The sequence below is a fragment of the Orientia tsutsugamushi genome (assembly GCF_900327275.1).
Taxonomy (GTDB): domain Bacteria; phylum Pseudomonadota; class Alphaproteobacteria; order Rickettsiales; family Rickettsiaceae; genus Orientia; species Orientia tsutsugamushi.
Window position 1 is genome coordinate 1672469 of sequence record NZ_LS398548.1, and the last position, 57671, is coordinate 1730139.

Below are 57671 nucleotides of genomic sequence, written 5' to 3' on the forward strand. Positions count from 1 at the left end.
TTAATGTACTAAAAAAACATATGCATTTAGAGCATACTAGACATTGCTCCACTATTAATTTCCTTGTTCATATAATTTCTTCTTTTGCTAGTTATTCCATCTCCAAACTTAATCCCTACCTTATCTCCTCTTCTTTTTCTTCTAACTCCTTATCCTAATCTGGCGTAGAAAGAGATAATATACAAGTGTTATAATGGTCAATGTTCAGGTTATTAAGTATAGTATTATGAACTAATTCTTGTAGAAATATGATCAATAAATAAACCGTTATTAATTGAAATTATATTTAAATATATTGCGCAATTATAATTGTATATTATCTCTTGCAGCCCTTTTTCATTATGCTTTTCATACTTTCCATTATCCTAATCTGGCGTTAAAAGATTCTCTCTTAGATTTAATTTGATCTTTGGCATTTATAATTTTGAACTACCTTAACCAGTTTCGAAAGAGATCTAATATATCACTAATTATAATTGTACATTATCTCTTGTAGACCTTTTATTTACTACTTTCCATATTCCACTTATTCTATCTGGCGTTTATAATTCATTTTTTCATGTTGGGTTATTCCTTTTTTATTTAAATTTTCTTTTTGACTTAATATTCTCTCTTTGTATATCTTTTATTCACTACCTTCCATATTTCCACTTATCCTAATCTGGCGTTAAAAGTGATTTTTAATTTTTTGCTAAAGTTCTGATTTTGAACAAGTGTTCAGCTACATATTGATTGATTCAAAAAGAATGTTATGATATATTAAATGTTATGATATATTACTTGATTAATGTATATCATACTCTTCATCAAAAGATATATTTAGTGTTACAAAGTCAAACTATATAAGGAGCTTAGAACGTGCATCGTGGTAACAATAGGCAATTTAATATCCAAGCAATGGGCAGTATTCAATTATGTCAGACCCTTAGGGATAGAGATGTATTGTCAGGAACTATTATAACAGAGATTGATAATAGAGCTTTGTTTTTACTGCAAACTGAAGATACAAGATACAAGAGATTGCAGTTTGATGCCAGAGGCTTAGCAACCATTTTATATCAATTTGCAAAATTAAAGTATGTTATAAAGTATGTTATAGGTTCTGAGTTTATTGATGCTTGGACAAATAAAGCTATAAATCTAATGGATGAGTTTAACGCTCAAGATTTAGCTAATTCTATATATGCATTAGGACAGTTAAAAATTCATCCACAAGATGAATTCATTAATGCTTGGATACATTATGCTACTAAAACTATTAAGAACTTTAATCCTCAAGATTTAGCTAATTCTATATATGCATTAGGACAGTTAAAAATTCATCCACAAGATGAATTCATTAATGCTTGGATACATTATGCTACTAAAACTATTAAGAACTTTAATCCTCAAAATTTAGCTAATTCTATATATGCATTAGGACAGTTAAAAATTCATCCACAAGATGAATTCATTAATGCTTGGATACATTATGCTACTAAAACTATTAAGAACTTTAATCCTCAAAATTTAGCTAATTCTATATATGCATTAGGACGGTTAGAAATTCATCCACAAGATGAATTCATTAATGCTTGGATACATTATGCTACTAAAACTATTAAGAACTTTAATCCTCAAGATTTAGCTAATTCTATATATGCATTAGAACAGTTAGAAATTCATCCACAAGATGAATTCATTAATGCTTGGATACATCATGCTACTAAAACTATTAAGAACTTTAATCCTCAAGGGTTAGCTAATTCTATATATGCATTAGGACGGTTAGAAATTCATCCACAAGATGAATTCATTAATGCTTGAATAAATAAAGCTATAAATCTAATAGATGAGTTTAACACTCAAGATTTAGCTAATTCTATTTATGGAATATTAATATTAAATGTTTTATGTGACTCTAAAATTAAAGTGCCGCAGCTATTTATTGATGCTGTTAATAAAAATATTGAACTGCTTGATGAAAATAATGAGAATATTAGTCAAATTTTAAAAGCGCATTATTATTTTAGTAAACAAGGTGTAGGAATATTAACTTCGCAAAATCATCAACTTCTTGAAAAGAAGTTTAAAACCAAATTAATACCTTATCATACTTCAAATCTACAACTAAACGTACTGAAGGTAGTAAAAAAAGTATTAGCAGCACATACTGTAAAAAGTGAGCATTACATTAAGCAGATTACTTCCAGTGTTGATATCTTTATTAAAGACCAAAATACAGTAATTCAAGTAGATGGTCCATGCCATTTTGATAACAATAATGTTCCTAATATTTTGACTAGGCTTAATACTCAGTTATTAAAAAGTTATGGATACATAGTACATAGAATTCCATATTGGATTTGGGATAAGTTAAGAATAAATACTGACAAAGAAAAATATATATGTGAATTGATATGCGATGATCAACCTGTTTCAGAATCAGAGATGTCAGAGGAGATATTCTATGATGCACAAGAGAATATACCAGATCAATCAACAAGCGAAGTTTTACCTCATTCTGAATCACAGATACCAGATGATGTATTTTACGATGCGTACGAATATAGTCGTTTACAATGAAGTTTGCGTATAAAATATCCTGTTGGTAAATTTTTTATAGCTGTTGTAGCTTTTTTCTATGCTCAAACTTCATTGTAAATGACTATATATTCCATCAGATCCACTAACACAGGAATCTTCATCTCATGACATGCAAGCATTAGGTAACATATATTCTTCTGATTTTGAGACATGTAGTTTGTAATCCTTTTTACAAAAACTTAGCAAGCTTTTGATGTAAAGTTGCGCTAAGAGAAACATGAGTTTCATATAGCAGAAAGCATAACTTAGTTACACACAACTTTGCTAAATTTAGAATACTTATTATCATAATGATTATCAAATTCAATAAACTTCCTTCGAAACTAGACAATGATGTAGAATTGTGTTATAAGAATCTGATTTGAAGTAATAATCAAATTCAATCAGATTAAAGAGTTAAAGGATGAAAAATTTCGTCGATTAACAAGGAGTAAGGAAGGGAACATTTGCAAAGATGGTGGATATTTTCAGGAAAGCTGATGGTCTTAAGAAATCAAAATGTGTGCGTAAAAATAAGCTCAATTTGTAGGAACAGTTGCTGATGGTCTTAGAATATCTTAGAGAATACCGCACTTATTTCCATATAGGCCAGAACTATGGGATTAGTGAAAGTTCAGCATATAAAGCTGTAAAATGGGTAGAAGACATCCTAGTTAAACACCAAAACTTTGCTCTTCCAGGTCGTAAAGCTCTAATGAAGAGTGATATGAATTATGAAGTAGTCTTGATTGATGCTACTGAGAGTCCTATAGAAAGACCTAAAAAAAACAAAAATTCTATTATTCAGGAAAGAAGAAAAGGCATACACTAAAAACTCAAATAGTTGCAGACAAGAAAACGCACTAAGTAATATGTACAGATTTTTCTAACGGTAAAAAAGATGATTTTAGATTATTTAATGAATCCAAAATTCTTATCCATCCTAAGGTTAAAGCGATTACTGATACAGGATATCAAGGTATACAAAAAATTCACAATAATTCTGAATTACCAAAGAAAAAAGCAAGAAAAATCCTTTAACTAAAAATGATAAAAAGAATAATCGTATCTTAGCATGAGAAAGAGTTGTCAATGAAAACATTATTGGTATGCTAAAACGGTTCAAAATTATTGCTGATAAATATTCGAAATAGACGTAAAAGATTCGGTCTTAGATTTAATTTGATCTCTTGCATTTATAATTTTGAACTACCTTAACCAGTTTCGAAAGAGGTCTAATGCAATTACTGGAATATTAAGTTCTTTTGCAAGAGCTTTTAAGCTTTGAGTAATTTCAGAAATCTCCTGTACTCGATTACACTTACTTGCTCTGGAATCAATTTTTATTAGCTGTAAATAATCAATAAATAATATTGCTAAATTATGTGTACGTTTAAGTCTACGAACTCGAGATCTAATTGCAGATATTGAGATTGCCGGAGCATCATTTATAAAAAAATTCCACTTTTGTATTTCGTCTTGTACAGTCTTTAACTTATCAACATCTTGTTCACCTGTTTTACCGTTAAATAATGCAGAGCTATTAATTTCTGATTCTATAGAAACGCCAGTTTAGGATAAGAAAAAGCAGGGAAGGCATAATGTAAAAGGCCTACGAGAAATAATGCGCAATTAAATTATGCGATATATTTAAATATAATTTCAATTAATAACAGTTTATTTATTGCTCATATTTCTACAAGTATTAGTTCATAATACTATACTTAATAACCTGAACATTGACCATTGTAATACTTGTATATATATCTCTTTCTAACTGTTTCTTATTCTAAAATTTGCATTTGCAAACATGCGAGCAATAAATAAATGGCTATTAATTAAAACTATATTTAATATATCACATAATTAATAATTGCACATTATCTTTTGTATACCTTTTGTATTATGCCTTCCCTGCTTTCTCTTATCCTAAACTGGCGTTTTCAGGCTGTTGAGTGTATTGTTGAGAATCGTTAGTCCTAGCATGTCTCAGATACTGTTGTCTAACGTTAGACATTCCAACGATGCTTTTCAAATATTCCTTTGCCTCAAAAAAGCTGTATCCTCTTTCTCTTTGAACCAGGGAGAATAAATCACCACCTTGTCCTGCGCTGAAATCATACCATTTTCCAGCACGACTACCACCAATGTTTACTACTATTTTGCCACGATCTCCCCAACGTATTTTTCCGTATCTAGATAGGCGCTCATTTGGATCTCCAAGAACATCACGAGCTATAGTTTCAGCTCTATCAACTATTGCGTCCCTCAATTTTTGTAGTTCTTCCTTGCTATTTGAATAATAATCGTTTTTTCTATAGTTTTGAGCAGATTGATATTGCCTTACTTCATTTGCTTGAACATCATTATTCTCCTCTTTTGAATTGATAGAGTCTGTCTTAGCTGTGCTAAGCTGCTCTATTAGGTTAGCAACATTTTTTGTAGCTTGCACATTGTAGTACAGCCGTACTTGCTCTGCATTCCCTATCATGCTTATGTTAGAACTTTCTATTCCTACACCATTATTATGAAGAACATATACATCTTTTTTGACAGCTGTTTGTGGGTTACAAACTGTTGTAGCATATCCATGTTTAAAGCTTATTTTATTCAAATCAAAGCTTACCTCGTTTCCTGTATCTGTCTTAGCTACAAACTTATTTTCATCAATTGATACTAGAGTTGCAAATTCACTGTTTTGTATTTGTAAATCCTTATCGTTTGTTTGAAATACAATTCGGTCTCCAGCCATGTAGTTAGCATATTTTTTTGATTCGGCTCCTGAAATTAAAATGCTGTATTCTGGACCTTTCAGAGCACCATTTTCCTTCATGTAGTTTCTGATGTTTTGATTAATATTTTCAGCTTCTTTATGGTCAGCAATTATCAAACGATCCTGCAGCTCAAATTTACTATTCTTCCAATCATTGATTAATTGGTTTATTGATTCTTTTAGAGTATTATCAGCCCTCAAGCTATTATTATCACTAAGTAGCACTATACCATCAGCAATATCACCATTTATCAACTTTACAGCCACATTGTGGTTCCAGCTGTTAGCTTTAGAATTTTCTATATCTGTTTTTAAATTATGAATGTTATTGAAATTATTTGAATCATTGATTTTGTCAGTCATATAAAACCTCACCTTCGCATCACTAAATTGTTTTGCGGTATAAATATTTGATATTTTTACCGTTTGAATTATAATTTTATTGCTAAGTGATTATTGAGATAGTTTTCTAACAGATGCAGATCTTCAAAATTCCAGCGCTTCCAATATTCTCTTAGCAAGGCATAATGCGAATTACAAAAATCGCTTTCGGTTATCATTTTTTATCTCATTTTGTAATTCGCCCTGTGAATGAATAGCTTACATTCAATTTCAAATCTTCAGCACTACCGTCTAACTCCAATTTTTGGAGCTATGTTAGTTTTCACCACTTGTTCAGACTCTGTTTTTACGTTCTGAGTATTAATTAACTTCATGATTTCAGGTATCATAAGCTCCTTAACAGCTGTGGCTCCTTTATTTTTTAGCATTTCGTTAAAATCTTCACCTTCTGAAGGAACTACGATGCTAGTGATTGCTCCTTTGCTTGTCAGTACTTTTGCAGCCTCGTTTATAGTGCTTACATATTCTTTATTCTGTTTATAATTATTTGCAGCTATAAGAATCTTTTCTCCTTGAAATGGTTGATAGTACTTCAAATTATTTACATTTGAGCTATATACCATTCTGCTATCAATGCCAGCCTTCTGAAAACTTGATATCGCTTTTCCTTCTGCAGACAGAATGGTTACATCATAATCATATTGTCTTTGTTCTTTGATCTGCATAAACAATGGAGTAGAAATATCTTTGGTGGTGCATTGCTTTATGCTATTCTCTTGCTGGACTTTTTCTACTTTAGCTTCTTGCTCTGGTTTAGCGGTAAAATGATAATATTCTTCATTCACATGAGATCTATCATTGATATCATTGATTATAGACTTAAACCAGTTTTCAACTTTACTAAAAACTTTACTAAAAACAGTTGTCTTTGTCCGTTCTTTCTCCAAATCATGAGCAGTTTTTAGAGTTATGCTAGCTGATTTATCATTTGGTCTGCTGAGCTGATTTATTAAACTGTTAATGCTTACAGTAGCTTTCTTATTGCAATATAGCTGCAACTTCTCTATATGCCTTGTCATAGCTACGTATGAGCTGCTTATATTACTTATTCCATTATGCAAAACGTATACATCTTTTATAGAAGCTCCCTGAGCCTTATAAACAGTACTTGCATAGCCATGTTTAAATTGTATTTTACCGAATCAAAACTCACCTCTTTTCCTGCATCTGTCTTAGCTACAAATTCATTTTTATTAACAGAAGTTAAAGTTGCAAATTCACTGTTTTGTATTTGTAAATCCTTATCGCTTTTTTGAAATACGATTCTATCTCCTGCCATATAGGACTCTTTCCTTCCAGCTATTGAACGCCTATATTCTGTGCCTTGTAGCGTACCATTTGCTTTTAACAAAGATCTAATACTTGAATTAAGAATGTCGACATCTTTATTACGTACTGTAATTACCAATTTTTCATGTAGCTTAAACTTGCTTAGACTCCAATCATAAATCAACTTACTAATTGAATCCTGTAATGTATTATCAAACTTAACACATTTATTTTGTCTCAGTAAGGTTATACCGCTTAAAATATTACTCTCAGCAAACTTTGTTGCTGCTTCTCTGCTCCAGTTTTCACTTTGTCTGCGAATATCTATTAAAACATGTGAACCGAAATTATTACTCAGCATCTCAAACATTCCGCCTCTTTCTATTGAAGCTAACTGCTTTTCATCTCCAGCAAGTATCAGTTGACAATTATTGTTTCTAACTACTCTAAACAGCTCTGCATAAGCTTTAGTACCTACCATTCCAGCTTCATCTACTACTATTAAGCTGCCTTTCATAAAAATTTTTTTTCGATTATACAAAAATCCCTTTACTGTATAGACCTCAGTATAACCTTTGCTCTTCAGCTCTGATACTGCCTTATGAGTAGGAGCAAGACCAATAACTTTTTGTCCGCGATTTGTTGCGAGCTTATGCGCTTTTATTAAAACATAAGATTTTCCTGTACCAGCTCTTCCTCTTAAGACTCTAACTCCACTAGTGCTAAGCAAAATATGCCTTAGCGCTTGTTTCTGTTCCTCACTAACATTTGCTAGACCTTCGATATCACTTTTAAGATTGTAAATATCGTTGTAATAAACCTGATTATTGATTTTATTAGCTATTCTGATTATTCTCGTCTCCTCATTTCGAACCTCAATTGTCGTAAAATATTTGCTACTTTCACCATCATCATGATATAATTCTAGTATTCTATTTGAACTAAGCACTTTCTGAACTAACTGCTCTCTTGCTATTAGATCTGGTATATCTTTTACTGCTTTTTCAACATCCTGCTTAGTAAAGAAGTTATACCTTATTTTTGTCTGCTCATTTTTAACAATAGTTCTTGCATTATACGCTGCCTTACGACAACTATCACCTCCTTCACTTCTACGTAAAAATTCAATCCTTGCAAACTGTATCGCCATCTCAATACCAATTCTCACCTGAGTTTTAAGTTAGCATGGTTTTTTTGATTTTGCTAGCACAAACTTCTTTTTTTTTAACATTCAATCGGTTAATGAGTACTCATTTTTTAGCAGTAAACTTTCAAGTTTACGTATTGCGTAGTGCGACATGAGGTCGCTCAAACAGAGACTACAGATGTAGCAAGGTTGCATTTAAACCTTAGTTACCGCTATTGCAGTGCGAGATTGGCAACGGTCTTGTACTAAGCGCGATAGAAAGCCTAACTAAAGTACTAATCTGGATGGGAAATAGGGGTAAGGTAAAGTTAAAATTGGTTAAACGAAAGTGAATCTTCGTATGGAAATATCGTAAATGTGAAAGCAGATACTCAAGATAAAATCTGTTATAGGGATAAAGCTGAAAAGCTTAGCTGTAAGAAGGAATACGCAGCCTTTTTTTTTAAAAATGCCAGCTCCTCGGTATAAAGAAGATAGCCAACTTAACGTATCTCTGATGAGTGAAACATGGTAAGCCTATTATTAGGCAACTGATAGTAGGTAAGAGAGGTCTTAGAAAGCAAATGACACTAAGTCGAAAGACTACAGGAATCAATAACTGAGTGTATAGGCATTTATATGCTAATCAGAAATGATGCTAACTTAAGACTGGTGATTTACCCTAAATAGGTAAACAAGATTATGAATTAATTGGAAAAGTGAATGCAAAACGCAAATGTAACAATTGAGACTAAGGATAATTTCAAGAAAATCTATTGGCATTCAATAGATTGGAAAGAAATTATACAAAAGGTTAATAATCTTCGTAGACGTATTTATAGTGCATTCGCAAATGGTAATACGAAGTTAGTAGGTAACTTACAAAGATTGATGTTAAGATCAAGAGCAAATAGGTTACTTGCTATAAGACGTGTTACTCAAATCAACAAAGGACGAAAAAGTCCTGGAATTGATAAAATAGTTGTTAAGACAGATAAAGAAAGGAGTCTGTTGATGGAAAAGTTAGCAGATAATAATCTATCATCTGTAAAACCGATTAAGCGTGTATACATACCAAAAAGTAATGGCAAATCTAGACCTTTAGGCTTGCCAACTATTTTGGATAGGTGTAGACAGGCTGTTGTAAAATCAGCACTTGAACCATATTTGAAAGCTAAGTTTGAAGGTTGCAGCTATGGCTTTAGACCTGGACGTAGCGTTCACGATGCAATACAGAGAATATCTAGTATTGTTCGTCCTGGCACTACTAGGAATTGGATATTAGATGCTGACATCAAAGGTGCATTTGATAATATTGATCATAATTTTCTTTTGAAAATTATAGGAAATTTCCCTGCTCGTAATTGGATTCAAGCATGGCTTAAATCTGGTGTAATGCAGGATTATCAAATTATCAAAACAACAGCTGGTACTCCACAATGTGGATTAATTTCTCCATTACTTTTAAACATAACTCTTCATGGAATGAGTGATATACTTAATATCATCTATAATGAATATGATCACCTACATTCTAAATCTGAATATGCTTTAGTGAGATACGCTGATGATTTTGTAATTTGTGCTAAGTCAGAAAGCTCATGTATCAGAGCCAAAAGTATTATTAATGATTGGTTAAGTATTAGAGGCTTAGAATTGTCGAAAGAAAAAACCAGGATACTTCATATTAACGAAGGTTTTGATTTCCTTGGATTTAATATTCGACAATATAACACCAATAGTACAAGAAGAGGTGTAGCTCTACTAGTTAAACCGTCTAAAGACTCTATAAAATCGTTTAAAAAACGAATATCAATAGAATGGAAAAAAGGTTTCTCATGGAATATTGATAGAATAATTGATAATCTAAATTCTAAAATATTTGGATGGTGCAGTTATTTTAACAAAGTTGTGTCCAAGAAAATTTTTTCCAATTTAGACTGCTGAATGTGGATTTAGCAAGCAAGATTCGTATGTAGAAAACATCCTAAAAAATCTTGGAAATGGCTTAAGAAAAAGTATTGGGGCCGCATTAAAGGCAGAAATGATAATTGGGTCTTTATGAATAAAGATCTATATCTATGGAAATTACAATGGACAACGATTAAACGACATATTCTTGTTAAAGGTAAATCTTCTCCTGATAATTCAAAACTTAGAGAATATTGGCATAAACGTCAGGCTGATAGCCCTAAGTATTTGTTTAAATCTAGGCAGATTCTTTGGCGTAGACAAAAGGGTAAATGTCTTGTTTGTTTTGATTTAATAGATAATGGTGAAAGTGTTCATGTACATCATATAACACCTATAAGATGTGGTGGCACTGACCATATTAACAATTTGTGCTTATTGCATGAAAACTGCCATCGACAAGTACACAGTAATCGCGGACAACTTATTGCAGCTGTTTTTGTAAATTGCTTGAGCCGTATGCGGAGTAATTCGCTTGTACGGTTCTTTGGGAGGAAAAGCGCTTTCGCGCTTACCTACCCGCTTAAGCTTATTTTTCAATGAAGCTTCTAACCTTGAATTCACGTTTTTTTGACTATAATTATTTGATGTTGGTTTGGTAGGCGCGGTTTTTTTTCTTTACTGGGATTTTATTTTGATATATTCTTGCCTGATTTTTTTATCTTTCTGAATTACTAACATGGCAAATCTTATGCAGCAAAAAATTACTCTTCAACAAAAAAAGGCTAGGCTAATCATGGATGAGGTTAACCTTAAAATTAAAGAACGTAAAATGCCTACTCGACCTCTTATCGAAATGGGTGGATTAGTTGCTAAAGCTAAGCTTGATCACTTATCAGCAAATACGTTATTTGGTGCAATTGTTTCACTAAAAGAAACTTTAACACAACATCCAAATGTTCAGGATCATTGGACTACAATAGGTAAAGATATTTTTGATAAAGAACAGCAAAATAAAGCTGCTGTGATTTTAAAATTTGCTTCTGAACCAGACGAAAACACTAAGCGCCACATTCGCCTTCATGGCTTAAAATGGAATAGCTTTCGTCAAGAATGGCCTTCTCAATGTTCAGTATAAACTTGAGCTTGTGCTAAAATAACAGCTAAACAAATATTGCAGATTAATGCTACTAATATAAAGCTTAGTGTAATATAATTTGATTTCTTAGACTTTGTGATGTTCATCGCTAAGATATATCATATCTCCACATAAATTTGCAAATGTATCTGTTAAGTTTTGGAATTGTGGATCATCATTGTTAATATCTTCATCATCAGTAATTTCTATTCCATGAATATAACGTAACCAATCTTTTATCAATGATTGCAGTATAATAATATAAGTACGCCCTAACCATGCGTCAGGCTTAGTAGTTTCTGAACACAGGGTATATAGATGTTGATGCTTTTCTGCTATATTAACTTTATCTTTATCTTTATCTATGAATATTTCTGATATAACCTGATTCATATTTCTAGTTAAGCCAATACTTGCAGAAACTGCATTTGGTGCAGACATAGGGAAATAATCTTGAAATGTTAGCATTAGCAATTCTTGTGGTAGGCGAACTTGAGGATACCGTTCAAAAGTTCCATAGTCGTTCTCTTTTTACTTAAAAAATGGTTATATAACTCAAAACACATTGGTAATGTTAGTATGGTAGCTAAATTACGTTGTACTTCGCAGGTAAAAATAGAAAAGAATTCTGTAAATATTAATTGATTTTCAGGAGAGAGTTTAACTGTTAAATCTGATGTAGTCAGAAAAATTTTTAAGATTGATAGCGCTGGTCCATGTATTGCTGATAGCAATTTAAAATTTTCTGGATCTTTATAACTGCCAAATGATGGTAATTTGCTAACACGTGTTAGATTTTTTGATGAGAAAGTATGAACTTCTGGATTTGTATAACAACCAACAACATTTATAGATGTACTATAAGAAAAGCGTGAAACTAAAAAAACTTTTTTGGCGTCTACTTGATCTTGATTACCATTTGGCTGTAAAATTGATGATACAGCAGTACTAGAAAGGGATAGTAATTGAAGAATTTTTTGCTCTATTATTGAAAGAGTAATTGACACTCATAACATTTATAAATAAACTATAGCTTCTTGGATAGTTTACTACATAATAATCAAAAGTAATTGACCTTCCGCAGTCTACATGAATACCATTCATAGTACCATTGAAAAGGTCTGCTGGCAAATTACTACGAAACTGATCATTACTTGCAATACTTGGGAGTATATTATTTATACTATAAAGGACATAATGCCCTAAATATTGAACTATTGCTGCACAAATGGTAAGATCACGTGTATACATTATTTATAATCACATACATACACTATATGCTTTCATCAAGATATATATTTGATACTCCTAATTCTTCTATTATTTTTTCTTGAAAAGCTATTTGCATAGCGGGATGTTCTTCATTTGTTATTATGCAAATGTAATTGTAATTACTATTAACACCATTATCTTTCTTACCAAAGAAGCTTTTCAAAACGGATCGATTCTCTTCTAAAAATTCAATCATGTCATTAGTATTACTGCCATGCCCTTTTATCTTCTTTGATAATTCATATAAAAACTGGTTTTGAGGAACATATCTTTTTGCATTACAGATTGTACGCTCAATGTCATTTATATAACACTTATATATCTTAGAAAACAAGCCAGGAGGACTATTGCTCTTAAACTTGAAGTCGCTATTAGAGTTGCAACTAGAAGATTTGATTTTAAAACCACCCTTAGGTTTCATAATATTTACCTCCGCATATACTTATTAGTTAATAAATCACTTACTAACATAAGTATAAATTATACAGCTAATTATGTCTAGTAAAAATTAAAATATTTTAAGATTTTCTTAACTACTTAACTAGTATAGTCATTTACAATGAAGTTTGCGTATAAAAAAACGATAATAGCTTCATAAAATTTACCAACATGATATTTTATACGCAAACTTCATTGTAATGTTGTATATTTCTTATTATTTTACACTATTTTTTAAATTTAATACTTCTTGTATTGATAAATCCGTATATTCAGCAATTGTCTCAACTAATAATTCAGATTTCAATAATTTTATTGCAAAATCTTTTTTTGCTTCAGCTTTACCTTTTGCTTCACCGAGCTTTATGCCTTCAGCTTTACCTTCAGCTTCACCGAGCTTTATGCCTTCAGCTTTAGCGCGTTCGAGTTTATAATCTTCTACTGCTTTATTATCCCATATACGCTTTAACTCTTGTTCATAGGTTATTAGTTCGTCTTCACTCCAATTAAACTGATCTAATGCCTCATACGCTTTTTTTATTATTAAATCTTTACCTATTATTTTATTATATCCATCTAATGTTGTTTCTTTTGCATGTTTAAAAAAATAGCACCACTTCTCTGTTATATCACTTAACTCTTCCACTCTATTTTTTTTAAATTTTGGTAATTCTATAAAGGTAAATGAAAAGTCCTTTAGATCATGCTCATATGTTTTTTTATCAAGTATTACATGCCTTGATATATAGTCTTCTTTGTTTGGAAACAATTTATAATCTGCTATAGCTATAAATATAACTTCCTTTAGGTCTGAGTATTTTCCTTCCTTTCCTCTATTTGGTTGCCTGCCATATGCCTTTGCTGCATAATACTGGGCTCTTTTTTCAAATCCTTGTGTAGGATCTACTTGCATTTCTATTATATATTGCGCACCGTTTTTATCTTTACACAAAACATCTACTATTGATTCTTTTTTTGACGCTATGTCTGCATCTAATATCGTTCCTAAAAACTCTACTTCTGTTATTTCTCTATTCCCTTCAAACAACAATATATCGTTCAGAAAATGTATTAGTATGTCCTTGTTTTTTTTCTGATCCAAATATCTTTTTAAATGCTACATCATTCTTTGGATCTAGAAATCTTGATAAATGCATATGTTTTTCATATTTTCTATTCTTTTTAAATTATACAACAAAATAACTTATATGAACATTCTCTTATTGAATTTTAATTTCTGACATTCACTACATTAACCACATATTAAACTTTAGCTTATTTGGTAGTATAAAGCTCACAGTATTTATTTAGCTCTATAGCAATTTCTTGTAGTTTAAGATATTCAGCAAGAGGTATAAATTCTTGCTGCGTTTCTAGTATGATTTCTTGTCTTTTTTCATAAGGTTTTATTGATACAGTCTGAATATTATGGAATCGGTCGAAAAGCTTAATTAATAATAGTTCTGTTTTATTTTGTCTATAAAATGTTTGAATCATTTCTCTAGAACTGATTTTTTTATTATCCTTAATCCTGGTGAGATCTGAAACCTGTTCTGCAATATTATGACCAAATTCTTGACCTATTTTTTCTTTAGTTAGTGTTGTGTCTTCGATGGTATCATGTAGTATTGCTGTAATAATCGTATCTGTTTCAAAGCTGTAGTCTGATACCATATAAGCTACTTCTAATGGATGTGTGTAGTATAGTTCTCCTGTATCTCTCTTTTGCTGACCATGATATTTTTGGGCATAAAATATTGCTTTTTCAACTTTATCAAGATCAATTTCAGTATTAAATCTTACGTTGGTTTCAAACAGCTTATTTAGTAAGCTCTCGCTATAAAAGTTTATCATTTTTCATCTCTAAATAATCTTTAATAAATTATACAATAAATTAAACTTTTTATATACTTCAATCTTAGATAAAAACTGCGAAAGAAGCGAATTAATTTGATTAAAAAAGTTGTACTGGAATATTGCAAGTAATGGTTGTAAACTTGTCTTTTTCGCTTTCTATTTCCATTTCTCCATTAAGTTGATTAATAAGGTAATTTACAAACCATAATCCTGATTCAAGCATTAGTGGATAGTCTCGTACCAACTCAAAATCAGCTAATTTAGCTTTTATATTCCCTAATTTTTCTTTTGAAATACCGCTTCCTGTATCGTGTATTCTAAATTGTAGTATGTTATCGCTTTTTATATAATTTTTTACAGTAAACAAATGAACTGTAATTATAACCTGGCAGCTGTGATTAAATCTAATGACGCTTCCTATTAATTGACTTAATATAGCTTGTAAGTGATCACTATTTCCAATCACAATATCCTTCATTTTGTACTGAAAATTGTAATTGATTTTTATATCTTTCTCTTTTGCAATGTCTTCTAGTCGCCTAACGGCATTTTTTACTAGCTTTTGTATGCTAAATTTTTTTAAACATAAATTTTCATTCTCAATTTCGCTTCTAAGCGTGTAAACTACGTCGTTACAGTATTCTTGGAGATTTGCTGATCGATTTAATATTGTTTCCAGCTTATCTTTGTTTTCCGAATCATTTAACATGATCTCGCTTGCAAGCCTTACAATTTCACTCGTTGCAATATTAAATCTATATTTAATCTCCTGTATTAAATCTGTACAATATTCTTTCAATGATTCAGCTGCCTCGACCTGATACTTCGCTTTTCTTAACTTTGTTATTATTTCCATATATTCATCGATATTCTCACTCTCTCCATTCACCAACGTAATTGGTATTGGAGGAATTTGTACCATCCATTTGTTAATTGTTTTCTTCTTTTCTTTCATAGCATTCTCCTAAAGAATAATTCAAACTATTGTTGGTACATCAAATGAAAAAGTTACATAATTATTTTGCTCTTTAACTCGTAGATTTCCTTTCATCTGATGTGTAAGATGTTTTATAAATGCTAATCCTTCTCCTAGTTCTTGATACATTACCAAATTCGTATTCTCTAGTTCAGCATTTATTCTTTCTAATTTTTCTTTAGAAGTGCTTAGTCCTATGTTTTGTACTATAAATTGTAATATTTCTGAATTCTGATTGATGTTGACAATAATCTTGCTATTCTTGCTACTATTTATAACCGCACTACCAATTAACTGGCTTATTACTGCTTTTATTCTGAAACTGTCTCCAATCAGAATCGGCTTTATGTCATTTTGAACATTTAGATTTATATTCTCATTTTCAAAATGTTCCCTCATTCTGATAACGGTATTATTTATTAGCGATTCTATGTTAAATGTTTCAATTCTTACATTCGTTGATGCTATGTATTGTCTAAATAAAAAAATCATTCCATTTAGAGAAGCTATTATATTTACTTTTTTTCTGTCGTAGTTATTTACTATTAGCCTAAAATATTGTATCCACTCTATGCAATTTATGCTTACTTGCTCAGATTCCTCTAGCTGAAAGTATAGTTTTTGCAATTCAGCGTCTATCTGTTTTATTGTTGTGCTATTAATTCCCTCTGTAGATAATTTTTCGGTTAATTTATTGATTTTATTTTGACCTTCGTCTTGAATAGGCATAGAATTCCCCTACTGTTTTTGTTTAAAAAATGGTTTCTGAAGATTAATTCCAAAAGTTCAACCCTTTGTTTTATTTAATCTTCAGATCATTATCATCAAAGTTTTGAAACCTAGATAATATAAGGTATAGAGTAGCATTATAATTTTTATTAGTCTATTAAAATCTTTTAATTTTTAGGTTAAATTTTTGCATAATAATCTAATGTTGATGCGAAATTATCACATTCCTTGCTTATGGTTATAATAAATCTTATTCAAAAAGGATGCATAAAGAGCCTTGTAAGCGTTATTATTACTAGCACTACAAGCTGTTTTCTGGTATAATCTCAATAGAGATTCAACTAACATAAATTAATTAAACTTCATGTGTCAGTAGCTGTTGCTAATAAGTCTAAGCCTTTCCTTCATTGGATTGGTAGTAAACGAAGAATTGTTAATAAATTAATAGAACATCTTCCTCAAGGTCCACACTATAATTACTATGAACCATTCCTTGGTGGCGGTGCTTTATTTTTTCAAGTTAGGCATCTTTTTAAACAATGTTTTTTGTCTGACATCAATCTTGATTTAATTACTAGCTATAATGCTGTTAAAAATAATCCTAATGAGGTCAATAGATTACTGAGTTTATATCACAAACATCATTCGAAGGATTATTATTATAAAGTTAAAAACAAATATAGTAATAATCCGAATGAGATTACCGCAAAATTTATATATCTTAATAAATACTCTTTTAGGGGAATTTATAGAGTCTACAAAAACGGACAATCTGCTCAAACATTTTCTGGTGAATGCTACATTAAACTCCACATTGCATCTAGAATAAACCAATGCAGCAACCTTTTACATGGTGTATCAATTTATGCTACAGATTTTTCATTTATAGAGCCTCAACAAAATGACTTTGTTTATTTCGATCCTCCTTACCATAAATCTGGAGAACAGTTCTATAATAGTCTTCCATTTGATGAAAAAGATCAAATTAGATTACGGGATTTTGTCCAAGAATTAACAAATAAAGGTGTTAAGATTATGATCTCAAATAATAATACTGCCTTTATTAGAGACTTATACAAAGATTTTAATATCAATACCGTTACAGTCGTATACTCAATCAATGAACAACGCAATCCTGTTAATGAGCTAATCATTACTAACTATAAAACTTGCTAGTTATTAAATGTGAACCCGCAATCCAAATCGTATATGAATAGGAAGTGGTCTATAGTTAGCAATTGTGCTACATTCAATGTCTAAATATGTATCTCTTGATAAATTTATTGTTGTACCAACTCCGTCTAAATATGTATCTCTTGATAAGTTTATTGTTGTACCAACTCCTAAGTCTATACCAGTACCGCTATCACCATTGAAAACTGATACTAGGCCACCTGTAACAAAAATTGATGCTTTGTTACCTTCAATTATATTATAATAATAATTTCCTTGAACAAAGTTATCTCTACAGTTGTGATGACACATAAATCCTAATCTTACATCCATTCTGTGCCGATCTAATCTATAACCAACTCCAGCTTCTAATGTGTCGTAGTTAGTAGCAATACCAGTTGAAAATTTTATATAGAATTGTGAAGTATCAATACTATCTTTGAAAGCATTGAAGTTTACATTATTATTCGCTGTACATATCGATGGTGAAGATAATACAACGAATGCTAACATAACTGCATAACACAGTTGTAAAGGTGATTTCAAAATACTCATAGCAGTTCTATCTAATTACAATATTTTTATGAAGCTTAATATTAATTGTATTCTGCGTCAACTTTCTTTATTAGCATTAACATATTAGCTATCTGTTGAAACCTAATACCATGGGACCAATTGCTCCGTTAGAAAGTTGAATATATCTGCATTACCGCTTTTAGCAGCATAATCTATAGTAGTCATGCCATTATCATCTTTTGCATCAATATCAGCACCATAATCAATCAAAAGCTGTATAATATCTATGATTTTATTACGAACAGCAATATGTAGTAGTGTTTCTCCTTCATCATATTTTTTATTAATACCAGTAGAATTATGTTTTAGCATAATTGCTAAAGGTTCTATACATCTGCATTCAACAGCATCAGATAAAGGTGTATTACCTTGATTATTCTCGATATTTACATCAGCATTATATTTTAGCAGTAATGCTATATGATCATTGCAATAGGTAGGATATTTTTCGAAAAATTCATAATATACTTGAATTGTTTCAACAACAAGATGTAAAGCAGTGTGCCCATCATTATCTTGTGCGTTTACGTTAGCTCCATTGCTTAGTAAAATCTCGGCAATAGGTAGATTCTTATATTTCAAAGCCACAGATAAAGCTGTAGTACCATCTTTATATTTTGAATTGACAAGTGTACTATCATTATTAATAAGCTGCTGTACTTTTTTAATATCACCATCTTGAATAGCGCTACGTAAGGAATATTTAGCCTTAGATTTGAATATCATATATTTAATCGCTTCATTCTCAATTATTTGCTACATTTTAACTAGCATGAAGTTTACAATATTCGCTTAAGCGTTCTCCAATCTCTGGTAGTTTAAGGTATTCAGCAAGAGCTATAAATTCTTGCTGAGTTTCAAATATTATTTCTTGCCTTTTGTGAGGAGGTTTGATGAATATAGTTGTAATATTATGGAATCTATCAAAAAGTTTGATCAGTAATAGTTCTGTTTTATTTTGGCTGCGTAATATTTGTATCATTTCCATAGCACTGATTTTCTTATTATCCCTAACTCTGGTAAGGTCTGAAACCTGTTCTGCAATATTAGCGCCAAATTCGTACCTTATTCTTTCTTTAGTTAGTTTTGTGTCTTCAAGTGTATCATGTAGTGTTGCAGTAATAATTGTATCTGTTTCAAAGCTGTAGTCTGATACCATGTAGGCTACTTCTAATGGATGTGTGTAGTAGAGTTCTCCAGTATCTCTCTTTTGCTGGCCATGATATTTTTTAGCATATTTTATTGCTCTTTCAACTTTATCAAGATCAATGTTGGTGTTAAATCTTATGTTGGTTCTGAACAGCTTATTTATTAAGCTCTCACTATAAAAATCTATCATTTTCCACCTCTAAATAGTTATTAATAAATTATACCATAATTTAAACTTTTTGTATACTCCAATCCCAGATAAAAACTGGAAAAGAAGCAAATTAAATTATAATTTTTTTGAATTCAGTTATCACGATGCCAAAAACCAATCTTGAGTTGCATATCTCTGGTGTTAATGAGTAAAATTTTGCTGTAATTTTTTTTTGGACAAGCATTTTTTCATTCATATTACCCTTAAGTTTACTTACACTGAACTAATTCAAACGAAAACCCTTGAGCTTCAAAAGCACGCTCTAGAATGAGCTTAAAATTTGATTTGATATAGCTATTCGCAAAGCTTGTTAGAGCCTTAATAAATATCTTTTTATTAACACTATCTTCATTTACAACTTTCAATGGACTAAACCATGATTTATCGATAGCTTAACCATAACATGTAACTAAAGATTCTCGTACTTTGTACCAAGTTGAGTTAGAGCCCAGTTGTTTACTGAGATTCAAGAGATACTCTTCTTCATTGATTTGTTTCTGTGAAACAGTTGTAGGTTGCTCAAATGGTGTAACTTGCAATTCTTGAATTTCGTATCCATATACATCTTGTACAGCTTGTAATATCTTTGATTTGTCACATTCTGTTAGTGTGATATTTTTAAGCAACTTAACAAAAAACTTAGTTCGAACTGCTGGCCCAAAACTACAAGAAGTCAAAATTTGATAAGCCATAGCTGCTTCAAAAGAACCAGCAATTTTATGCTTCAACTGACTTTCTTTACTAAGATTTGTCCTTGTTTCAATATATGTCCCTGAAAAAAGTCTCAGGTGGACATGAAATTTCTTTCATGTTGGAGCGAAATTCTTTTTCTGGTAAGGCTATATTTTCTTCTTTTCATTTTTCGTTATAATGCTGAAAATTTTTTAGAAGTTTTATGCAAGGGACATTACGTAACTTAAAATTGTCTTTAACTATTGTCCTATTTTCAACTTCAATAAAACCTGCATCTCTTAATTCTACTGAGCATTGCCTAACTCTTTTTTGACCAACATTCAGCTTATCCTCATAAAGCTGATAATTCTCCTGTAATTCTTCTATATCTTTGTTGTAATAGATTTGTATCTAAATACTATGAATGATAAAAGCTGTTTAGATGTCTTGCTTAATGCTTTTCCATTATCTCCAGTTAGCTTTCTCCATTCTGGCGGAATGATATTTCCAATAAAGTTATAAAATATTGTAGCATTATTATTACTATATTTTTTTAATAATATTACAACTATTAGTTAAAAAATCGAATACTACAGGTCGCATTTTTTACCTCAAAAAATACATCTATAGTAGGTGTTTTAGAAAATAATTTTTTTACAAATTACCCTCAAATTTTTATGCAAAAGGTTGAAAGTAGGTTGAAAAAAATTTTTATGCCAAACCTATATAAATCTTCATACTGATATTATCTGCCTTAGAAGACCAATTTTGCTTATAGGTAATGTTCATATATAAGCATAAAAGCATTCAACTATAAAGATAATATTAAGAAATTATAAGTTAGAATGTTACCATAAATTAATTGATAATTATAAATTTATAACATAAAATTACTTCTATAAAATTTTAATTAATTAACGGAGTGATTGCAATGAGAGATGTTTATAGTTTTATTACAAAAGCGGTTCAACAAGTTACATCCAACACTACTAGTTGGATGAAGGATTGCGTACTTATTCCAGGTGACAGTATCCGCGAAGTATTGATTTCTGGTGCTGATGCTGCTGGTCAGATGGCTTTCAAATGTTACAGCATATGTGGACGTATATTTATTAATTATCTAAATAAATTTAATAGTAGTTATATCAATAGCGTTGATGGTCCTTATAGTCCTATGACAGTTTTACACAGCATTGCTTCTGATGAATTTGGCTTCATCACGTATAGCCCAGACTTGAATTTAATTTTTCCTGCCAATTTTACTTCAGTGATAAATGATAGCGATATAGTTGTTGCTAAAGTACAGCAATTCAATAATAATCATGATATAAATGCTACTCTAATAGAGTTGAGCAGACAAGGATGTAAATCAATATCAGAATGTAGTATAGAGTTATTAGTAGATAGTTATAATGAAATGAATGCTAATAATGATGAAAGCAATTTGTTGTCAACAACAGCATCATGGATATTAGGTGTATCATTAGCTGCTGGTTGCATTGCGACGTTAGTAGCATACAAAAAATGCAAAAAAAATGCAGATATAAATATTAATATTGATCACATTGAAGAAACGAAAAATCACGAAAACATGCAAGAGCTACTACAAATAGAACCAGTAGTGGAATCTCAATATGAACTATCCGGAGCAGCAAAAGATAGTAGCATAGAGATCGTAATATCTTAAGTTTTTTTTGTCTATTTGGTATCAAAGTAGTATCACAGGCATAAATATTAAGATAGAAACATAGAAGAAATGCAAGAAGTATAATTTCTGTGTTTCTATAATATTTTATTTAGTCAGATCAAATTTTGATTTTACAACACAACCTAATAACAAATTAATGATTATATCTTCAGTTAATAAATTAATAGCAGAAGAGTATCATAATATTGGTTTATGGTTTATTGTTAGTTTTATATTTGGTATAGCATTATATTTTGCCTTGCCTTCTGAACCACAAATTTGGCAAATTTTGCTTGTATTACCAGCCTTCATAGTTATTTTCATAATTATAAGAAATAGCTTTTTAAGCAAAACATTGCTGTTAATTCTGTTTTGTTGCTATTTAGGTGTTATAGTTGGTAAAATAAGATATTTAACAGCAAATACATACCATATTGATACGATTATAAAATCTAAAATTTATGGAACAATAAAAAAAATTCATCCTACTTCTAGAGGAGTGATACTAGTTATTGATAACTGCTATGTTGAAACACTTGATAATCACAATACACTAGCAAGTATAAAAATATCAGCTTTTAGAAAACAAGTGCATAATATTACGATTGGAGATCGAGTTGCTTTCAATGCAACATTATATCCTCTAACAAGTAATAAACTAATGATTAATGAATTGCCATTCAATATACTTGCATATTTTAACAATATCAGCGCAATAGGTTATGCAACATCATCAGTGAAATTAGTTCAAAGTAATAATCAAAACAATGGATTACTAAGCCATAAATTAATTGCTACTATTGAGCATATTAGAATTAAGATACATGATAGAGTTATAGACGCTTTAGATAGTTATTTAGGTGGTTTTATTAATGCGATTTTATTAGGAGAAAATCATGCACTTAATAAAGATATTATTATCAGTATGAGGCAAGCTGGAGTATCACACATATTGTGCATATCAGGATTACACCTTTCTATGGTTGCAATTGCATTATTTATTGGATGTAGATTTATCTTAAATTTATCAACCACTGTTGCTTTTAATTGTGATGTAAGAACTATAGCAATAATAATGTCTTTAATAGGTAGTTTTTGCTATCTAGTATTAGCTGGTGGGCATATTGCTACAATTAGAGCTTTTATAATGACTTCAACTACTATGGCAGTTGTTCTAATAAAGCGTGGAGTAGTTCCATTACGATCAGTTGGCTTAGCTGCTATTATAATTCTGTTATTCAATCCAGAATATGTCATGCATCCAAGTTTTCAGCTATCATTTATAGCTGTGATATCATTAATTAGTTGCTATGAGCTTCAGAGTATTACTCAGCAACATAAATTCAATGTAGATCAAAAAGATATATTATCTAAAATACAGCTATTTTTTGAGTCAAACATATATTCAAGTGCTATTGCTAGCATAGCAACTGCTCCAATTGTAATATATCACTTTTACAGTTTTCCTAACTACTCAGTATTAGCAAATCTATTGATAGTGCCATTAACAGCATTTTGGGTTATGCCATTAACTCTGATATCTTTATTACTAATGCCTTTTAACATAGAAAACTATTCCTTGTTATTAGCAGGGCAAGGAGTTGATGTTATAATTAAAATAGCTAAGATAATTTCAACACTTCCATATGCAGTAACTTACTTTGGACATATTGACGATGTTAGCTTATTAATTTATTTGTTTGGATTCTTATGGCTAGTTATTTGGCATAAACCCTGGAGGATGATTGGAGTAGTAATAATTATTATAGCTATTATACGAACAGCATTAGTTTCTAAACCAGATCTTGTTTTCAATGGTGAACTTACAGCTCTTGGTATTAAGAATTCTAATAGTAAATTTGAGATACATGCTTCTTCTAATATGCCAGAATTTTTTTTAAATTATTGGAGTAATTGGTATGGTCAGAACGAAATATTATTTCGTGATAGTGCAATAAAAACATTCAACCATAGAATTATTACCAACTCAGGTAAAATAGTAGCTATTAGATTTAAAAAGACTGATGAATGCGTACCAGCTGATTTGATAATTAGTGTAATACCAAATGATAAATGCAAATATACTACAGCAAAGATAATTGATGCTGCTATATTGAATAAGTCCAATATAGTAGAAGTATATTGTCATAAACAAAAATGTGAATATAAGACTAAATTGAAGAGTGATAGGTTCAAGCTAAGTTAATAAATTCAAAAGTACTTAAGGCAGCATGAGTAAATATGGTGGCTTGAGCCGGGATTGAACCGGCGACGCAAGGATTTTCAGTCCTACGCTCTACCACTGAGCTACCAAGCCAAAAATACATTAAATCTTTTTAAAGAAAATAAATAAAAGCTAATATAACAAATATATATAATCCACTCATAACTGTTTGTCTATAATAATTCAGCTTTTTGATGGTTGTTTTAATTCGAGTTCGATATAAATAATGTGGCAAAATATTGAGATGTATAGTGAAACATTATTTTGCAATTCTTTCTTTTTAAGCCATTCTATTTACTAGAAAATATCTGCTAGATAGATCATTACAGTTATGTTTGTTTATTTTTATAGTTCTAGCAGGTTTTAATATGACTTATCTTTTTTCTATTTTATAGCTTTTAAGCTGTTGTTGCAATACCTCTTTCTACTATTTAATCTATTCTTATATCAAACTCGTATTCTTTCGATACATTATTGCATAACAGAAGTTAAGTAATAAAAACAACAGTACACATTTAGCTTCAGCTATAAATAAAAAAAATTCAACATATCATTAAAAATATTGCTTAATATTAATAGTTGATAAAAATATTAATAACTTTAAATTAGTTAAAAATATGGCTACTAACAATAAAACATCAAATTCATTCAAAAAAACAGTAGTCTTATATTGCATTTATAGCCTAATTCCACTGCTTAATTCAGTATACTTCTTTATTGTTTTTTTTACTCAGGATTATATTACCTATAACTCTAGATCTATCAGTTATTCTTTATTATTAGATTTCACATCTTTATTAATTATCATAATATTACTAGCTAAAGTAGTATGGAAATACTTAAGATATAATGTTAAAACAGTGGCAGAAAGGTTACAACAAAAAGTTGCAGTGACTTTTAGTATAACTGCTGTAGTACCAATAATTGTGCTTGCAGTATTGTTTATATTCTTTTTTAACTTTACTATTCAAAATTACTTTGACAAATATATTAACAAAATTTGCTATGCATCAACAATTAGCAAGCTTTATTTACAGAGCAAAGCTAACGATCAAAGTACAATGTCAAATATAACCAATGAGCTAACTAGCAAGAAAATAGCAAAACTACACACTAACAGGCTTTTACACTTTTTAAAACATAAAGAATTTATAAATTATCTAACTAACAATTTTGATTCTAATCAAGAATATATTAAGCTAAAACATCGACTAATTTTACTACAAGTAAAATGCTTAATTGCTTTTCTCTGTATTGCTTTATTAATGCTGCTAATAGCAATTCATATGAGCTTGATCTTAGCAAATAGAATTTTTCTACCGGTTACAGAATTATTAGTTACTGCGACTAAATCTATTAAACTAGCAAAGTTAAATATTCAATTAAAGCATACAAATGTTGAGAATGAATTAGATTTTCTAACTTCTGTATTTAACCAAATGATAAAGCAATTAGAATATCAAAACAAAGATTTAACAATAACGCAGAGAACATTAGTTTGGTCTGATATAGCAAGAAAAGTAGCTCATGAAATTAATAATCCACTTACTCCTATACAGCTATCTGCTAGTATGCTAGCAGATAAATTTGGCAAAGAAGTAAGTGATCCTATTATGTTTACAAAGTATCTAAACATTATCTCAAGGCATGCTAAAGATATTGAAACAATTATTAAAGAATTTGCTGATTTTGCTAAAATACCAGTTCCTAAGTTTACTAACTGCGATCTAGTTGCAGTGATCAAAGGGTTAGTTGAATCAAGGCAAATAATCAATGAGAAAATACAGTATAAGTTTATTAGTACACTCAGCAAACTAGATTTTGTAGCAGATGTTACTCAAATTCATCAAATTATTGCGAACTTATTAAACAATGCTGAAGAATCTTTGGAATCTAAGTTTCATTCCACTAAAATAATTAAAATATTCTTACAACAACCTGTCTTTGAAATTGTAACTATTGAGGTTCAAGATACTGGCAATGGATTCTCTCTAGATTTAATTAACTATATTACTGAGCCATATGTTACAACACGCTTACGAGGTAGTGGCTTAGGACTGTCTATTGTAAAAAAAATTGCTGAGGATCACTTTGGTACATTACAAATTCGAAATCTACCAAATGGAGGAGCAGCAGTTCAAATTATATTTGACAATTTAAAATTGCAAGCCTGTCTTAATCGGGGGTATGAGTAGTATAGCGCTAATTTTTATCAATTTTATAGTTAAAATAATTATTTCTTATTGATTTATCTAGAATAGAGTACTAATTTAAGATTATAAGCAAATTTTAGTTAACCACTTAAATCATTAGTACAATTCTCAGGAGATAAATTATGGGCCATGTTTTAATAATAGATGATGAACACGATGTTAGAGCACTGCTATCAGATATTGTTAAAAGTAAAGGATTTACACCAACAACTGCTGAAAATAGCTCTGAAGCACTAAGTATTCTAGATGTAAAACTACCTAAAATAGTAATTCTGGATGTATGGTTGCGTGGCAGTGATTTAGATGGATTAGGAATATTAGAAATTATAAGAAAAAAACATCCTTTAGTTCCTGTTATAATTATCAGTGGTCATGCTACAATTGAAACAGCAGTTACTGCTATCAAAATGGGAGCATATGATTATGTAGAGAAGCCATTTACAGCTGATAAAATAGTTACAGTATTAAAGCGAGCATGTGAAACAGCAAGGTTAAAAAAAGAAAACATTGATCTTAGAACCAAAGTAATTGATAGATCAGAGATTATAGGGCAGTCACCTGCAATCAACAAACTTAAAGCAGAAATAGAGAAAATTTCGCCAACTTCTGGCAGAGTAATGATTACTGGTAATATTGGGTGTGGAAAGGAGCTAGTAGCCCAACTCATTCATCGGCGTTCAAAATATGCATTAGGACCATTTGTTACTTTTTGTCCAACAGCTCTTACTGAAGAACAAGCAAAATACGAATTATTTGGTGAGAGAAATATTAATAACAACTCAGATTTTACTTATAAGGTTTGCGCGCTTGAAGCTGCCAATAATGGTACACTTTATATTGATGAAATTGCTGATTTACCTCTAAGCCTTCAATCTCGATTACTGAAATTTTTACAAGATAATAATTTCGAAAAAAATGGTTCTAGTACATCAGTTAAACTTAATATTAGATTAATTAGCGCTACTGCTAAAAATATTCAAGAAGAAGTAACACTAGGAAGATTTAGACAGGATTTATATTACAGATTAAATGTGATTCCAATTCATGTTCCATCACTTGCTAAGCGTAAGGAAGATATTCCTCTGCTTGTGCAACATTTTGTTCAGCAGCTAGCAAAGTCATCTGGATTGAAGGCCAGAAAGTTTTCAAATGAAGCAATTGCAGCTTTGCAAGCTTATGATTGGCTAGGAAATATAAGACAATTGAGGAATGCAATAGAATGGACCTTAATCATGAATCCACTAACATCAAATAGCAACCATGAAATTGAGGTAGATATGCTTCCACCTGATATTATCAATAATAAGGCAGTAAGTATTATAAAATCTAAGGCTAAGGTTAATATGATGTCTATGCCTTTAAGAAAAGCTCGAGAAGTATTTGAGCGTGAATATCTTGTTGCTCAAATGAATAGATTTAATAATAATATTTCTAAAACTTCTGCTTTTGTTGGAATGGAAAGGTCAGCATTACATCGAAAGCTTAAATTGCTGAACATTAATTGCAGTAATAAAGATGCACATAATAATGATTATTCGAGTGATGATAATTTACTTGCAACAGGACAGCAAAATAAAGAATGTCTAGCTTAACTGTCAATAATATAATTCCTTTAATTATATATTTTAATGATAGACAGACAATTGTTCTTTAGGTATTTTAAAACACTTAATAGTAAGAAACGTAAATACATACCAAGAATGATTTTAAAACTGAGTAATATAATGATGGTTCTGCTGCTACTAACAGCACACAGAGCTGGTGTTGGCATTATGCCCAAAAACAAATTACTTACTCCAAAACAAAATGAAGAAATTAGGAAGTATATTGATACTCAAAATGCTAAAAAGGCTCCAATAGAGCTAAAGAAAAAGTTTGGTACAAATTTACGTGGTTTAAGGTTGATATCATTAGACCTAAGTCATACTGATTTTTCAAACGTAGATATTAGCAATGCTCAATTCATAAGAGTAAATTTATCTTACTGCGATCTTACTAATGCAACAGCTAATGGCTCTGTAATACAGGAATGTAAACTGGAACAATCTATGATGTCTCAGTTTCAAGCTATTAATGCTGATTTTGGAGCATCTAAATTTATTAAATCAGAGATTCACAATTCTGATTTTTCCAGGTCAAACTTAGAAGACAGTCGTTTTGATGCATGTAATATACAAAATACTAAATTTATAAATGTTATAGCTAAATCCATTCATTTTTTAAACAGTACTATTGTTAATTCAAACTTTCAAAGTGCTAGTATTAGCCTTGGAAAGTTTCATCGTAGTAAACTAATAAACAATAATTTTTTAGGAGCAGATTTAACGCATTCGCATTTTTCTTTTACTAAAGTTATTGCGAACTACCTTGAATCCAGCGATTTTAATTATAGCACGATTGATAATTCTACTTTTTTTTCTTCAATTTTATCACATGCTGTTATTGATAATGCTAAAATTAACAATTCGAGGTTTAGCCAATCATCTTTAACTAATGTACCGGTATTGTTATCTGTCATAACAAATACAACTTTTGATCACTCCGATCTACAACAATCATATTTTTCAACAACTACATTAGATAAGGTGGTTTTTATTAAAAATCAATTAAATAAAGTAACATTTAGTAAGAGCAACATAAATAATACAGTAATTCATGAGTGCCAAGCTAACTCTGCTATTATTACACAAGGAGCAATTTCTAATACTACTATAAATCAATCACAGCTAAATAATATAGCTATTAAGCATAGCGAATCTAGTAAGTTAGTAATTAAAGATTCATATATGCATGATAGTGAACTTATTAATGTAACTTTTAAAGAGTCAAACTTTAATAATATTGTTTTAATTAGAACAAGATTTAGAGACAATAAATTTTATCATAGCCATTTAAATTTACTAAATTTGCAACAAGCGGCTTTTATTAATAATGTTTTTGACTCAACATCATTGAAAAGTTCAGTTATGATCGGTGGAATAATGAATAATGTTACTCATAAAAATTGCGATTTTAATAAGCTCCAATTAACAAATTGTATTATTTTAAATTCTGATAAAATTGAGAATGCAATAACTGCTAACATTGCTTATAGTTTAAACCAAGCATTTAGCTACCAAGATCTATCTTCAATGAATTTTAGCGAGTTGACGATATCAGGATATAACTTATCCAACCTAAATTTACAAAATAGTATTTTCAGAAGAACTAACATCTCTAATACAAGCATTACTGATTCAGACTTTAGCAACTGTAATTTTCATGAAGCAAAAATTAATCAATCAGATTTTAAAAACTCTAATTTTACCAATACTAAATTTACATTAGCTAAGATATCAAATTCTAATTTTGATAATGCCAACTTAAATAATACTGACCTACATTTAAGTAATATAAAAGATAGCACATTTAATAATACTAATTCAGCGTATAGTACAAATTCTATAGCTAAAGCACTATAAAACAGTTATGTTATATACTTTTCGAATCGAAAATGGTGTCTACGTCATAGTAATATTTGATTCTTCTTAATTTAGTTTAAAATTATTTTTTCAATAGGTTTAAATCTGGAGAATAAGGTAGCAAAAAAATAACTTTATAACCAATACTATTAATTTTTATCTCTTCTTTTTATGCTCAAACCTCACTACAGAATTATGAGGTGATTTCTCAATTAAATCCTGTTCTATCAAACAGTTAAAAATAGCAGTATTAACATTGCAATCAAAAATTGATACCGTTAGAATAGACATTAGACCTCTTTCGAAACTGGTTAACGTAGTTCAAAATTATTGCTGATAAATATCGCAATAGACCTAAAAGATTCGGTCTTAGATTTAATTTGATCTCTGGTATTTATAATTTTGAACTACGTTAACCAGTTTTGAAAGAGGTCTATTATAATAATTCTTCTTGTTTTTTTTATGGCTATAGCAGTTTTTAATATTACTGCTTTGTTCTCATCTTTTTTATATTTTTTAGCATTCAACTATTGTTGAAATATTCACTTATTTGGAGATAAGATTGGAATTAAGTTTTGAGATAGAATAACTAGCAAGAGAAGCAATTATATGAACAAAGAAATTAATAGGAGAGCGATGTCTAGTATGCTCTAAATGCATATGTTTTTTCAGTATATTAAAGACAGATTCAATTAAGAAGGAACGTTTTTTAATAACTGCTTATCTTCTATGGTCCAATAAATATGTTTTCATATCTTTACGAAGATTAGTAAATAAATGCAAACTATTGGTTAACAGTTGATGAAATAATGCTTTTGATATATAAGCTTCATCTCCAAAGAATTTACCTGATAAAGATTTTGCAATAACTGAAGCTATATATACAGCTAAACTACTATAAAACAGTTAATAATAAGACGTAATGAAAAAATAATTAGTATAACATATTCTATAAATTTTGGAAAAAAAGTGCTATTGATAAACTAAAAGAAGATGTGAGTCAATATAGTGACGCATATCAATATGAAAGAGCTAAACAAACTATGAGTAAGTAAGTTTGCGATACAAAAAGTGCATTAAAGAGATTAAATATTACATATAAAAAAAGCTATAAAACATCCTAATGCAAAATAAGAAGAGAGATTAAAATTTCAGAATAAGATAAAAAGGTATAAATACAAAGGAAAAGTTATTGTCTTTACGGATGAGGGTAGTTTTGTTCATAGTAGCATTAGAACTCATAAATATACAGCAAAAGGCATGAGATGTTACTGCGTTTATGATCAGTCAGAGAACTAATATTATAGGAGATTAGTAGATAAATCTCTGCTAACAGTATCAATTATTTTTAACAGTTGTATAGAACAGAATTTAATTCCCAAATTACCTAATAATTCTGTAGTTGTAATGGACAATCAAAGTTTTCATAAAAGTTCGCATTTAAACACTATGATAGAAAAAGATGGACATATTAGAGTATTTACCTTCTTATTTTTCTGATTTAAATATATTGAGAAAAAATGTCTTCAAGCTCAATTAAGCAGAATAAAATATCACTGTGACTTAGATACACTTTTCAAAAAGTATATAACATAGCTGTTTTATACTAGTTTAGCTATAGTAATAGCAAAACATAGCAGCTGTTTATTACACTTCATAAAGTGAACAAACATTAACAATGATATAGGCAAAAAAGATGTAATGCAATAAAACTATTAAAATTGATACCCATTTGATTGTATCATAATGACTATCAGTTTGATCATTGTTTATTTTTTGCATTAAAAGTAATTTTTTGATGTTCTGCTGAAGTTCTGCCTGTAATAATTATTCTTCCTACTTTTCAATTGTTTTTCCTTATATCTAACTCTAGTCACATATAGCATATTCTCCTGTAATTTCAGCTTCTGCTTCATCAACAGGTTGAAATTTTCTCAACTCATTATTACTTAAGTGTCCTAATATCATGTGTTGTACTTCATAAGGCAAGTTATTCCAAGATGGTGTACTTGCTACATGATCATCTGGAAATAAAGTAACTGTTTCAGCTAACGATTCAATTGCATGTTGTAATAGATTAGCTCTATCACTTGCATTTTTAATACACTGCTCAATAAAAGATGCATACATATCAAATTTTTCCATGATTTTTGCTGTAAAATCAGAATTGCTAACACATCTTGCTAGGGTATTTAGATTTTTTTCCAGAAACAATATTTCAAATAAAGTTGTACCACTGTTACTAACATTGATGTCCTTCATTTCCTGTAGTTCTTTCTTACATTTATATCTTAGGTTAGTCAAATGTTGTGATCTATGTATCATGCTTTGATTTTCTATGAAACCTCTTGCATTAATATCTAGGTTACAATATTCTATCCTAATAATATCAGCAACTAATAACTTTATTATCTCGTCATTATAATCAAATATAGTACAACATTGACTAAAAGGAGTATCACCAAAATCATTTACTGCATTAACATCAGCTCCAGCACTTAACAGTATCTTTATAAAATATACATTGTGGTGGATAACAGCACAATGTAAAGGAGTATGATTATAAACATCTGATAAATTAACATCAGCTCCAGCATTTAACAGAAGCTTTATAGCCTGTATGCAGCTTGAACTGCCTCGTCCGTAGGCCATAACATCATGTAAAGGAGTATGGCCATTACTATTTTGTAAATCAACTATAGCTCCATGATTTAACAAAAGTTTTACAATATTTGGCAAACCAAATCGAGCAGCATAATGTAAAGGAGTACTATACCAAATATTTGGCGCATTAACATTAACTTCATAATCTAACAATAGCTTTACAATCTCTGTGTTATTACGCATACAAGCTTTATGCAAAGGACTGAAGTTAAGATCATCACATAAATTAGGATCAGCTCCAGAATTTAATAGAAGCCTTACAATATCTAGGTTTCCTGTTTCAATTGCGCAATGTAAAGCTGTTTGATTCTCTTCATTTAGTGCATTAATATTTATATTTCTATCTGCAATTATAGATCTTAGTTTATCTAAGTTACACTGTTTTACAGTCTCGTGTAAATTAGATTCTTGCTGTGTTACTCTATGCCTAAAAAAATTTTGTATACTAGAAAGCAGCCTAGTAAAACGTCCCATATACTTTCACATTAAAATTAATTGTATCTTAACCCAAGTTCGATATAAGAAATATAGCAAAATTTAGGAAGGATAGATGCTATAGCTCCTTCAATACTTATGTTTTTTAGAGTTTAAAAATAAGTATTTTACACTTCCTTTGTTCAAAATACTTATTAAAGTCCTCTATTAGCTAAAAAATCTTTACTATAAAAATTGTAGCAGTTATCATTATTTTTGAGAGCATTATATCTTTCTTTATGTGTCTGCTTTATTCTTCTTTGTTGTTATTTTTGAAAGAGGCCTAATATCAATCTATCCATGTAACTCTTATTCTACTTCTATCGAATTCAGAATATATTTTACAAAGTTATTATATACTAAATAAGCAAATATTCAATCTAAAATTGATTCATATTTTAACTATTTTTATATGTTTCTTATTTTGTAAAAGAAAAGAGAAAATAGTTATAAGTATACAAGTTAGCATATAAAAAATATGCTAAAACACAGAGAAATAAGTGTTACAGATCTTTTTATGCTTATATATTAAGCTATTTGTTGATATTTGCACTTCAGATTATCTCATCACCACATCTAATTCAACATAATTTACTATAGAGCAAACTCTGGTTACTATAATATTAATTAGACAATTTTACTTTGACAAACTCAACTCTATTTAAATTAGAGCATAAAGTTAAGTGAATATCTCCATTATTTATAGCAGTTACTTTAGCTACTGCTATCCCATATGGATAATATTGCCCATCACCTGATGTAACAAATATTTCTCCAAGTTGAACCTTAGTATTTTCATCGAGATATAAAGGCTTTACAGCATAGTTATCACTTCCTCCGCCAACAAGGATAGCTCTTTCTTGAGAAATTGAAGATATCACTGGTATTTTTGAATTTGAATCAGCCAAAAGGAGAATTTTAGAGTAATTATTACTTACCTCAATTACTCTGCCAATTAATCCATGATTATCATATACAACATTATTTTTCTCAATACCTTGATTAAATCCTGCTGATATAATTCCTAATTTATTATAAGGTGTAAAGCTAATTGATAATAGCCTTGTAGTAATTGAGTTATTAAGCGTTTCACCACTAAAGCTGATAAAATTTTTTAATCTTTGATTTTCAGCATTTAATATAACTAGTTTTTGCTCAACATCTTGTAAATAAGATATTCTTGAGTTTAATTCAGCATTATCTCGTTTTAATTGATCCAATGATTTAAAATATTGCAATAAATTAGCATAGGCATTACTAATATAATTTAGAACTGATAAAGAAGTCTCAAGTATTTGACCAGTATTTTCAAGTACAATAGCCTTGACATGTGTAGTATTAGAAAGATGCATTGTGCATATAGACACGATAATTATAAAAATAGCTGTAACTAGGCGAAATTTTGTTAATACAGTTACTAAATGTTTAAGTATATTTTTGCTCTGGTACTTATAACGATTTTCTAAAAGTGCCATAGAAAATTAGTGCTGTTTAAACAGTACATGCTTTAATCTGTCAAAGTCTTCTAAGATTTCACCGCTCCCTAAAGCTACGCAAAATAAAGGATTTTCAGCAATGAATACTGGCAATTGAGTTGTTTCTTTTATTAATAAGTCTAAATTTTTAATTAAAGAGCCTCCACCGCTTAACACTATACCTTTATCTGCAATATCTGCAGAAAGCTCTGGAGGTGTACACTCAAGTGTAGCTTTGATTGTTTCTATTATCTGATTTACTGGCTCAACTAAACTCTCAGCAATTTGTTGTTCAGAAATTGTAATTCCTTTTGGTACACCATTAATTAAATCTCGACCTCTAATCTGAATAGTTTTAGCTTCTGTATTAGAAACATAAGCTGTTGCAATTTCCTTTTTTATTCTTTCTGCTGTAGGATCTCCTATTAACAAGTTATGATAGCGCCTGATATATGAAGATATTGCTTCATCCATTTTATCACCACCTACTCGTACTGATTTTGAATATACAACTCCACCAAGTGATAATACAGCTACTTGCGTAGTCCCACCTCCAATTTCTACTATCATTGACCCAGTTGGAGATGTAACCGGCAATCCAGCTCCAATTGCTGCTGCCATTGGCTCTTCTATTAAAAATACTTCACGCCCTCCAGCGCTTTCTGCTGCCTCTTGTATGGCACGCCGCTCAACTGGCGTTGAACCTGAAGGTACACATATAATTATTACTGGCCCAGCAAAGCTTCTACGATTATGTACTGAATGAATAAAGTGCTTAATCATTTCTTCAGCACTTTTAAAATCAGCAATAACACCATCTTTCAGTGGTCTTTTAGCTTCAATATCTGATGGAGTTTTACCTAACATCATTTTAGCTTCATGCCCAAATGCATAAGGCTTATAAGATCCTCCTTCTCTAATCAATGCAACAACCGATGGTTCATTTAATACTATTCCTTTGCCTTGTACATAGACAAGTGTATTAGCTGTACCTAGATCAATAGCCATATTAGAAGAATAAAAACTTAGTATTTTTTCTTTTGCTTGTTTAATATATTTCTTTAAAACCATAATCTATATAGAATAAAAATATAAGTTAACAAATATAATATAACTGCACTTGTTTTTAAGTAAACGTAAAATATTCATTACGTAATAAATTAATTAACAATTATACTAACATTATCATTGGATTTTCTATGATTTCTCTAAAAATATTTAAGAACTTTGCTCCAACTATACCATCAACTACTCTGTGATCACATGAAAGTGATATATCCATTACTCTAGCAACAGTAATTTGATTATTAACAACGACTGGCATCTTAATAGCAGCTCCAATACTAAGTATACAACTCTGAGGAGGATTAATTATTGCATTAAATTGCTTAATACCATACATACCAAGATTAGAAATAGTAAAACTACCACCTTGAAACTTTAAGTTCATTAGCTCGAGCATGCATAATCAAACTTTTTGCCTCATTAGAAATTACAAATAAAGATTTTTTATCAGGATTTATAATAATAGGAGTTAGTAGACCATCTTTAACAGCAATATCAATATCAATTAAATCATATTTTCTAGTACCATACTCTTCCAAGCTAGAGTTAATTATAGGTACTCTAACTAAAGATATAGCAGCAATCTTGATCAGCAAATCGTTAACTGATATTTTTATTTCTTCATTAAACCTCGTTCGAAACTGGTTAAGGTAGTTCAAAATTATTGCTGACAAATATCGAAATAGACGTAAAAGATTCGGTCTTAGATTTAATTTGATCTCTGATACTTATAATTTTGAACTACCTTAACCAGTTTTAAACGAGGTCTATTCAACGGTAATAAATCTAAAAGTTACATGAGTATACCCTTTTGATTATTGCTATCATTTTTAGATTTGGATATTGAGTATGTGCTGTGAGTATTTGACTTGTAATTTGGGCTAGATTTTAACAAAACTTTTTTAAATCCTGAGCTATTTGAAATGTCTTTTTTTAGCTGTTGTATTATATTTAAACTTTCAGGAGTGATTCTATCCATAAAATATTTTGCTTTACTAGGCAAAGATAGTATATTGCAAAATGTTGCTAGTTTATAACGCATTTTATCAACCATTGATATAGATTCTATATTTAATTTTATAAATGCAGTAGTATTCTCGATGTGTTTTTTATAGTCTAAACATTCTTGTATATCCTTAACTTCTTGTTGAGTTAAATATTGTTTTTGTTCAAAGCTAGTTAACACTGAGTCATAAAACTGCTTTACCTTTTTTAAGGTCAATTTTTTCATTGGGGTATCTTGCAATCTTTGGACTAAAGGAAATAACTCATCTTCAATACCTTTTAGAACTTTTTCTGCTTTAATAACATTTTCTACAGCATGATACTTATTTGAAATAGCCCATTCTAAAGCACTTTTCCCTTCGATTTCGATATTATGAAAGGATGCATATATAACTGGCTCTTTAATATCAGAAATAGCAAAATCCTTTAACCATCTACCATTTTTAAATTCAGGTGATACATTACTAAATTTACTTATTATGTCAGTTGTTTGTGCTATTCTTCTCATATTCTGAAGATTTTCTTTTACATTATCTTTGTAAAATGCTTTAAAATCTTGATAATTACTAATGGTAGTATGCATAAACGTTTCATCATCAAACCTAACCCTAGCCATTAATCCTTTTGGATTAAATCCAGCTTTTTGTAGCTCAGACGCTTTTTTTTCTACTACAGTATCTATTTGGTATTCATCAAGTTGGGTAAGCATTTGGTTTAATGCAGCGTTATATTTTTCAATACTAAACGATAGGTTGCCCGCTTGAATAGCTGAATTGTAACCTATTTGATTGTGGTTAAAAATGTTATACGTTGACTTAACCATACTTTCAAAATCTTTATGAAACTGCGTCATAGATCTACCGTGATCTATTTTAACAACAGTTTTACCATCTTGTACCATTAAATTTCCTGGATGATAATCAGCTTCACCTAAAATATGACAAGAGGCAATTATTTTCTCAAATCCTTCTAATCCTTGTAGGTTTTTTGCATCTGCTTTAATATGAATAGAATTTTTTGATCCAGAAAATTCTGAAAGTGGTACTGCATTCTCAAAAAATTTAGATCTTATATACAGCACATCTGAATTAACTTCATCTGGTGTTACTAATTCTTCTTTTGGAGCACGTCCATATAATAATAACTTGTACATAGAAGAAGTTAGCAATTCTTGTACAGCATCTCTTACATCATTCTGAGCTTTTTGCCTCTCTGCTGGATCCATTATAGCTAAAACACTATCATTGTTTTTATAAAATTTTTTAAGAAGAAAAGTATTATTACTTAACTTTTCATTAGCAACATATCCTGCAGAGACACCAACTTGCTTATCTCCTGTTTGAAAAAATTCACTCTGTTTAGAAACATTTTTATCACGCAGCAGTTCATCAATACTACTATTGTTAAAATTTGTGGCTTGTTGAATGCTTAATTCTTTTTTACGTTCTATTTTAAATTTTGTAGTTAGTCTATCTAAAAGTGGTAACTCAATAATATTTCTTAACTCTTTATACTTATCTTCTGCAAACGTATCTTTTAGTACTTTCAATACTTTGTGTAAATCATGATCATTTAAATTAGAAAAACATTTTTGGTATTCTTCTAGACTAGATGCAGAAAAACTTTTAGAAATACTATTTAATGTTTTAGCAAGACTTTGACTTAAAGATAAAATAGTTTCATCTGTAGTTTTTGATAGCCCTATCAGAGCTAAAGATTCAAATAGTTGCTTAGCTAATATACTTTCTGTAATTTCTCTCTTGTACATCAGAACCTTCATGAATAGAATAACCTTAATTATTAATAATACATGTGTATAAAAAAGTTACAAGCTTAAGTTGAATATAGAGCAGCCATTAGTATTTTTTCTAAACTGATTTTAGAAGCTCAAAGTTTTATAACACCAGATTAGGATAAGTTGAGTGAAGAAAAAAAAGATGGAATAAGATAGGGTTAAGTTTGGAGATAGAATAACTAGCAAGAGAAGAAATTATATGAACAAAGAACTTAAGATGAAAGCGACGTCTAGTATGATCTAAATGCATATGTTTTTTTAGTACTTAGACCTCTTTTGAAACTGGTTAAGGTAGTTCAAAATTATAAATGCCAGAGATCAAATTAAATCTAAGACCGAATCTTTTACGTCTATTTTGATGTTTATCAGCAATAATTTTGAACTACCTTAACCAGTTTCGAAAGAGGTCTATTAATAAAATTTGTCAACTACAACCAGTAAAGCTAACTTCATCATCACCATCATCTGAATTCTCTAGAGAACTCTCACAGGGTGTATCATCTATATATTTCATAGCACTGAGTTCTCTTTCAGATATCATGCCTGATGTATGTGGGTATAAATATATATCATCTCTTGATTCTGTATTGCATTTATTGCTTTCAGATGGAGTATTATCATATAATGCTTGCTTTATTATATATGTAGCCAAATTTCTTGCAGCAGCAAACTGATCATCAAACTTAATCTCAGTGTTATCATCAACATTGCCTATATCTAATAATAACATGTCATACACCTTCTTATCACCACATGAAAGCCATCGTATATAATCGCCTAGCTTTTGAGTTCCAAAAATATTCACAAATGTTTTCTGATCATCCATATTCCTATTCTTTAGTATACCTACGATTTCACTATTATCTGTTCTCGTCAATATGAATGGTTTATTACTCTCATCTTTAAAGCACAGCAACTTACTAAATGTTTCTTCACTTATATTTTTACAGTTAATTAACACATCAATCATTTTTTTTCTTAGGTTCTCAGCTAATTCTGTAGTTTTTTCAACTTTAATAGCTCCAGCCACTTTAAAAGTATTGGTTAGGCGTAATATATTTTCAAATAATTCTACATTTTTTCCAATTTTACGATGTACTATCTCATCAAAATCATTGCTCATTAATGCATGAAATATTAATTTAGCCAATACTTCACTTTTTGTAAAAAATACTTTACAGGCTGTACTACACAATGATATTAGCTGAGTTAAATCATCTGCATTTGATTCATGTATTATGTATTTCTTATCTTTTTCACAATCTTCTATTTTTTCTTGAATTTTTCTTAAATACGAATCAATTATACTTGAACTTTCCTTAAGTGCTTGAGATGTTTCAGAAAAAATAGTTCTATCATTTAGCATTTTCTGATTTATTAGCTTATTATATACTTCATCTGCAATATCGTGCCTTTTAATTTCACGTAATATATCAAACATCAGCTCAATCAAATCATATCTTTGTGCCAATGGAATCATTTTTTGTGAGTTATGTTTTAATGCTTCCCATATAATATCAACAGGCTGGTAATTTTTCTGCTCTTTTATATATTTCAACACAATTGAAAAAACCGTGTTTTCATGATCAAGTTTTTCGTTTATTAACTTATCAATCAAGTCAATTACATGTGATTTAGCAACAGAAATCATTGCAAGAATACATTCCATCATTTCAGAACTATCTTTTCCATCTTTAACACTATCTGTTATGCATTTCAATGTTACAGAAAGAAAAGTGTCAGGATATTCAGTTGTATAAGTTATAATCCTATAACATAACTCATGTTTACCAGCATTTTCTAATTGCTTGCAGATAAAAGTTACAGGCCAGAGGTTTTTTTCAATTTTTACATATTCTAGTATTACAGTCCTTATTGTACAATTATTATTATTATTAGCATTAAATTCCTGATTCATAGCTTGAACAAACGAGTTATATGATCCTTTAATAGCGTATGTGCATAATAGCTGAGTAGCTAATCCAGCTGTATACTTAGGATTCCTTACTATAATGGTTAGTGCCATATCATTAATTGAAATCTTACCATCCAGTTTATCTGTCAAAAACTTTTCAAACAACTCATTTGATGCTTTTAGAGTGTATGCATACAATAAGTATGCAGTAAATGTAACAATATTAATATTATCAGTATCATATCTTCTATGCATATTTTGGTTTATGAATTGAAATGCAATTGAATGAATTGTATTCCCATTTGTAGTTTGATATGTTGTAAACTTTTCGAAAAAATTGCGATCTACAGCATTACATGCAAGCATCTGCACCATCAGGTGAATGTGTTTTTGCTTTATTGCTTCTTCGCAAAATATTGAAAAAACATCTTCGTTAGTAGGTGAAGGAATGGAGCTAATCCATTCTTTAGCAACCCCTTCTTCAAACTTATCAACTATCCCTTCAAATACATTTTCTATAATCAGTCCTTTACTCAATACCGCAAACAATTTTTTACACATATTTCTATACTTTAACCTTTCAGTTTCTACACTAATGGTTAAAACATGTTTTGGATGTTGAGCTGCTAAAGCATTATTGCTTGCACTTTCACTTAGTCTAATTTGTTCCATTGTACTTGTTATAAAGTCGAACTCAGAGAGGAATTTATCATGCTCAATTTTTTCAGGATTTTCTAGTGATTCATCATCTTCATAATTCTCATAATCCTCATCCTCCTCATCCTCCTCATCCTCCTCATCCTCCTCATCTTCATAATCTTCATAATCCTCATCCTCTTCATCATCTTCATCTTTAAAATCATCAACAATTAACCCTCTATATAGTCCATCATCATCATCTTCGCTAGCATACTTCCTAGGCATCTCAGTATCTAACAGCTCAGCAGCAGGACTAACTGTTTCTATCTTATGCAATTCATCTTCATCTATAGTTTCTAACAATACTGCTGTAGTAACACTTGTTATAAAAGTAGTACATTGCATTGCGATCGTCTGAACTTTGACAACTTGATATATAGAGTTTAACAACACCTCCTTGTTGCTTTGATTAACTGTATTACTAACTTTATTCATTCTAGCTAATGGAATATGTGATAGCGTTATTGGCTGAGCTCTAGACTGATCTATAATTCTTAATAACACCATCTCATTTTCATTTCTTATGGTTGCTACATTAATACCATGCTTTATAGTATTTGGTCTAAAAGTAGTACTCTGCTTATTAGCTAATATTCCATTTTCAATACCGGTATAATTTTGTTGTTTGGGCTGTCTTACTATTTTCAAATTGTAATCATTATTCATGCTTACTAAGACCATATTGGCAAAAGAATAAATAGTATTGTTAATATGCACTTCAAAAGTTTCCATGTTAACTCTTGCTACACTACAATCAGCAATAACATTATTGCTAGGCTTGCTGGTTTCTCTAAAATAAATATCTTGATTCCTAAATATAACAAACTGCTGATTTTCTGCATTACATTGTACAAATTGCATTAACAAATCAAAACGTATATTAACACCATTATAATTAGCACTACGAACATCTAAATGTAATTCTTTAGCAAAAAATACACCTATTGAATCAATAGAATAAAGCAATGTCATACTTATAAATTTATCAGTAGATAATATTCTTACTGTCAGAGTAAGATTATGTGATCCATTACTAAATTCATATAGCTTCTGCATTACCTTGCGTATTCTCCTTTCCTTGATAAAATTACTTTTATACCTCCAGTGAGCAGCAGTGCCAGATTGAGCAATTCTATGCATTTCACTAGTACGTATCTGCACTTCTATCTTCTGATTTGCTGGTCCAAGAATTATCGTATGTAAAGACTGATAGCCATTTTCTTTTGGAGTTTTGATAAAATCTTGAACCTTATTAGGTAAAAACATATAGCTGTTATGTATAAGACTTAACGCTTTATAACAGAGTGCTAATGCTCCATTAGTAGAATCTACAATAATTCTAAGAGCGATAATATCATCTAATTGATTGAATTTAATATTCTTATTTTCCATTTTTTGCTGAATAGAATAAAAAGATTTAACTCTCGCTGATACTTCTGCTCTAATTCCAGCATGCTGTAAATTATCGTTAATCTTATTAACTACGTTGTAAATTAAAGGCGTTACATTTTTTATAATATTTAGGTAGTCTGTAACAGTTTGTTCTGTAGCATTGAGTGGTAAATTGCTCAAGAGAAATTGATGCACTGTTGCCTGTATATCATCTATTTCAAGTTCTGCTATCAGTGGCAAATAAGATTCTACTATCTCTAGCACAATAAATTGAATTTGCTCTTCAGTTAATGGAACACGATTAAATATGCTTATATAGTGTAATAAATAGGCTAATCGAACAAGTACTACTTCTGTTTTCTCCTCTTTACCTATTTCTAATAATATAATTTTTATTTTATTTAGATCATATTGATTTAGTTTATCATCTACACAGTTATTAAACGGCAATTTAAGAACATTGCTAACTCGCTTAACTACTTCTGCACCAAAACCATCTTCAATATTTTTTAAACTAAACTGAACAGTTTCTATGTTAGATGTATTCACTGTAGTGTAAAGCATAGATGTAATTAATGCATTGTAGTTTGGATATATAGCTACAATCATTTGCCCTATCTCTAATGGATAAAGCTCATAATACATACAATGTTTAACAGCAAAATCTATAGTTTTTTGCATAACGATATATACATCTAAGCTATAATTGCATTAGGTTTGCAATAATAACCTTGTATATATTTTATCATACATAGCATATAAAACCCTCCACCTCTAATATAAAACCATCGTAAATAAACTATATAAAATTATAGTACAATACTTTTTTATGAAAAGCACTGAGATTTAGTATCATTGTCAAATTATCATTATATTAAAACAATTAAATTGCTAAATTCAGTAGTTTGATGTATAAGTTACACTAATAAAATTATCTATAACTATGTCATGTTATTTCAGGATAGAAGTTATAGAACTAAAATAATTGATTATAAAGCACTAACAAGTTTAAGTATATCCATCACTATTATCTAAATTGTATTAGCAAAGTACTGTTTTATATATGGTGATTGTTATGATTTATAATAAAAGTATTTAATTAATTTTCTCATGTTCAATAAAACGATTTTAGAATTTTTTATGAGGCAATATTTAAAGATATCTGAATAACTTTATTTAGATAATATTCTGCAGATATAAATAAAATTAAAATTATGTTTATAAGGTTTATTCTATATTTAATTTATTATAGTTTAACTAGTAAAGATTAAGATTTTATACCGAACCTTAAATTTGAATATTTGCATAAAAATGCTAAATCTAAAAATCAAAGTAATGAGGTTATATTATGCATACTTACAACAAGTATACAATAATAACCTGCATGACTTCAAATTGTTAAATTTGTAAATTATAGAACAGTCAGTAGAGTTTATGGAGAATTTATAAAGATGACTAAACGAATTCTAGTAGATGCAAGTTACCCTAATGAAACTAGAGTAGCTTTAATAGATAATAATTGCCGTATAGCAGAAATTGAATATGAAACAGCAAACAAACATTTAATCAAGGGGAATATATATCTTGCAACAATTACTAAGATCGAACCTTCTTTGCAAGCTGCATTTATTGATTACAGTAACGGAAAAAGCGGCTTTTTGCCATTTAGCGAAATACACCCAGATTATTATAATAATGTTACTAACAGCTTGCCATTTGATACTATGCCTTTAGTAGAAATAACTTCAGAAGAGATTAAGGAGCAAGAATCATGCAAGAATATTCAAAATGAAGAAAACATCGATACCGAAGAATCTGATGCTGATGACAGTAAAATAATTACAGCATTTAAAAATACTACAAATGTCCAAAACGATGAAATTGAACCAGTAAGCAAACAAAACAGCCAAGAAATTGCAGAATCTTTGCTACCCCATAAGCAACAAGAAATTCAAGATGTAATTAGCAGCGGGCAGATTGTTCTAGTTCAAGCAACTAAGGAATCTAGAGGTAATAAAAATGCATCCTTTACCACTTATATTTCTTTATCAGGTAAATATTGTATACTAACCCCTAACTTATCAAACCATAGTGGCATTTCAAGAAGAATTACAAATTCAGAAGATAGAAAACAATTAAAAACAATAGTAGGCAATCTAATATCAAAAATAACAAAGACATCAAGCGTTATTATTAGAACTGCTGGCTCTCGTAGAACTGCATATGAAATTAAAAAAGATTTTAATTATTTATTAAAGCTCTGGAATGAAATTATCAATACAGCTAAGCAAGCTAAGCCACCTGCATTCATTTACGTTGAAAATGATATTATCAGAAAAACTATTCTTGATATTTATAATATTTCTGTGCAAGAAATGATTATACAAGGTAAAGCAGCTTATGATTATGCTGTTAAGTTTATGAATGCTATTTTGCCATCAGAAGTACATAAAATTAAAGAACATAAATCTACAATTCCAATCTTTGCTCAATATAATTTAGAAGAGCAGCTTGCCACATTATATAAACCAATAGTTACTCTTCCGTCTGGAGGATATATTGTTATTAATCCAACAGAAGCTTTAATCGCAATTGATGTAAACTCTGGCAAAGATACTTCTGAACAAAATATCGAAGAAACAGCTGTCAAAACTAATTTAGAAGCAGCAAAAGAAATTAGTCACCAAATTAAGTTAAGAAACTTATCAGGACTAATTACTATAGACTTTATTTGCATGACAGATTCTAAGAATCATAAATTAATTGAAAAAAGCTTCAAAAAATATCTTGCTAAAGATAAAGCAAAAATACAAGTTGATTCTATTAACTCTTTTGGAGTATTACAACTGTCTAGGCAAAGATTAAGACCATCTTTCTTAGAATCTAACTCAGTTATATGCTCACATTGCAGTGGTAAAGGAATAGTTAGAGCTGAAGAATCTAATGCTATGATTATATTACGCACTATCGAAAATGAAATACATACATCTAAATCAAATATTATAAATGTTTATGCTCACTTACATTCAGTTACATATATTCTAAATAATAAGCGAACCGAAATAGCTGATATAGAAAAAAAATATAATGTACAGTTGAAATTTTATAATGATTTCCAATCTACTTCAGATAGTTTTTCCATAGAAAAAGTTACATTATCTGCAAGTACTACTAAAAGTGCTCTTATAGAACAGCCAGTAGTAACTAGCGCTAAATTATTGGAGAATATAGAAAATCCTGCTTCACAAGCAATATCTAACACTAATATTTCAGGCTCTAAAATATTATCAATAAAATCAAATAAACGAAGAGCAAGGAAACAAACTCATAACCTAGATTTATCAGCAGAACAATCAGTTCAACAAATATCTAAACCAGTAAATGATAAAAAAGATAATCCTCCAAATAATAAAAACCAACCTACTAGGCCAATAAAAAGAAGAACAAAACCAAGTATACTAGAGACTACAAAATCATAATTGTGATGTCCTACTATAGCAAATAACAGTAGCCAGCTATATATGATAGGTGAGTCAAGATAAGGAGCATTATAATCTTACTGGTGAAAGTCCAGTTATGGAAGGAAAAGCTGGCACACCATATAGCGAGTCTTATGCTGCTAAAGGCAACGACAGTAGTAAAGCGTAGACAGTGAAACATTCTAGCCGAAACCAAATGGTGAACATAATAGCCACAAAGGTGTAATCTCTAGTGGAGGCAGATATGCTCTAGCCGATATGCTCTAATAGTAGACAAAAGAAGATTGAAGGTCAAGCTAGTGAAAGTCCAAAAGTTTTCAACTACCTGAGACACATACATCAGCGAGTTTGTAAAGATTAATGACACAACTTGAGAAGTCCTTATAACTCTCAGTTAATTAAGTAAGTATTCAAAAAGTACAAGTGGTGAAACATAAGGCTTTGGAGATAGTACAAGGATGGCTAAGTTAGCCATAGTAGTGATGAAACTCAATAATGTTGGTGAGAAGCGAAGGGTTAGCAGAAAAGTAAGAATGCAAGATGGAAACAACGACCGTGCACAGCATGAAAATACATAGTTAACGAAACTTGAGCGTATAAAGTTGCAATCATCGAAAAATCAAGACATAAAGTTTAATAATCTTGGGCATATTATTGATTAAAAGATGTGCTATAGGTAAAATTGGTCTTCTAAGGCAGATAGTATAAGTATGAAGATTTATATAGGTTTGGCATAATGATTTTTGTCAACCTTTTGTCAACCTTTTGCATAAAAATTTGATGGTAATTTGTAAAAAAATTATTTTCTAAAACACCTACTATAGCTGTATTTTTGGAGATGAAAAATGCGACCTGTAGTATTCGATTTTTTAACTAATAGTTGTAATATTATTAAAAAAAATAGTAACAATAATGACACAATATTTTATAACTTTATTGGAAATATCATTCCACCAGAATGGAGAAAGCTAAGCGGAGATAATGGAAAAGCATTAAGTAAAACATCTAAACAGCTTTTATCATTTATAGTATTTAGACTACATATCTATTACAACAAAGATATAGATGAATTACAGGAAAGTTATCAGCTTTATGAGGATAAGCTGAATGTTGGTCAAAGAAGAGTTAGGCAATGCTTAGTAGAATTAAGAGATGCAGGTTTTATTGAAGTTGAAAATAGGACAATCATTAAAGACAATGTTAAGTTACGTAATGTACCTTGCATAAAAATTCTGAAAAATTTTCAGCACTATAGTGAAAAAGGAAAAGAAGAAAATATAGCCTTACCAGAAAAAAAATTTCGTCCCAACATGAAAGAAATTTCAGGTCAACCTGAAACTTTTTTCAGGGACATATATAGATATATAAAAAAATCTAAAATATCTAGATCTACTGAAGGTGAGTTAGTAGAGAATAAAAAAAATGAAAATGAAGAACAAAATTTTCAAAATGTTGATGATTTTGAAAATGATATACAGACTTCAACTAAAAATTGCAATCAAGACATTGAATCACTAATAACAAAGATTCTCAAGTCTTCGAATGGTAAAAAAGAATGGTTCAAAAGGTACAGGCTAGAAGACTTTTACCCACTAACACCAGAAGATGTAGTTACACTGCAACATAAGTCTGATAGAGGTTTTAACATTAACACTGCCTATAAGCAAAATTGGTCTTCTAAGGCAGATAATATCAGTATGAAGATTTATATATGTTTGGCATAATAATTTTTTTCTACCTATTTTCTACCTTTTGCATAAAAATTTGACTGTAATTTTGTAAAAAAATTATTTTCTAAAACACCTACTATAGCTGTATTTTTGGAGATGAAAAATGCGACCTGTAGTATTCGATATTTTAACCAATGGTTGTAATTTTGTTAAAAATAATAGTAACAATAATGACACAATATTTTATAACTTTATTGGAAGTATCATTCCACCAGAATGGAGAAAGCTAACTGGAGATAATGGAAAAGCATTAAGTAAAACATCTAAACAGCTTTTATCCTTTATAGTATATAGACTACATATCTATTACAACAAAGATATAGATGAATTACAGGAAAGTTATCAGCTTTATGAAGATAAGCTGAATGTTGGTCAAAGAAGAGTTAGGCAATGCTTAGTAGAATTAAGAGATGCAGGTTTTATTGAAGTCGAAAATAGGACAATAATCAAAAACAACTTTAAGTTGCGTAATGTTCCATGTATAAAACTTCTAAAAAATTTTCAGCGTTTCACTGAAAAAGAAACAAAAGGAGAAAAAATTATTGATCTAACCCAAAAAATTTTTCGCTCCAACCTGAAAGAAATTTCAGGTGAACCTGAAAAAAGTTTCAGGTACATATATAGATATAATAATAATAATAATAAAAATAATAATAGATCTAGATCTACTGAAGATAAGTTAATAGAGAATGATCAAAATAAAAATGAAGATCAACAGCAAAATTTAAAGTTTAAATATACGGAATCTGATGATTTTATAGAAATTGAGTTAGTAGGAAATGAAAAAGAAGATCAACAGCAACAACAGAATTTGAATTTCCATGAGCTTAGTGATGTTAGTAATAAAAAGCCATCAAACAAGGATTATGAGCAAAATAGTGAGTTAGCAACTCCAGCTATTACTAAAGATTCAGAGGTTGAAAAGAATGAATGCTATCCCAAAAGAAAAAGACTAGCAGATTATTATCCACTAACACCAGAAGATGCAGTTATACTACAACGTATGTCTAGTAGAAGCTTCAACATATACTTCATAAATCAATTACTGTTGAAGTTATCAAATAAATATCCAAACCGTCATTTTGCAAATAAGACAGCAGTGCTAAACTATATGGCAAAAGCGTTAGCAAATGAATTACTAACTACTGAGCAGGCTAATAGCGGAAATTTTGGATTTAATGATGTAGGAAGATTTAAAGAACAGTATCTAGCAAACATTGAATCTAGTACAGATCGTAGTATGAAGGCTCAGTTGAAGCGTAAAATAGCTGGAGTCTTTGAAGCAGATATGGCTTATCAAATTTTGACATCTTGTGATTTTGGAGCAGCGGTTAAAAACAAATATTACATCAAGTTGATTAAGAATATTACACTGTCAGATCATATTAAATTCAAGATACTACAGGAGGTACAAGCTGTGTATGGCAACGATATTGAGCAGTTACAAGTTATACCATTTGACGAATCAAAACAAGTTACCAATAGCATAACTGAGTATCAAAAAACAACAGTTTTACAGCAACAAATAAGTGATGAAGATCACCTTTCAGAACTTAGTAAAGAGCTAGGCTCCAACTCAGTTTGGTACAAAGTACGAGAATCTTTAGTTACATGTTATGGTCAAGCTATCGATAAATCATGGTTTAGCAAATTAGAAGTTATAAATGAAGATAGTGTTAACAAAAAAATATTCATCAAAGCAAAAACAGAATTTGAAGATAGTTACATCAGAGAGAACTATCTGAAAGATCTTGAGTCCTCTTTTAAAGCTCAGGGATTTTCTTTCGAGTTAGTTAAGTTTAGTAATTTTAATAAAATTTAAAGAGTGATATGGAAAAAGATCTTGCAAAGATTGCTCCAAATAATATTCAAGCAGAGCAAATGATACTTGGAGCAATTCTGATTAACAATCGTGCGCTATATAACATTAACGAATTTTTACTGCCAGAACATTTTTATGAACCATTACATGGCAAAATATACAAGTCAATTAATCTCATTATTAGTAAAGGAATTAGCGCTACTGTAATTTCGCTCAAAAATATGCTAGGCAATGAACTCACATTTGATGAAATAGGTGGAGTGGATTATCTAGCTAAACTTACAACTTTAGCATTAAGTATAGTTAATGTTAATGAGTACGGCAAAATAGTATATGACCTTGCGCTGCGGCGTTATTTAATTGAAATTGGAGAAAAAATAGTAACAAATGCATATTCTTCTACTTTAGCAGATTTAGCTATAACTCAGATCGAAACTGCTGAATCTCAATTATATGATCTAGGTGCAAGAGGAACTTTAAGTAAAGGATTTACAAAATTACAAACTTCAATTGAAGAATCATGGACATCAATTTCATCTGCTATTAAAAATAAAAACTCTATTAACGGTATTAGTAGTGGACTACTTGACCTTGATTCAAAGCTTGGAGGATTTAAAAATTCTGACCTAATAATATTAGCTGGCAGACCATCAATGGGTAAAACTGCTTTAGGAGTTAACTTAGCAATAAATGCTTGTAAATATTTTCTTACTAAAAAAAATACTAAAGATAATGTAGTGCCATCAGTTGGATTCTTTTCTTTAGAAATGTCATCTCAGCAAATCTCTACTCGAATTCTTTCTATAGAATCAGAAATTAATAGCTCTGCATTATTTAACGGTAAAATAGATGAACAAGATGTTGATAAGTTGAAGACTGTACAAAATGAAATACAAAAGTGGAATTTTTTTATAGATGATGCTCCAGCAATCTCGATATCTGCAATTAGATCTCGAGCTCGTAGACTTAAACGTACTCATAATTTAGCAATATTATTTATTGATTATTTACAGCTAATAAAAATTGATAACAGAGGAAGTCAGTATAATCGAGTACAGGAGATTTCTGAAATTACTCAGAGCTTAAAAGCTCTTGCTAAAGAGCTCAATATTCCAGTCATTGCATTATCTCAATTATCTAGAGCTGTAGAACAAAGGTCAGATAAAAAGCCTCTACTATCAGATCTACGAGAATCAGGCTCCATTGAACAAGATGCTGATATTGTAATGCTTATATATCGGGACGAATATTACTTGTCTAGATCAGAACCAGATCCAGGTACTCCAGAATACACAGAATGGGTTACAAAACAAAATAAATGTTATAACACTGCTGAAATAATTGTTGCTAAACACCGTAATGGTCCAGTTGGTACAGTGAAGTTGTACTATAATAGTAGGTATTCTAAATTTGGCAATATTGTTAAAAACTCTCAGCAATGTTAATAAACGCTAGATTATGCATAAGATGAAAAAATGCTTATTCAAAAAAAATTACAGCAAAATTTTACTCATTAACACCAGAGATATGTAACTCAAGATTGGTTTTTGGCATCGTGATAACTGAATTCAAAAAATTTATAATTTAATTTGCCTCTTTTCCAGTTTTTATCTGGGATTGGAGTATACAAAAAGTTTAAATTATGGTATAATTTATTAATAACCATTTGGAGGTGGCCAATGATAGATTTTTATAGTGAGAGCTTAATAAATAAGCTGTTCAGAACCAACATAAGATTTAACACCAAAATTGATCTTGATAAAGTTGAAAGAGCAATAAAATATGCTAAAAAATATCATGGTCAGCAAAAGAGAGATACTGGAGAACTCTACTACACACATCCATTGAAAGTAGCGTACATGGTATCAGACTACAGCTCTGAAACAGATACAATTATTACTGCAATACTACATGATACACTTGAAGACACAAAACTAACTAAAGAAAGAATAAGGTACGAATTTGGCGCTAATATTGCAGAACAGGTTTCAGACCTTACCAGAGTTAGGGATAATAAGAAAATCAGTGCTATGGAAATGATACAAATATTACGCAGCCAAAATAAAACAGAACTATTACTGATCAAGCTTTTTGATAGATTCCATAATATTACAACTATATTCATCAAACCTCCTCACAAAAGGCAAGAAATAATATTTGAAACTCAGCAAGAATTTATAGCTCTTGCTGAATACCTTAAACTACCAGAGATCGGAGAACGCTTAAGCGAATATTGTAAACTTCATGCTAGCTAATGAGTAAATAATTGAGAATGAAAGGATTAAATATATGATATTAAAATCTAAGACTAAGTATACCTTACATAGCGCTATTCAAGATGGTGATATTAAAAAAGTGAAGCAGCTTATTAATAAGGATATTACACTTGTCAATTCAAAATATAAAGATGGCACTACTGCTTTATCTGTTGCTTTGAAATATAAGAATCTACCTATTGCTAAGATTTTGTTGAACAATGAAGCTAACGTAAACGCACAAGATAATGATGGGCACACTGCTTTACATCTTGTTGTTGAAACAATTCAAGTATATTATGAATTTTTCGAAAAATATCCTACCTATTGCAATGATCATATAGCATTACTGCTAAAATATAATGCTGATGTAAATATCGAGAATAATCAAGGTAATACACCTTTATCCGATGCTGCTAAATGCAAATGTGTAGAACCTTTAGCAATTATGCTAAAACATAATTCTACTGGTATTAATAAAAAATATGATGAAGGAGAAACGCTACTACATATTGCTGTTCGTAATAAAATCATAGATATTATACAGCTTTTGATTGATTATGGAGCAGATATTGATGCAAAAGATGATAACGGCATGACTACTATAGATTATGCTGCTAAAAGCGGTAATGCAGATATATTCAACTTTCTAACGGAACAATGGGTCCCATGGTATTAGGTTTCAACAGATAGCTAATATGTTAATATTAAAAAGAGAAGTTAATATGAATGTTTTGAAATTACTTTTACAACCGGGTTATGCTGTTATATTAGCATTCGTTGTATTATCTTCACCATCGATATGTACAGCGAATAATAATGTAAACTTCAATGCCTCTAAAGGTGGTATTGATACTTCACAACAATTCTATATAAAATTTTCAACTGGTATTGCTACTAGCTACGATACATTAGAAGCTGGAATTGGTTATAGATTAGATCGGCACAGAATGGATGTAAGATTAGGATTTATGTGTCATCACAACTGTAGAGATAACTTTATTCAAGGAAATTATTATTACAATATAATTGAAGGTAACAAAGCATCAATTTTTGTTACAGGTGGCCTAGTATCAGCTTTCAATAGTGATAGCGGTACTGGTATAGACTTGGGAGTTGGTACAACAATAAACTTATTAAGAGATATATATTTAGACATTGAATGTAGCACAATTGCTAACTATAGACCACTTCCTATTCATATACGATTTGGATTGCGGGTTCACATTTAATAACTAGCAAGTTTTATAGTTAGTAATGATTAGCTCATTAACAGGATTGCGTTGTTCATTGATTGAGTATACAACTGTAACGGTATTGATATTAAAATCTTTGTATAAGTCTCTAATAAAGGCAGTATTATTATTTGAGATCATAATCTTAACACCTTTATTTGTTAATTCTTTGACAAAATCCCGTAATCTAATTTGATCTTTTTCATCAAATGGAAGTCTAGTATAGAACCGTTCTCCAGATTTATGATAAGGAGGATCAAAATAAACAAAGTCATTTTGTTGAGGCTCTATAAATGAAAAATCTGTAGCATAAATTGATACACCATGTAGAAGGCTGCTGCATTGGTTTATTCTAGATGCAATATGGAGTTTAATGTAGCATTCACCAGAAAATGTTTGAGCAGATTGTCCATTTTTGTAGACTCTATAAATTCCTCTAAAAGAATATTTATTAAGATATATAAATTTTGCGGTAATTTCATTCGGATTATTACTATATTTGTTTTTAACTTTATAATAATAATCCTTCGAATGATGTTTGTGATATAAACTCAGTAATCTATTGACCTCATTAGGATTATTTTTAACAGCATTATAGCTAGTAATTAAATCAAGATTGATGTCAGACAAAAAACATTGTTTAAAAAGATGCCTAACTTGAAAAAATAAAGCACCTCCACCAAGAAATGGTTCATAGTAATTATAGTGTGGACCTTGAGGAAGATGTTCTATTAATTTATTAACAATTCTTCGTTTACTACCAATCCAATGAAGAAAAGGCTTAGACTTATTAGCAACAGCTACTGACACATGAAGTTTAATTAATTTCTGTTAGTTGAATCTCTATTGAGATTATACCAGAAAACAGCTCGTAGTGCTAGTAATAATAACGCTTACAAGGCTTTTTATGCATCCTTTTTGAATAAGATTTATTATAACCATAAGCAAGGAATGTGATAATTTCGCATCAACATTGGATTATTATGCAAAAATTTAGCCTGTAAATTAAAAGATTTTAATAGACTGGTAAAAAATATAATGCTACTCTATACCTTATATTATCTAGGTTTTAGAACTTTGATGATACTAAGCTGAAGATTAAATACAATAAAGGGTTTAACTTTTAACTTTAATCTTCAGCGACCATTTTTTATATAAAAACAGTAGGGGAATTTTATGTCTATTGGAAACGAAGGTCAACAGAAAAATAAAAGTATATTTAATAAAAATATACAGTCAAAACTGTTACTAAGACATCTAGCAGCTGGTGATAAAGAGCTTTTAAAACTTACACATCAAATTAAAACACTAAACTTAAATATAATAGATGTATTCAAACAGCTCAAAAGTGAGTCAGAAGATGTTAGAACACTTCAGTCCGAAATAATAGAAAATAAAAAATCAACATTAAGGGAAGCCATATGTCATATACCAATCAGCTTAGCTAACAGTTAGCTAAGCTTGCTATTTTAAATTTCTAAAAAAACAAAGTTAATAAACTTAACCATAGGAGAATAATATGGAAAATAACAATATATATTTGATTCAATATATTAGGCATATAGTAAATAACTGCAATAAAACAAAGCGGAATATAGTAGAACTAGTAGGATATAAGCAAGATGCAATAGCAAAAATAACAGATACGTTAGGCTCACTTGATGAACTAATAAATCATCTAAATGATAAAATTTGTGTATTTAGAAAAAACATAGAATCAAAGAATGTAGAACTAGAAAATTTTAGCCTACAAACGTTTGTAAAGGATACTGTCGCTAGACTAAAAGCAATTGTTGAAGATGATAGAATAGATCTAAAAAGCAATTTTCAGGCTAATATAAAAGACAGTATTATTGGAGATAGTTTACGAATAAGAGCTGTACTAAGCCAGTTAGTTGGAAGTGCCATTATATATGGTACTAAAGGTACAACGATTAATATTTGTGTTCATTTGTTACCTTCTAAAGATGGAAAAACAGATTCAAAAGATAAAATATTACAATTTGTAGTACACAGCATAGGCCCTAGCATTCAGAAAGAAAAATTGCAAAAGATGAATTCTGAACTAAGCAATTCGAATTTAACAAAACATCAAGAGCTAGGACAAGGGTTGGTGTTTATAAAACAGCTTACACATCAAATGAAAGGAAATCTCAAAATAGATCAAGGAAGTAACTACATATCTTCTTCGTTTGAAGTGCCAATTCAATTATATACCTAAATTAGGATGCAACTATGCAAACGGAAGCCATATGTGATATACCAGTCAGCTTAGCTAATTGTTAGCTAAGCTTGCTATTTTAAATTTCTAAAAAAACAAAGTTAATAAACTTCACCATAGGAGAATAATGTGGAAAATAACAATAATGATCTAAATGATAAAATTTGTGTATTTAGAAAAACCATAAAATCAACGAATGTAGAACTAGCAAAATTTAGCCTACGAAAAATGCTAAATGGTACTATTGCAGCAATCAGATTAATTGCTGAAGATGAAAATATAGAGCTAAGGGAAAAAATAGGAAATGACATATACGATATTATTACTGGAGATAGGTTTCGAATAAGAGCTGTACTCACTCAGTTAGTTGGTAGTGCTATTATGCATAGTACAAATAGCAAAGTTAGAGTTAGCATTGATTTTTTGCCTCCTAAAAATGAACAATCGAATTCAAAAGATAGAATATTGCAATTTGTAGTGCATAGCATAGGAGCTGGCATTTCAAAAAACAAATTACAAGAGATGAACTCTGAATTAAAAAAACCACACTTAATTAAGCATCAAGCATTAGATTCAGGGTTAGAACTTATCAAACATCTTACATATGAAATGAAAGGAAGCATTAAGATAGACAGTAAAGAAGGGCATTATACAAAGTTTTTAGTTAGCATTCCAATACAAATTAGTAATTTAAATTCACAACATTAGTCAAATGGAGAATATTATGAAAAATAAAAAAAAGAATATCAATAAAACAAAAGACATTTCTCAAGATGTCTGGACAATTCATCTACCACCTATTTCAGCCAAATTAGTATCTACAGCTAAGGAAAGAAATATTTATCTTCGTACCGAAAATATGAATGCAGATAAATATATTGGAATGAAAATAAAGCTACAACAAGCGGAAGATTATCTAGAGGAAGCTGAATCAATGAAGCAATATTGTATAGATTTGATTCAAAAAATTAAATATATGTTTGATCTTGCTACTGCTAAAATCAGACATCTAGCAGATGATCTACTATGTGGGCAAAATGATTTCAAAGAAGATGAATATAAAACTACTAGCTTAACAAGAATACTTAATTGTGTTGCTAACCTACAAGAGTGCTGTAACAGTATGGTTTACTCACTTAGAGACCAAATTGAGCTTCAAAACGTACATTTAAAAAAATTTAGCATACAAAAACTATTGAAGGATACAATTAGTTCGCTGAAAGAAATTGCTGAAGATAGAGAAATATCGCTCAGTTACAATGTTCAGGACAACATAAATGACATTGTTATTGGAGATAGTTGTCTATTGCAAACTATACTTAGTCAATTAATAAGTGGAGCTATTAGAGTTAATAAAAGCTGTCAGGTTGATGTTATAGTTAGGTTATTTACTTCGCCGTATCGAAAGGTAAATGAAAAAGACAGAATATTAAGATTCATAGTACGTGATAACGGAAAAGGTATTTCACAAGAAAAACTACAAGAAATAAATGCAAAATTTACTGATTTGCATTCAATTAGAGATCCAGAAATATTAGACTCGAGTCTAGGATTTACAAATTACATTGTTAACAAACTAAGTGGAAAATTAGAGATAAAGAGCGAGGCAAATAAGTGCACAGCTATTACTTGCGATATACCAGTACAACTTAATTAAAAGATATGGAAGCATTTTATGAGTCATACTATAAAATCTGGAGATTTTGGTATTCAAGCAAAAGTAAATAATACTATTAGAGCACTGAAGCCATTCACAGAAAATAAAGGAATAAATCTTAGCTGCAACTTCAAAAATGATATAAAAGATTTAATCATTGTAAATAGTTTTCAAATACAGGCAGTACTAATACTATTAATTGGCAATGCTACTAATAGTCAATGCAGAGAAATTAGCGTTGAAGTTGATTTGCTGCCTTCTGCAAATCAAAAGACAAATTATAGAATATTACAATTAATTGTTTTTGATAACGGAATTGGAATTTCAGCTGAAAAAGTAAAAAAGATAAATAATGAGCTCAGAAACTTACATATCAAAAGCTATGCAGTACTAGAATCTGAATTACAACTCGTTAAACGTTTTATACATGATATAACTGGAAAAATTAAACTAAAAAGTCAGCAAGACAAGTATACAGCTTTCACGTGTAGTATACCTATCGAAGTTCGCTGAGAAACTGAAAATTAGAATTATTAATGGGGATGGAGGAAATAATGTTGGCATTTTTAAATTGTGAACATATCAATAAACTACTTGATAAGCTGGACTTGATTAATCATAGTTTTAATAAACGCATTGATCTTGATAAACACATTGATCTTGATAAAGTTGAAAAAGCAATATTTTATGCCCAAAAATATCATGGTCAGCAAAAGAGAGATACAGGAGAACTATACTACACACATCCATTAGAAGTAGCTTATATGATATCAGACTACAGCTTTGAAACAGATACGATTATTACAGCAATACTACATGATACCATCGAAGACACAAAACTAACTAAAGAAAAGATAGCAATGGAATTTAATGATAACATTGCCGAGCAAGTTCTAGCTCTTACAAGAAACAGAGGTGGTAAGAAAACCAGTTCCATGAAAATGATTCAAACATTAGTGAATCAAG

44 protein-coding genes, 1 tRNA gene and 11 pseudogenes (2 of these 56 running past the window's edge) are annotated in these 57671 nt (G+C 29.9%); 29 read left to right on the forward strand and 27 right to left on the reverse strand.

The genetic code is table 11. The features are described 5' to 3' along the window. The 4 genes and pseudogenes from DK405_RS08775 to DK405_RS08785 all read left to right on the forward strand — a co-directional run. Positions 1 to 158, forward strand: a pseudogene (locus DK405_RS08775) (transposase); its annotated part reaches 265 nt to the left of the window's first position; the annotation flags it as partial. A gap of 784 nt (positions 159 to 942) precedes the next feature. Then, entirely contained in the window at positions 943 to 1806 is an 864-nt protein-coding gene (locus DK405_RS14375; protein ID WP_231967749.1) for a DUF1601 domain-containing protein, read from the forward strand. A gap of 105 nt (positions 1807 to 1911) precedes the next feature. Next, positions 1912 to 2565: an RAP domain-containing protein gene (locus tag DK405_RS14380; RefSeq protein ID WP_231967750.1), complete on the forward strand. Its 654-nt coding sequence runs from the start codon at positions 1912 to 1914 to the stop codon at positions 2563 to 2565. Positions 2566 to 2958: 393 nt separating this feature from the next. Further along, a pseudogene (locus DK405_RS08785) lies at positions 2959 to 3783 on the forward strand (IS5 family transposase). Between the two features lie 18 nt (positions 3784 to 3801). Here DK405_RS08785 and DK405_RS08790 read toward each other — a convergent pair. The 4 genes and pseudogenes from DK405_RS08790 to DK405_RS14390 all read right to left on the reverse strand — a co-directional run. Continuing rightward, positions 3802 to 4131: pseudogene (locus DK405_RS08790) on the reverse strand (DnaB-like helicase C-terminal domain-containing protein); the annotation flags it as partial. Positions 4132 to 4489: 358 nt separating this feature from the next. Then, positions 4490 to 5701: a hypothetical protein gene (locus DK405_RS08795; protein ID WP_231967751.1), complete on the reverse strand. Its 1212-nt coding sequence runs from the start codon at positions 5699 to 5701 to the stop codon at positions 4490 to 4492. A gap of 263 nt (positions 5702 to 5964) precedes the next feature. After that, complete coding sequence (locus tag DK405_RS14385; protein ID WP_162562994.1) at positions 5965 to 6801, reverse strand: conjugal transfer protein TraA; 837 nt, start codon at positions 6799 to 6801, stop codon at positions 5965 to 5967. 14 nt (positions 6802 to 6815) lie between these two features. Further along, the gene (locus tag DK405_RS14390) at positions 6816 to 8177 is read right to left on the reverse strand and encodes an ATP-dependent DNA helicase (RefSeq protein ID WP_231967735.1); all 1362 of its coding nucleotides are present in this window, start codon (positions 8175 to 8177) and stop codon (positions 6816 to 6818) included. Between the two features lie 681 nt (positions 8178 to 8858). Between DK405_RS14390 and ltrA the strand changes: the two genes are divergently transcribed. From ltrA to DK405_RS08810, 3 genes are all read left to right on the forward strand, one after another. Continuing rightward, on the forward strand, positions 8859 to 10082 hold the full coding sequence (ltrA, locus tag DK405_RS08805) for a group II intron reverse transcriptase/maturase (protein WP_197709773.1): 1224 nt from the start codon (positions 8859 to 8861) through the stop codon (positions 10080 to 10082). A gap of 114 nt (positions 10083 to 10196) precedes the next feature. Further along, positions 10197 to 10649, forward strand: coding sequence for an HNH endonuclease (locus DK405_RS13375; protein WP_197709771.1), 453 nt, complete (start codon positions 10197 to 10199; stop codon positions 10647 to 10649). 136 nt (positions 10650 to 10785) lie between these two features. Then, complete coding sequence (locus DK405_RS08810) at positions 10786 to 11184, forward strand: conjugal transfer protein TraD (protein WP_109510674.1); 399 nt, start codon at positions 10786 to 10788, stop codon at positions 11182 to 11184. A gap of 87 nt (positions 11185 to 11271) precedes the next feature. Here DK405_RS08810 and DK405_RS08815 read toward each other — a convergent pair whose 3' ends face one another. From DK405_RS08815 to DK405_RS14400, 7 genes and pseudogenes are all read right to left on the reverse strand, one after another. Further along, entirely contained in the window at positions 11272 to 11652 is a 381-nt protein-coding gene (locus tag DK405_RS08815; protein ID WP_045912909.1) for a hypothetical protein, read from the reverse strand. Then, positions 11652 to 12191, reverse strand: a complete 540-nt coding sequence (locus DK405_RS08820) for a hypothetical protein (RefSeq protein WP_045912910.1) — start codon at positions 12189 to 12191, stop codon at positions 11652 to 11654. Before DK405_RS08820 ends, DK405_RS08815 begins: the two co-directional genes overlap by 1 nt. 266 nt (positions 12192 to 12457) lie before the next feature. Next, entirely contained in the window at positions 12458 to 12877 is a 420-nt protein-coding gene (locus DK405_RS08825; RefSeq protein WP_045912911.1) for a hypothetical protein, read from the reverse strand. Between the two features lie 234 nt (positions 12878 to 13111). Next, positions 13112 to 14051, reverse strand: a pseudogene (locus DK405_RS08830) (Rpn family recombination-promoting nuclease/putative transposase). 118 nt (positions 14052 to 14169) lie between these two features. Beyond that, positions 14170 to 14748 (reverse strand): HD domain-containing protein, encoded by a 579-nt coding sequence (locus DK405_RS08835; protein WP_109510675.1) that lies wholly within the window; start codon positions 14746 to 14748, stop codon positions 14170 to 14172. A 100-nt stretch (positions 14749 to 14848) separates the two neighbouring features. Further along, entirely contained in the window at positions 14849 to 15706 is an 858-nt protein-coding gene (locus DK405_RS14395; RefSeq protein ID WP_109510676.1) for a sensor histidine kinase, read from the reverse strand. Positions 15707 to 15727: 21 nt separating this feature from the next. After that, complete coding sequence (locus DK405_RS14400) at positions 15728 to 16456, reverse strand: sensor histidine kinase (protein ID WP_109510677.1); 729 nt, start codon at positions 16454 to 16456, stop codon at positions 15728 to 15730. Positions 16457 to 16822: 366 nt separating this feature from the next. Here DK405_RS14400 and DK405_RS08850 point away from each other — a divergent pair, with 366 nt between their 5' ends. Further along, positions 16823 to 17632: a DNA adenine methylase gene (locus DK405_RS08850; RefSeq protein ID WP_109510672.1), complete on the forward strand. Its 810-nt coding sequence runs from the start codon at positions 16823 to 16825 to the stop codon at positions 17630 to 17632. A gap of 3 nt (positions 17633 to 17635) precedes the next feature. On the opposite strand, the gene DK405_RS08855 is transcribed toward DK405_RS08850, so the two are convergent. From DK405_RS08855 to DK405_RS14405, 4 genes and pseudogenes are all read right to left on the reverse strand, one after another. Further along, on the reverse strand, positions 17636 to 18184 hold the full coding sequence (locus tag DK405_RS08855; RefSeq protein ID WP_109510678.1) for a hypothetical protein: 549 nt from the start codon (positions 18182 to 18184) through the stop codon (positions 17636 to 17638). A gap of 102 nt (positions 18185 to 18286) precedes the next feature. Next, entirely contained in the window at positions 18287 to 18931 is a 645-nt protein-coding gene (locus DK405_RS08860; protein WP_109510679.1) for an ankyrin repeat domain-containing protein, read from the reverse strand. Positions 18932 to 18968: 37 nt separating this feature from the next. Continuing rightward, the gene (locus DK405_RS08865; protein ID WP_109510680.1) at positions 18969 to 19544 is read right to left on the reverse strand and encodes an HD domain-containing protein; all 576 of its coding nucleotides are present in this window, start codon (positions 19542 to 19544) and stop codon (positions 18969 to 18971) included. A gap of 230 nt (positions 19545 to 19774) precedes the next feature. Then, positions 19775 to 20840: pseudogene (locus tag DK405_RS14405) on the reverse strand (DnaA N-terminal domain-containing protein). Between the two features lie 328 nt (positions 20841 to 21168). On the opposite strand from DK405_RS14405, the gene DK405_RS08880 reads away from it, so the two are divergent. Next, positions 21169 to 21924, forward strand: a complete 756-nt coding sequence (locus tag DK405_RS08880; RefSeq protein ID WP_045912402.1) for a hypothetical protein — start codon at positions 21169 to 21171, stop codon at positions 21922 to 21924. A 157-nt stretch (positions 21925 to 22081) separates the two neighbouring features. Continuing rightward, complete coding sequence (locus DK405_RS08885) at positions 22082 to 24130, forward strand: ComEC/Rec2 family competence protein (protein WP_045912401.1); 2049 nt, start codon at positions 22082 to 22084, stop codon at positions 24128 to 24130. 36 nt (positions 24131 to 24166) lie between these two features. Here the strand turns inward: DK405_RS08885 and DK405_RS08890 are convergent. Then, positions 24167 to 24241, reverse strand: a tRNA-Phe gene (locus tag DK405_RS08890). Between the two features lie 767 nt (positions 24242 to 25008). On the opposite strand from DK405_RS08890, the gene DK405_RS08895 reads away from it, so the two are divergent. The 3 genes from DK405_RS08895 to DK405_RS08905 all read left to right on the forward strand — a co-directional run bounded on the left by DK405_RS08895 (position 25009) and on the right by DK405_RS08905 (position 29822). Next, positions 25009 to 26343 carry a sensor histidine kinase gene (locus tag DK405_RS08895; RefSeq protein ID WP_231967752.1) on the forward strand — a complete coding sequence of 445 codons (1335 nt, stop codon included), beginning with the start codon at positions 25009 to 25011 and terminating at the stop codon, positions 26341 to 26343. 140 nt (positions 26344 to 26483) lie between these two features. Next, the gene (locus DK405_RS08900; protein WP_045912399.1) at positions 26484 to 27953 is read left to right on the forward strand and encodes a sigma-54-dependent transcriptional regulator; all 1470 of its coding nucleotides are present in this window, start codon (positions 26484 to 26486) and stop codon (positions 27951 to 27953) included. Positions 27954 to 28085: 132 nt separating this feature from the next. Beyond that, positions 28086 to 29822, forward strand: a complete 1737-nt coding sequence (locus DK405_RS08905) for a pentapeptide repeat-containing protein (protein WP_231967754.1) — start codon at positions 28086 to 28088, stop codon at positions 29820 to 29822. Between the two features lie 156 nt (positions 29823 to 29978). Here DK405_RS08905 and DK405_RS15140 read toward each other — a convergent pair whose 3' ends face one another. Further along, positions 29979 to 30113 carry a hypothetical protein gene (locus DK405_RS15140; protein ID WP_269459347.1) on the reverse strand — a complete coding sequence of 45 codons (135 nt, stop codon included), beginning with the start codon at positions 30111 to 30113 and terminating at the stop codon, positions 29979 to 29981. 29 nt (positions 30114 to 30142) lie between these two features. Between DK405_RS15140 and DK405_RS08910 the strand changes: the two are divergent. Then, a pseudogene (locus DK405_RS08910) lies at positions 30143 to 30238 on the forward strand (IS5/IS1182 family transposase); the annotation flags it as partial. Between the two features lie 130 nt (positions 30239 to 30368). Here the strand turns inward: DK405_RS08910 and DK405_RS08915 are convergent. Beyond that, positions 30369 to 30728: pseudogene (locus DK405_RS08915) on the reverse strand (transposase). A gap of 438 nt (positions 30729 to 31166) precedes the next feature. On the opposite strand from DK405_RS08915, the gene DK405_RS15500 reads away from it, so the two are divergent. Next, the gene (locus tag DK405_RS15500; RefSeq protein ID WP_458693006.1) at positions 31167 to 31322 is read left to right on the forward strand and encodes a transposase; all 156 of its coding nucleotides are present in this window, start codon (positions 31167 to 31169) and stop codon (positions 31320 to 31322) included. 369 nt (positions 31323 to 31691) lie between these two features. Here DK405_RS15500 and DK405_RS08925 read toward each other — a convergent pair whose 3' ends face one another. From DK405_RS08925 to DK405_RS14410, 4 genes and pseudogenes are all read right to left on the reverse strand, one after another. Then, positions 31692 to 32960: an ankyrin repeat domain-containing protein gene (locus tag DK405_RS08925; protein ID WP_052691671.1), complete on the reverse strand. Its 1269-nt coding sequence runs from the start codon at positions 32958 to 32960 to the stop codon at positions 31692 to 31694. 623 nt (positions 32961 to 33583) lie between these two features. Next, the gene (mreC, locus tag DK405_RS08930; RefSeq protein WP_045912397.1) at positions 33584 to 34435 is read right to left on the reverse strand and encodes a rod shape-determining protein MreC; all 852 of its coding nucleotides are present in this window, start codon (positions 34433 to 34435) and stop codon (positions 33584 to 33586) included. A gap of 6 nt (positions 34436 to 34441) precedes the next feature. Then, complete coding sequence (locus DK405_RS08935) at positions 34442 to 35506, reverse strand: rod shape-determining protein (RefSeq protein ID WP_012460998.1); 1065 nt, start codon at positions 35504 to 35506, stop codon at positions 34442 to 34444. A gap of 100 nt (positions 35507 to 35606) precedes the next feature. Then, positions 35607 to 36174, reverse strand: a pseudogene (locus DK405_RS14410) (2-oxo acid dehydrogenase subunit E2). On the opposite strand from DK405_RS14410, the pseudogene DK405_RS14415 reads away from it, so the two are divergent. Then, positions 36155 to 36250, forward strand: a pseudogene (locus tag DK405_RS14415) (IS5/IS1182 family transposase); the annotation flags it as partial. The pseudogenes DK405_RS14410 and DK405_RS14415 sit on opposite strands and share 20 nt — an antisense overlap. Before the next feature lie 43 nt (positions 36251 to 36293). On the opposite strand, the gene risK1 reads toward DK405_RS14415, so the two are convergent. The 4 genes and pseudogenes from risK1 to DK405_RS08965 all read right to left on the reverse strand — a co-directional run bounded on the left by risK1 (position 36294) and on the right by DK405_RS08965 (position 42987). Further along, complete coding sequence (risK1, locus tag DK405_RS08950) at positions 36294 to 38285, reverse strand: T4SS effector phosphatidylinositol 3-Kinase RisK1 (RefSeq protein WP_045912396.1); 1992 nt, start codon at positions 38283 to 38285, stop codon at positions 36294 to 36296. 128 nt (positions 38286 to 38413) lie between these two features. Next, positions 38414 to 38565 (reverse strand): annotated as a pseudogene (locus DK405_RS16245) (IS982 family transposase); the annotation flags it as partial. A gap of 21 nt (positions 38566 to 38586) precedes the next feature. Beyond that, positions 38587 to 38682 (reverse strand): annotated as a pseudogene (locus tag DK405_RS08960) (IS5/IS1182 family transposase); the annotation flags it as partial. 42 nt (positions 38683 to 38724) lie between these two features. Further along, positions 38725 to 42987, reverse strand: a complete 4263-nt coding sequence (locus DK405_RS08965; RefSeq protein ID WP_045912395.1) for a nucleotidyltransferase family protein — start codon at positions 42985 to 42987, stop codon at positions 38725 to 38727. Positions 42988 to 43757: 770 nt separating this feature from the next. Here DK405_RS08965 and DK405_RS08970 point away from each other — a divergent pair. From DK405_RS08970 to DK405_RS09005, 7 genes are all read left to right on the forward strand, one after another. Further along, a complete protein-coding gene (locus tag DK405_RS08970) occupies positions 43758 to 45785 on the forward strand; it encodes an Rne/Rng family ribonuclease (protein WP_045912394.1) in 2028 nt (675 codons plus the stop codon). An 845-nt stretch (positions 45786 to 46630) separates the two neighbouring features. Continuing rightward, positions 46631 to 47509 (forward strand): hypothetical protein, encoded by an 879-nt coding sequence (locus DK405_RS08980; RefSeq protein ID WP_081420591.1) that lies wholly within the window; start codon positions 46631 to 46633, stop codon positions 47507 to 47509. A 109-nt stretch (positions 47510 to 47618) separates the two neighbouring features. Beyond that, a complete protein-coding gene (locus tag DK405_RS08985) occupies positions 47619 to 49337 on the forward strand; it encodes a DnaA N-terminal domain-containing protein (protein WP_064612779.1) in 1719 nt (572 codons plus the stop codon). An 8-nt stretch (positions 49338 to 49345) separates the two neighbouring features. Continuing rightward, entirely contained in the window at positions 49346 to 50782 is a 1437-nt protein-coding gene (locus tag DK405_RS08990; protein WP_109510683.1) for a replicative DNA helicase, read from the forward strand. A gap of 234 nt (positions 50783 to 51016) precedes the next feature. Continuing rightward, the gene (locus DK405_RS08995; protein ID WP_064613076.1) at positions 51017 to 51592 is read left to right on the forward strand and encodes an HD domain-containing protein; all 576 of its coding nucleotides are present in this window, start codon (positions 51017 to 51019) and stop codon (positions 51590 to 51592) included. Positions 51593 to 51626: 34 nt separating this feature from the next. Further along, complete coding sequence (locus DK405_RS09000) at positions 51627 to 52271, forward strand: ankyrin repeat domain-containing protein (RefSeq protein ID WP_064612746.1); 645 nt, start codon at positions 51627 to 51629, stop codon at positions 52269 to 52271. 46 nt (positions 52272 to 52317) lie between these two features. Continuing rightward, the gene (locus DK405_RS09005; protein WP_064613122.1) at positions 52318 to 52824 is read left to right on the forward strand and encodes a hypothetical protein; all 507 of its coding nucleotides are present in this window, start codon (positions 52318 to 52320) and stop codon (positions 52822 to 52824) included. Positions 52825 to 52827: 3 nt separating this feature from the next. On the opposite strand, the gene DK405_RS09010 is transcribed toward DK405_RS09005, so the two are convergent. Beyond that, positions 52828 to 53637 (reverse strand): DNA adenine methylase, encoded by an 810-nt coding sequence (locus DK405_RS09010; RefSeq protein ID WP_045913603.1) that lies wholly within the window; start codon positions 53635 to 53637, stop codon positions 52828 to 52830. A gap of 366 nt (positions 53638 to 54003) precedes the next feature. Here DK405_RS09010 and DK405_RS09015 point away from each other — a divergent pair, with 366 nt between their 5' ends. The 6 genes from DK405_RS09015 to DK405_RS09045 all read left to right on the forward strand — a co-directional run. Next, the gene (locus tag DK405_RS09015; protein ID WP_045915136.1) at positions 54004 to 54282 is read left to right on the forward strand and encodes a hypothetical protein; all 279 of its coding nucleotides are present in this window, start codon (positions 54004 to 54006) and stop codon (positions 54280 to 54282) included. A 64-nt stretch (positions 54283 to 54346) separates the two neighbouring features. After that, complete coding sequence (locus DK405_RS09020; RefSeq protein WP_109455820.1) at positions 54347 to 55048, forward strand: sensor histidine kinase; 702 nt, start codon at positions 54347 to 54349, stop codon at positions 55046 to 55048. A gap of 129 nt (positions 55049 to 55177) precedes the next feature. Then, positions 55178 to 55756: a sensor histidine kinase gene (locus tag DK405_RS09025; protein ID WP_231967756.1), complete on the forward strand. Its 579-nt coding sequence runs from the start codon at positions 55178 to 55180 to the stop codon at positions 55754 to 55756. Between the two features lie 16 nt (positions 55757 to 55772). Next, complete coding sequence (locus DK405_RS14420) at positions 55773 to 56705, forward strand: sensor histidine kinase (RefSeq protein WP_231967758.1); 933 nt, start codon at positions 55773 to 55775, stop codon at positions 56703 to 56705. Positions 56706 to 56723: 18 nt separating this feature from the next. Further along, the gene (locus DK405_RS09040) at positions 56724 to 57218 is read left to right on the forward strand and encodes an ATP-binding protein (RefSeq protein WP_109510556.1); all 495 of its coding nucleotides are present in this window, start codon (positions 56724 to 56726) and stop codon (positions 57216 to 57218) included. Between the two features lie 41 nt (positions 57219 to 57259). After that, on the forward strand, positions 57260 to 57671 hold the 5' portion of the coding sequence (locus tag DK405_RS09045) for an HD domain-containing protein (RefSeq protein ID WP_109510684.1). The gene runs 194 nt beyond the window's last position; only the first 412 of its 606 coding nucleotides appear in the window; its start codon is at positions 57260 to 57262; the stop codon falls past the right edge of the window.

Bases quoted from the DNA above. Each gene is read 5' to 3' on its own strand.
- DK405_RS08795 (WP_231967751.1), bottom strand. From the start codon at position 5,701: ATGACTGACAAAATCAATGATTCAAATAATTTCAATAACATTCATAAT.
- ltrA (WP_197709773.1), top strand. From the start codon at position 8,859: ATGCAAAACGCAAATGTAACAATTGAGACTAAGGATAATTTCAAGAAA.
- DK405_RS13375 (WP_197709771.1), top strand. From the start codon at position 10,197: ATGAATAAAGATCTATATCTATGGAAATTACAATGGACAACGATTAAA.
- DK405_RS08810 (WP_109510674.1), top strand. From the start codon at position 10,786: ATGGCAAATCTTATGCAGCAAAAAATTACTCTTCAACAAAAAAAGGCT.
- DK405_RS08815 (WP_045912909.1), bottom strand. From the start codon at position 11,652: ATGCTAACATTTCAAGATTATTTCCCTATGTCTGCACCAAATGCAGTT.
- DK405_RS08825 (WP_045912911.1), bottom strand. From the start codon at position 12,877: ATGAAACCTAAGGGTGGTTTTAAAATCAAATCTTCTAGTTGCAACTCT.
- DK405_RS08835 (WP_109510675.1), bottom strand. From the start codon at position 14,748: ATGATAAACTTTTATAGCGAGAGCTTACTAAATAAGCTGTTTGAAACC.
- DK405_RS14395 (WP_109510676.1), bottom strand. From the start codon at position 15,706: ATGAAAGAAAAGAAGAAAACAATTAACAAATGGATGGTACAAATTCCT.
- DK405_RS14400 (WP_109510677.1), bottom strand. From the start codon at position 16,456: ATGCCTATTCAAGACGAAGGTCAAAATAAAATCAATAAATTAACCGAA.
- DK405_RS08855 (WP_109510678.1), bottom strand. From the start codon at position 18,184: ATGAGTATTTTGAAATCACCTTTACAACTGTGTTATGCAGTTATGTTA.
- DK405_RS08860 (WP_109510679.1), bottom strand. From the start codon at position 18,931: ATGATATTCAAATCTAAGGCTAAATATTCCTTACGTAGCGCTATTCAA.
- DK405_RS08865 (WP_109510680.1), bottom strand. From the start codon at position 19,544: ATGATAGATTTTTATAGTGAGAGCTTAATAAATAAGCTGTTCAGAACC.
- DK405_RS08880 (WP_045912402.1), top strand. From the start codon at position 21,169: ATGAGAGATGTTTATAGTTTTATTACAAAAGCGGTTCAACAAGTTACA.
- DK405_RS08885 (WP_045912401.1), top strand. From the start codon at position 22,082: ATGATTATATCTTCAGTTAATAAATTAATAGCAGAAGAGTATCATAAT.
- DK405_RS08900 (WP_045912399.1), top strand. From the start codon at position 26,484: ATGGGCCATGTTTTAATAATAGATGATGAACACGATGTTAGAGCACTG.
- DK405_RS08905 (WP_231967754.1), top strand. From the start codon at position 28,086: ATGATGGTTCTGCTGCTACTAACAGCACACAGAGCTGGTGTTGGCATT.
- DK405_RS15140 (WP_269459347.1), bottom strand. From the start codon at position 30,113: ATGTCTATTCTAACGGTATCAATTTTTGATTGCAATGTTAATACTGCT.
- DK405_RS08925 (WP_052691671.1), bottom strand. From the start codon at position 32,960: ATGGGACGTTTTACTAGGCTGCTTTCTAGTATACAAAATTTTTTTAGG.
- mreC (WP_045912397.1), bottom strand. From the start codon at position 34,435: ATGGCACTTTTAGAAAATCGTTATAAGTACCAGAGCAAAAATATACTT.
- DK405_RS08935 (WP_012460998.1), bottom strand. From the start codon at position 35,506: ATGGTTTTAAAGAAATATATTAAACAAGCAAAAGAAAAAATACTAAGT.
- risK1 (WP_045912396.1), bottom strand. From the start codon at position 38,285: ATGAAGGTTCTGATGTACAAGAGAGAAATTACAGAAAGTATATTAGCT.
- DK405_RS08965 (WP_045912395.1), bottom strand. From the start codon at position 42,987: ATGCAAAAAACTATAGATTTTGCTGTTAAACATTGTATGTATTATGAG.
- DK405_RS08970 (WP_045912394.1), top strand. From the start codon at position 43,758: ATGACTAAACGAATTCTAGTAGATGCAAGTTACCCTAATGAAACTAGA.
- DK405_RS08980 (WP_081420591.1), top strand. From the start codon at position 46,631: ATGCGACCTGTAGTATTCGATTTTTTAACTAATAGTTGTAATATTATT.
- DK405_RS08985 (WP_064612779.1), top strand. From the start codon at position 47,619: ATGCGACCTGTAGTATTCGATATTTTAACCAATGGTTGTAATTTTGTT.
- DK405_RS08990 (WP_109510683.1), top strand. From the start codon at position 49,346: ATGGAAAAAGATCTTGCAAAGATTGCTCCAAATAATATTCAAGCAGAG.
- DK405_RS08995 (WP_064613076.1), top strand. From the start codon at position 51,017: ATGATAGATTTTTATAGTGAGAGCTTAATAAATAAGCTGTTCAGAACC.
- DK405_RS09000 (WP_064612746.1), top strand. From the start codon at position 51,627: ATGATATTAAAATCTAAGACTAAGTATACCTTACATAGCGCTATTCAA.
- DK405_RS09005 (WP_064613122.1), top strand. From the start codon at position 52,318: ATGAATGTTTTGAAATTACTTTTACAACCGGGTTATGCTGTTATATTA.
- DK405_RS09015 (WP_045915136.1), top strand. From the start codon at position 54,004: ATGTCTATTGGAAACGAAGGTCAACAGAAAAATAAAAGTATATTTAAT.
- DK405_RS09020 (WP_109455820.1), top strand. From the start codon at position 54,347: ATGGAAAATAACAATATATATTTGATTCAATATATTAGGCATATAGTA.
- DK405_RS14420 (WP_231967758.1), top strand. From the start codon at position 55,773: ATGAAAAATAAAAAAAAGAATATCAATAAAACAAAAGACATTTCTCAA.
- DK405_RS09040 (WP_109510556.1), top strand. From the start codon at position 56,724: ATGAGTCATACTATAAAATCTGGAGATTTTGGTATTCAAGCAAAAGTA.